We start from the raw sequence: 54,405 nt of genomic DNA, 5'->3' as shown, positions 1-54,405 counted from the left end.
CCACCAGGTCGCGGAACTCGGCGCAGGCGACGGCCGCGTCGGCGGTCCACTGCACGGAGGTGTGGGCGGGGCTGAACTTCTCGCAGAGGACCTGGTTGCCGCAGGCCGCGCACTGGACGGGGCGCATGTCAGGGGGCTCCGACTTCCGTCTCCGCCGCGCGGCGGGCCAGGTTCCCGTCGACCTCGGCGCGCCAGGCCTGGTTGGCCCGCCGGGTGTCGATCTCGAACTCGAAGCGCCGGGTCATCGCGTCCTCGACGTCGGCGGCGTCGACGTAGAACTGCTCGTACCAGCGGCGGAGCTGGTAGACGGGGCCGTCCTCCTCGGTGAGGAGGGGGTTGTCGATCCGGGTCTTGTTCCGCCAGATCTCGATGTCCTGCTCGAAGCCGGTCTCCAGTCCCCCGATCAGGCTGCGGGCGGCCTCGGCGGCGGCCTCGTCGGTCATGCCGGGCAGCTTCTTGACGATCGCCCCGTACTGGAGCACGAAACTGTCGGCGCCGACCGGGTAGTGACTGTTGATCAGCACCATCTCCATCTCGACGCCGGGGGCCACCTCGGTGAACACGTAGTCGATCATGTAGGAGGGGCCGTGGTAGGAGGCGTCGGAGCGCAGCGGGGAGCTGAGGTTCCCCAGATCCATGTCGCCGCGCGGGGCGCTCTCCATGTACTGGGTGGCGACGTGCCCCTCGAAGACGTTCTTGAAGTACGTGGGGAAGGCGTAGTGGACGTAGAAGAAGTGCGCCATGTCCACGACGTTGTCCACGATCTCGCGGCAGTTCGAGCCGTCCACCCGCGCGGTCTTCCAGGTCCAGTCGCTCCACTCGCCCGCGTCCGGGCCGTGGATCCCCTCGATCTCGGGAAGGGTGACGCCTACCGGCGGCGGGTTGCCCTCGGGGTCGTGCCAGACGAAGAGCTGGCGGTTGCGCTCCAGGGCGGTCCAGGCGCGGGTGCGGGCGCGCGGCGGGACGCGGCGGGCGTACGGGATGCCGGCGCAGCGCCCGTCGCCGGACCAGCGCCAGTCGTGGAAGGGGCAGGCGACGGCGTCGCCCTTGACGGTGCCGTGGGCGAGGTTGCCGCCCATGTGCGGGCAGTAGGCGTTGAGGACGTGGAGCTCTCCGTCGTCCTGGCCCTGGAAGACCACGAGCTTGGTGCCGAAGGCCTCGATCTCGTGCGGCTCGCCGTCCTTGAAGGGGTCGGCGAGGCCGAGGCAGTGCCAGCCCCGGGCGAAGCGGGCGGGCGGGCGGCCGGCGTCGATGACACGGACCTCGTCGTTGAGCGCAGTCATCACGTTCTCCTGGGGTGGTGGGGTCAGTTCCGGGCGGCGGCGAGTTCGAGGGCGATGTCGATGAGCTGGTCCTCCTGGCCGCCGACGAGGCGCCGTTCGCCGGCCCGGAGCAGGATCTCGGCGCCGGGGACGCCGTACCGCCCGGCCTGCCGGTAGGCGTGCTTGAGGAAGCTGGAGTAGACGCCGGCGTGGCCCATGAGCAGGGCGAGGCGGTCGAGCCGGCACTCCTCGTCCATGACGGGGCGGACCACGTCCTCGGCCGCGTCGATGATCTTCAGGACGTCGATGCCGGTGCGGATGCCCATCTTGGCGCAGACGGCGGCGAGGGCCTCGACGGGCGTGTTGCCGGCGCCCGCGCCGAGGCGGCGGGTGGAGCCGTCGATCTGGAGGGCGCCGGCCCTGACGGCGGCGACGGAGTTGCCGGTGCCGAGGCCGAGGTTCTCGTGCCCGTGGAAGCCGACCTGGGCGTCGTCGCCGAGCTCGGCGACGAGGGCCTGGACGCGGTCGGTGACCTCGTCCATGACCATGGCTCCGGCGGAGTCGACGACGTAGACGCACTGGCAGCCGGCGTCGGCCATGATCCGGGCCTGCCGGGCCAGGTTCTCGGGGGTGGTGGAGTGGGCCATCATCAGGAAGCCGACGGTCTCCAGGCCCCGTTCGCGGGCGAGTCCGAAGTGCTGGACGGCGATGTCGGCCTCGGTGCAGTGGGTGGCGATCCGGCAGATGCCCGCGCCGTTGTCGTGGGCGGCCCGGATGTCGTCCTTGACGCCGAGTCCGGGGAGCATGAGGAAGGCGATCACGGCCCGCCGCGCGGTCTCCACGGCCGTCCTGAGGAGTTCCTGTTCGGGGGTCTTCGAGAAGCCGTAGGTGAACGAGGAGCCGCCGAGGCCGTCGCCGTGCGCCACCTCGATGACGGGGACGCCGGCGTCGTCGAGGGCGGCGACGACGGACCGGACGTCGTCGGAGGTGAACCGGTGGCGCTTGGCGTGCGAGCCGTCGCGCAGCGAGGAGTCGGTGACGCGGATGTCGAGGGTGTCCGAGTAGGGCATGGCAGGGCTCCTTAGGCGCCGGGGGCGAGCAGCGCCCGGGCGAACTCCTCGCCGACCCTGGTGGCGGCGGCGGTCATGATGTCGAGGTTTCCGGCGTACGGCGGGAGGTAGTCGCCCGCGCCCTCGACCTCCAGGAAGATCGCGACGCGCGCCATGCCGCCGCTCTCGGGGCTCGGGTCGTCGAACTGCGGTTCGCCGCGCAGCCGGTAGCCGGGGACGTAGGAGGCGACCTGCTCGGCGACCTCCTTGACGGAGAGGGCGACGGCCGCGCGGTCGGCGTCCTCGGGGACGGCGCAGAAGACGGTGTCGCGCATGATGACGGGCGGGTCGGCGGGGTTGAGGATGATGACGGCCTTGCCGCGCCCGGCGCCGCCGATGGTCTCGATGCCCCGGGCGGTGGTGCGGGTGAACTCGTCGATGTTGGCGCGGGTTCCGGGTCCGGCGGAGACGGAGGCGACCGAGGCGACGATCTCGGCGTAGGACACCGGGACGACGCGGGAGACGGCGTACACCATGGGGATGGTGGCCTGGCCGCCGCAGGTGATCATGTTGACGTTGGGGCGGTCGAGGTGGGCGCGGAGGTTGGCGGGCGGGACGACGGCCGGGCCGACGGCGGCCGGGGTGAGGTCGATCGCCCTGATGCCGAGCTCGGCGTAGCGGGGCGCGTGGGCGCGGTGGACGGAGGCGCTGGTGGCCTCGAAGACGAGGTCGGGCAGTTCGTCCCCGGCCAGGAGCGCGTCGACGCCCTCGTGGGTGGTCTCCAGGCCGAGCCGGCGGGCGCGGGCGAGGCCGTCGCTGCCGGGGTCGACGCCGACCATCCAGCGGGGCTCGACGAGGTCGGAGCGGAGCAGCTTGTACAGCAGGTCGGTGCCGATGTTGCCGGAGCCGACGACGGCGGCGGTCGCCTTGGTCTTGCGGGTCATCATCACCTCAGGTGAAGGAGAGGGAGACCGGGCCCAGCCCGGTGAACTCGGCGGTGTAGGTGGCGCCGGGCGCGACGTCGACGGCCCGGGTGCACGAACCGGGCAGCACCACGTGCCCCTTCCTCAGGGGCACGCCGAAGCGCGCGACGGTGCGGGCGAGCCAGGCGACGGAGCGGGCCGGGTCGCCGAGGACGGCGTCGCCGCGCCCCTCGGCGAGGAGCGCGCCGCCGTCGGTGAGCCGGGCCTCGACGGCCTTCAGGTCGAGGCCGCGGGGGTCGCGCCCCTCGCCGATGACGAATCCGGCGGAGGAGGCGTTGTCGGCGATGGTGTCGGCGATGGTGATGCGCCAGTCGCGGACGCGGCTGTCGATCAGCTCCAGGGCGGGCACGACCCGCTCGGTGGCCGCGAGCACGTCCTCGGGGGTGCACCCCTCCCCCGGCAGGTCCTCGCCGAGCACGAAGCCGACCTCGACCTCGACGCGGGGGCGGCAGTAGCGGGCGACGGGGACGGGGACGCCGGGGGTGAGCTCCATGTCGTGGAGCAGGTGGCCGTAGTCCGGTTCGTCGACGCCCATCATCCGCTGCATGACGGGCGAGGAGAGGCCGACCTTGTGGCCGCGCACCTCGGCCCCGGCCGCGAGGCGGCGGCGGATGTTGACGAGCTGGATCTCGTACGCGTCCTCGGTGTCGATGCCGGGGTACGCCTCGCTCAGCGGGGCGATCGGCGAGACTCCGAGTTCGGCGGAGCGCAGCAGCTCGGCCGCCTCGTGGCGCTGGCGGTCCGTGAGCATGACGGGTCCCTCCTGGGGGCGGTTGGGGCTGTCCGGCGAGGCTAGGCCGGGGCCGCCGGGCGGAGGGAGCGCCGTTTCCCGGTGAGCGGGAAAGGGGGCGGGACCTTCGCGGGGCCGTGCTCCGGTCCGGCCGGGCCGGGGGTCCGGCGCCGTGGAGGTCCCGCCCCTCAGGGCCGGTTGGCGGTGGCGGCGTCGAGGAAGGCGGGGCGTTCCCCGCCGCCGTGGACGTGGAGGGCGGCGCCGCTGACGTAGGCGGCGCGGTCGGAGGCGAGGAAGACGCAGGCGTCGCCGATGTCGGCGGGGGCGGCGAGCCGGCCGAGCGGCACGGTGCGGCCGACGGCGGCGATGCCGTCCTCGTCGCCGTAGTGCAGGTGGGAGAGCTCGGTGCGGACCATGCCGAGGACGAGGGTGTTGACGCGGACGAGCGGCGCCCATTCGACGGCCATGGAGCGGGCGAGGTTCTCCAGTCCGGCCTTGGCGGCGCCGTACGCGGCGGAGCCCGGGGACGGGCGGGTGCCGCTGACGCTGCCGACCATGACGATCGAGCCCCCGCCGCTCTGCCGGCTCATCACGCGGTGGGCGGCGAGCGAGGCGGTGAGGGGGGCGGTGAGGTTGAGTTCGAGGACGCGGGCGTGCTGGGCGGGCTCGCCGTCGGCGAGGGTGCGGAAGGGGGTGCCGCCGGCGTTGTTGACCAGGGTGTCGAGGCGCCCGTGGTCGGCGCGCACCCGGTCGAAGAAGGCGGTCACGGCGTCCGGGTCGCGCAGGTCGACGGGGAGGAAGCGGGCGGTGCGCCCGGCCGCCTCGACCGGGGCGTCGGGGGCGCGCCGGGCGCAGGTCACGACCTCCGCACCGGCTTCGAGCAGGGCCCGGGTGATTCCCGCGCCGACGCCCCGGGTGCCGCCGGTGACGACGGCGACGGAGCCGGACAGATCGATGGTCACTGCCATGGGACACCTCCCGCAGCGGCCGAACCGCTGCTACCTTCTACCTAACAAACGTTTGGTGGAAAGGTAGCTGATCTGCTCATGGGTGTCTCCACCTCCGCCCCGGACGACGGGGTCGCCGTCGTCACCGTCGACTTCCCCCCGGTCAACGCCCTTCCCGTGCAGGGCTGGTACGACCTCGCCGCCGCCCTCCGCGCCGCCGGCGCCGACCCGCGGGTGCGCTGCGTCGTGCTGGCCGCCGAGGGCCGGGGCTTCAACGCCGGCGTCGACATCAAGGAGCTCCAGCGCGCGAGCGGCCCCGAGGCGATCCTCGGCGCCAACCACGGCTGCGCCGAGGCCTTCTCCGCCGTCTACGACTGCGCCGTGCCGGTGGTCGCCGCCGTGCACGGCTTCTGCCTCGGCGGCGGCATCGGCCTCGTCGGCAACGCCGACGCGATCGTCGCCTCCGAGGACGCCTCCTTCGGCCTGCCCGAGCTGGACCGGGGCGCCCTCGGCGCCGCCACCCACCTCGCCCGGCTGGTTCCCCAGCACCTGATGCGCGCCCTCTACTACACCTCCCGCACGGTCACCGCGGAGGAGCTGCACCGGCACGGCTCGGTGTGGCGGGTCGTCCCGCGCGAGGAGCTGCGGGAGGCCGCCCTCGGCCTGGCCCGGGAGATCGCCGCGAAGGACGGACAGCTCGTCCGCCTCGCCAAGGCCGCCATCAACGGCATCGACCCGGTGGACGTCCGGCGCAGCTACCGCTTCGAACAGGGCTTCACCTTCGAGGCCAACCTCAGCGGTGTCGCCGACCGCGTCCGCGACACCTTCGGCACGGACGACAAGGAGGACCGGTCGTGAGCAAGGACAAGACGATGACCGCCGAGGAGGTGGTCGGCCGGCTGCGCAGCGGCATGACGATCGGCATCGGCGGCTGGGGCTCCCGGCGCAAGCCGATGGCGCTGGTCCGCGCGCTGCTGCGCTCGGACGTCACCGACCTGACCGTGGTCTCCTACGGCGGCCCCGACGTCGGGCTGCTCGCCGACGCCGGGAGGATCCGCACCCTGGTCACCGCCTTCGCCACGCTCGACTCCGTCCCCCTGGAGCCGCACTTCGTCGCGGCCCGGCAGCGCGGCGCCTTCGAGCTGGTGGAGCTGGACGAGGCCATGATGATGTGGGGGCTGACGGCCGCCGTGCACCGGCTGCCCTTCATGCCCGTCCGGGCCGGCCTCGCCTCCGACGTCATGACCGTCAACCCCTCGCTGCGGACGGTCACCTCCCCGTACGGGGACCGCGAGGAGCTCGTCGCCGTCCCCGCGCTGCGCCTGGACGCCGCCCTGGTCCACCTCAACCGCGCCGACCCGCACGGCAACGGGCAGTACCTGGGCCCCGACCCGTACTTCGACGACCTGTTCTGCGAGGCCGCCGAGACGGCGTACGTCTCCTGCGAGCGGATCGTGGACACCTCCGAGCTGCTCAAGGACGCGGGGCCGCAGACGCTGCTGCTCAAGCGGGCCTTCGTCGACGGCGTCGTCGAGGCCCCGAACGGCGCCCACTTCACCTCCTGCGTCCCCGACTACGACCGGGACGAGGCCTTCCAGCGCCATTACGCCGAGGCCGCCCGCGATCCGGAGGCCTGGCGGGAGTTCACCGCGCGGTTCCTCTCCGGCGACGAGGACGCGTACCGGGCCGCGGTGGCGGCGTTCCACGGGGAGGAAGCATGACCGGCACCGACACGACCGCGGCGCCCACGCGCGCCGAGTACTGCGTGGTGGCCTGCGCCGAGGCCTGGCGGGACGCGGGCGAGGTCCTCGCCAGCCCCATGGGCACGGTGCCGATGATCGGCGCCCGGCTCGCGAAGCGCACCTTCGCCCCCGACCTGCTGCTCACCGACGGCGAGGCGCTGCTCATCGGCGACGTGCCCGCGATCGGCGCCGCGCCCGCGATCGTCGAGGGCTGGCTGCCCTACCGGCAGCACCTCGCCCTGGTGACCACCGGCCGGCGCCACGTGATGATGGGCGCCAGCCAGCTCGACCGGTACGGCAACCAGAACATCAGCTGCATCGGCGACTGGGAGCGGCCGAGGCGGCAGCTCCTCGGCGTCCGCGGAGCACCGGTCAACTCCCTCAACAATCCCACCAGTTACTGGGTCCCCAGGCATTCGGCCCGGGTCTTCGTCGAGCGGGTCGACATGGTCTGCGGCGTCGGCCACGACCGGGCCGCGGCGGCCGGACCGTCCGCCACCCGCTACCACCGCCTCCCGGGCGTCGTGACGGACCTGGGCGTCTTCGACTTCGAGACCCCGGACCGCGGCATGCGGCTCCGCTCGCTCCACCCGGGCGTCACCGTCGAGCAGGTGCGGGAGGCGACCGGCTTCGCCCTGGCCGTGCCCGAGGAGGTGCCGTACACCCGGGACCCCACGGCGGAGGAACTGCGGCTGATCCGCGAGGAGATCGACCCGCGCGGCCTGCGGGACCGCGAGGTCCGCGCATGAGCGACGCCACGCTCTCCACGCCCCTCACCGCCCTGGTCGGGGTCCGGCACCCGATCGTGCAGACCGGCATGGGATGGGTCGCCGGGCCCCGGCTGGTCTCGGCCGCCGCGAACGCGGGCGCGCTGGGCGTCCTCGCCTCGGCGACCATGGGCGTCGAGCAGCTCAGGTCCGCCGTGCGGGAGGTCAGGTCCCGGACGGACGCGCCCTTCGGCGTCAACCTGCGGGCGGACGCCGGGGACGCGGCCGAGCGGGTCCGGATCATCATCGAGGAGGGGGTGAGGGTCGCCTCCTTCGCGCTCGCGCCCTCGCGCGAGCTGATCGCCCGCCTGAAGGACGCCGGGGTCGTCGTGATCCCCTCGATCGGGGCCCGCCGGCACGCGGAGAAGGTCGCCGCGTGGGGTGCCGACGCGGTCGTGGTGCAGGGCGGCGAGGGCGGCGGCCACACCGGGAGCGTCGCCACCACCGTCCTCCTCCCCCAGGTGGTGGACGCCGTCGACATCCCGGTCGTCGCCGCCGGCGGCTTCCACGACGGGCGCGGCCTGGTCGCCGCGCTCTCCTACGGCGCGGCCGGCGTCGCCATGGGCACCCGCTTCCTGCTCACCTCCGACTCGACCGTCCCCGACGCGGTGAAGGCCCGCTATCTGGCCGCGGCGGTCGGCGACGTCACCGTCACCAAGAAGGTCGACGGACTGCCGCACCGGATGCTCAGGACCGAGCTGGTCGACGCCCTGGAGCGCTCCGGCCGGACCGCGGCCCTGCTGCGGGCCGTCCGGCACGCGGCGGCCTTCCGGCGCGAGTCCGGCATGAGCTGGTCCCGGATGGTCCAGGACGGCCTCGCGATGAAGCACGGCAAGGAGCTGACCTGGAGCCAGGTCCTGCTGGCCGCCAACACCCCGATGATGCTCAAGGCGTCGATGGTGGACGGCCGCGCCGACCTCGGGGTGATGGCCTCCGGCCAGGTCGCCGGCCTGATCGACGACCTCCCCTCGTGCGCCGAGCTCGTCGACCGCGTCATGGCCGAGGCCGCGGCCGCCCTGCGCGCGCTGCCCCGCCCGGACTGAAGGCCGCCGCACGCACGACGTCCGCCGGGGTGGAACCGCCCCGGCGGACGCGCGTGCCGCCCTGCCGCCCCCGCGGCCCCTGAGCGATGCCCGCGCCGGCGCCCGGCCGCGGCCGGGCCGGCCTCCCCCACCCGGCCCGGGAGGCGAACGCCCCGGCGGAGCCGCGCGCGATGCGGTCGCGGCCGGCCGGCGCGGCGGCGGGTCTTCGCCGCCGCTCCCCCGGGGGCCCTACAGGCGCTCGATGATCGTCACGTTGGCCTGGCCGCCGCCCTCGCACATGGTCTGGAGTCCGTAGCGGCCCCCGGTGCGCTCCAGTTCGTGGAGGAGGGTGACGGCCAGCTTGGTGCCGGTCGCGCCGAGGGGGTGGCCGAGCGCGATCGCGCCGCCGTTGACGTTGACCTTCTCCGGGTCGGCGCCGGTCTCCTTCAGCCAGGCGAGGACGACCGGGGCGAAGGCCTCGTTGATCTCCACCAGGTCGATGTCGTCGAGCGTCATCCCGGCCTTCTTCAGCGCGTACGCCGTCGCCGGGATGGGGGCGGAGAGCATCCGGATGGGGTCCTCGCCGCGCACCGAGAGGTGGTGGATCCGGGCGCGCGGGGTGAGGCCGTGCTCGCGCACGGCCCGCTCGCCGGCGAGCAGCACCGCCGAGGCGCCGTCGGAGACCTGGGAGGAGACGGCGGCGGTGATCCGGCCTCCCTCCACCACCGGGTTCAGGCCGGCCATCTTCTCCAGGGAGGTGTCCCGGCGCGGGCCCTCGTCGGTGGTGACGTCCCCGAAGGGGACGATCTCGCGCGCGAAGCGGCCCTCGTCGATCGCGCGGACCGCCCGCCGGTGCGAGCGGAGGGCGAACTCCTCCATGTCCCGGCGGGTGATGCCCCACTTCTCCGCGATGAGCTCGGCGCCGTGGAACTGGTTGACCGGCTGGTCGCCGTAGCGCGCCCGCCAGCCCGCGGAGCCGGCGTAGGGGCCCTCGGTGAGGCCGAGCGGGGCGGCGGCCTGGCGGCTGGCGAAGGCGATGGGGACCATCGACATGTTCTGCACGCCGCCCGCGACGACGAGGTCCTGGGTGCCGGACAGGACTGCCTGGGCGGCGAAGTGCAGCGCCTGCTGGGAGGAGCCGCACTGCCGGTCGACGGTGACGCCCGGCACCTCCTCGGGCAGGCCGGCGGCCAGCCAGCAGGTGCGGGCGATGTCGCCGGCCTGCGGCCCGACGGTGTCCAGGCAGCCGAGGACGACGTCCTCGACGGCCGCCGGGTCGACGCCCGAGCGCTCCATCAGGGCCTTCAGGGCGTGGGCGCCGAGGTCGGCGGGGTGGACGGCGGACAGGCCGCCGTTGCGCCTGCCCACCGGGGTGCGGATCGCTTCGACGATGTAGGCCTCGGCCATGGTCACTCCTTGTTCGTGCGTCGGTGTCGGTCGCGGAGCGCGACGCCGTCCAGCACCATCGACAGGTACTGGCGGGCCGTCTCCTCGGGGCTGTGCCGGCCGCCCGGCCGGTACCAGGACGCGGCGACCCAGACGGTGTCGCGCACGAAGCGGTAGGTGAGCCGGACGTCGAGGTCGGTGCGGAAGTCCCCGGAGGCCGCACCGGACTCCAGGGTCCTGAGCCAGGCGCGCTCCAGCCGCAGCTGCGCCTCGGCGAGGTAGCCGAAGCGGGGCTGGTCGCGGAGCTGCCCGGACTCCTTCTGGTAGATGGCGACCGCGGCGCGGTGCCGGTCGATCTCCCGGAAGGAGGCGGTGACGAGGGCCTCCAGGGTCTCCCGGGGGCCGAGACCGGCGGCGAGCACGGCGTCGTACCGGGACCACAGGTCGTCCAGGAAGCCGGAGAGGATCTCGTCGAGCATCGACTCCTTGGAGTCGAAGTGGTAGTAGAGGCTGCCCGCGAGCAGCCCCGCCGCGTCGGCGATCCGCCGGACGGTGGTGGCGTCGTACCCCTGGGCGGCGAAGACCTCGGCCGCCACCTCCAGGAGTTCGCGCCGCCGCTCGGGCGCCGGTCTCACGGGTGCTGGCTGCTGACCGAGAGCACCTCGCCGGTGAGGTACGAGGAGTACCCGCTGGCGAGGAAGACGATCACGTTCGCCACCTCCCACGGCTCGGCGTACCGGCCGAAGGCCTCGCGGGAGGTGAGCTCCGCGAGGAGTTCGGGGGTGGTGACCTTCACCAGATGGGGGTGCATGGCGAGCGAGGGGGAGACGGCGTTGACCCGCACGCCGTACGCGGCGGCCTCCAGCGCGGCGCACCGGGTCAGGGCCATCACGCCGGCCTTGGCGGCGGCGTAGTGGGCCTGGCCCCGCTGGGCGCGCCAGCCGACCACGGAGGCGTTGTTGACGACGACGCCTCCGGCGCCCGCGGCCTTCATCCGGCGCAGGGCGGCGCGGGTGCAGCGGAAGGTGCCGTTGAGGGTGACGTCGAGGACCTTGTCCCACTGCTCGTCGGTCATGTCGACGAGGTCGGCGGTGCCGCCGAGGCCGGCGTTGTTGACCACGATGTCGAGGCGTCCGTGGTGCTCCTCGGCGAGGTCGAGGAGGGCCGCCACCCGGGTCTCGTCGGTGACGTCGCAGGGCAGGGAGGCCACCCGGCCGGCGCCGAACTCGGCGGCGAGGGCTTCCTCGGACTCCTTCAGGCGGCGGGCGTGGGCGTCGGAGATCACGACCCGGGCGCCCTCCTCCAGGAGGCGGCGGGCGGTGGCTCCGCCGATGCCGGCCCCGGCGGCGGCGGTGACGACGGCGGTGCGGCCGGCGAGCAGGCCGTGGCCGGGGAGGTAGGGGGGCGGGGTGCCGGTCACGGGCGGGCCTCCTTGGGCAGGCCGAGGACGCGCTCGGCGATGATGTTGCGCTGGATCTCGTTGGAGCCGGCGTAGAGGGTGTCGGCGCGGGAGAAGAGGAAGAGGCGCTGCCAGTCGGTGAGGTCGTACGGCTCCCCGGCGGCGAGCATGCCGTCGGCCCCGCAGACGTCCATGGCGAGTTCGCCGAGTTCGCGGTGCCAGGTGGCCCAGAAGATCTTGTTGATGGAGGCCTCGGGGCCGGGCGCTCCGGCGGCGACGCCGCTCAGCATCCGCAGGGCGTTGAAGCGGATGGTCTCCAGGCCGGTCCAGGCGCGGGCGATCCGGTCGCGGACGAGCGGGTCGCGGGCGGCGCCGTTGCGCCGGGCCAGGTCGATCACGGCCTCCAGTTCGCGGCGGAAGCCGACCTGCTGGCCGAGGGTGGAGACGCCCCGCTCGAAGCCGAGGGTCGCCATGGCGACCTTCCAGCCCTCGCCGGGGGCGCCGACGAGGTGGGCGGCCTGGGTCCTGGCGCCGTCGAAGAACACCTCGTTGAACTCGGAGGTGCCGGTGAGCTGGACGATCGGCCGGATCTCGACGCCGGGGGCGTCCAGCGGGACGAGGAGGTAGGAGAGGCCGTGGTGGCGGGCCGATCCGGGTGCGGTGCGGGCGACGACGAAGCACCAGTCGGCCTCGTGGGCGCCCGAGGTCCACACCTTCTGTCCGGTGACCACCCACGCGTCGCCGTCCCGCTCGGCCCGGGTCCTGACGTTGGCCAGGTCCGAGCCGGCGCCGGGCTCGGAGTAGCCCTGGCACCACAGTTCGTCGACGGCGACGATCCGGGGGAGGAAGCGGGCGCGCTGGGCCGGGGTGCCGAAGGCGATGAGGGTGGGTCCGAGGAGCTGTTCCCCGATGTGGCCGACGCGCGCGGGGGCGTCCGCGAGGGCGTACTCCTCGTGGAAGGCGACCTGCTCCTCCAGGCTCGCGCCCCGGCCGCCGTACTCCTTCGGCCAGCCCACGCAGGTCCAGCCGTGGGCGGCCATGTGCCGCTCCCAGGCGAGGCGTTCGGCGTGCGCCTCGTGCTCGCGGCCGGGACCGCCGCGGCCCCGCAGGGACGCGAACTCGCCGGTGAGGTGGGCCCGCAGCCAGCCGCGGACCTCCCTGCGGAACTCCTCGACGTTGCTCATGGCCGTACGTTAACCTACCAAACACTTGTTAGGGAAGGAGGGCGGATGTCCGCTGCCCGCACCACGTCCACCGAGCCCGTCCGCTACGAGCGACGGGGCCCCGTCGCCGTCGTCACCATGGACCGGCCCGCATACCGCAACGCCCAGAACTCCGCGATGACCTACGCCCTCGACCGCGCCTTCTACCGCGCGGCCGACGACGGCGAGGTCAAGGTGGTCGTCCTCGCCGGCGCCGGCGACCACTTCTCCGCCGGCCACGACATCGGCACCCCCGAGCGCGACGCGCACCTGCCCTTCGAGCGCCGCGCCGGCCTCTGGTGGGACCACTCGGACAAGGAGGGCGCCGAGAGCCGCTTCGCCCGCGAGTCGGAGGTCTACCTGGGCATGTGCCGGCGCTGGCGCGAACTGCCCAAGCCCGTCGTCGCGTCGGTGCAGGGCGCCTGCGTCGCGGGCGGCCTGATGCTCGCCTGGATCTGCGACCTGATCGTCGCCTCCGAGGACGCCTTCTTCGCCGACCCGGTCGTCCGCATGGGCATCCCCGGCGTCGAGTACTTCGCCCACCCCTGGGTGATGCCGCCCCGCGTCGCCAAGGAGTTCCTCTACACCGGCGACCGGATGGGCGCCCGGCGCGCGTACGAGGTCGGCATGGTCAACCGCGTCGTCCCCCGCGCCGAGCTGGAGGACCGGACGATGGAACTCGCCCTCAGGATCGCCGAGATGCCCCGGATGGGCCTCGCGCTCACCAAGCGCGCCGTCAACCAGGCCGAGGACCTCCAGGGCCTGCACACCGGCATGGACGCGGTCTTCGGACTGCACCACCTCGCGCACGCGCACAACGCCGAGACCGCCCGCGACGCGCTGGGCGGTATGGACATCCACACCATGAAGGCGGCCGGAGCCTGATGGACCTCGACTTCTCCGCGGCGGACGACGCCTTCCGGGCCGAGGCCCGCGCCTGGCTCGCCGCCCACGTGCCCGCCGCCCCGCTGCCCTCCCTGGAGACCGCCGAGGGCTTCGCCGCCCACCGCGCCTGGGAGGCCGAACTCGCCGCCGACCGCTGGTCGGTCGTCTCCTGGCCCGAGGAGTACGGCGGCCGCGGCTCCTCCGTCCTGCGCTGGCTGGTCTTCGAGGAGGAGTACTACGCCGCCGGCGCGCCCGGCCGGGTCGCCCAGAACGGCATCAACCTGCTCGCCCCCACCCTCTTCGAACACGGCACCGACGAACAGCGCGCCCGCGTCCTGCCGCCCATGGCGTCCGGCGAGGTCGTCTGGGCCCAGGCCTGGTCCGAGCCCGAGTCCGGCTCCGACCTCGCGAGCCTGCGCTCCACCGCCGTGCGCACCGACGGCGGCTGGCTGCTCAGCGGCCAGAAGACCTGGTCCTCCCGGGCCGCCTTCGCCGACCGCGCCTTCGGCCTCTTCCGCAGCGACCCCGGGGCGGACCGGCCGCACCGGGGACTGACGTACCTCATGTTCCCGCTCGGCGCCGAGGGCGTCACCGTACGGCCCGTCGGGCGGCTCGACGGCAAGCCCGCCTTCGCCGAGCTCTTCCTCGACGGGGTGTTCGTGCCCGACGAGGACGTGATCGGAGCCCCCGGAGACGGCTGGCGGGTCGCCATGAGCACCGCGGGCAACGAACGCGGGCTGACCCTGCGCAGCCCGGGCCGGTTCTCCGCCGCCGCCGACCGGCTCACCGCCCTGTGGCGCGAGCGCGCCGACCCCTCCGACACCGCCCTGCGCGACCGCGTCGCCGACGCCGTCATCGGCGCCGAGGCCTACCGCCTGTTCACCTACGCCCACGCCTCACGGCTCGCCGCGGGCGGCTCGATCGGCGCCGAGTCCAGCCTCAACAAGGTCTTCTGGTCCGAGCTCGACATCGCCCTCCACGAGACCGCGCTCGACCTCCTCGGACCGTACGGCGAACTCTCCGACGAGGCCGCGGAGGCGCCCGCCCACGGCGGCTGGGCCGAGGGCCACACCTTCTCGCTCGCCGGACCGATCTACGCCGGGACCAACGAGATCCAGCGCGACATCATCGCCGAGCGGCTGCTCGGCCTGCCGAAGGGACGCCGGTGATGCGGTTCCTGCCCGACGCCGAACAGCGGGAGTTCGCCCGCGCCCTCGACGCGCTGCTGACGGCGGCCGGGACGCCCCGGACCGCGCGGGCCTGGGCGGCCGGCGACCCCGCCCCCGGGCGCGCCCTCTGGTCCCGGCTCGCGGACGCGGGCGTGTTCGCCCTGGCCGTACCGGAGGAGCACGAGGGCCTGGGGCCGCTGCCGGTGGAACTGGCCGTCGCCTTCACCGAGCTGGGCCGGCACGCCGTCCCCGGCCCGCTGGTCGAGACGGTCGCCGCGGCGGCCCTCCTCGACCGGCTCGGCGACAAGGCCGCGTCCGCCGCGTGGCTGCCCCGCGTCGCCGCGGGCCGGGCGGTCGTCTCCCTCGGCGTCCCCGCGCTCACCGGCCCCTACGCGCTGGACGCGGACACGGCCGACGCGGTGTTCGTCGCCGAGGACGACACCCTGCGCCTCGCCGGTGCCGCCGGTCCCGTCCAGCCCTCGGCCGATCCGGTACGGCGCCTCGCCCGGCCCTCCGCCGGCGGCACCGTCCTGGCCCGCGGCCCCGAGGTGGCCGCCGCCACCGCGTACGCCGCCGAGGTCGCGGCCCTCGCCACCGCCGCCCAGTCCCTCGGGCTCGGCCGGGCCCTGCTCGACCGGACCGTGGCCTACGTGAGGCAGCGCACCCAGTTCGGCGTCCCCGTCGGCTCGTTCCAGGCCGTGAAGCACCGGCTGGCCGACACCCTCCTCGCCCTGGAGTTCGCCCAGCCGCTGGTGCACGCCGCCGCCCTGGCCCTGGCCGCGCGCGGGACGGCGCCCCGGGAGGTCGCCGCCGCCAAGGTCACCGCGGGCGAGGCGGCCCACGCCGCCGCCCGCACCGCGCTCCAGCTCCACGGCGCCGTCGGCTACACCGAGGAGCTGGACCTGTCCCTGTGGATCCGCAAGGCACGGCCGCTCCGCGACGCCTGGGGCACCCCCGCCTCCTGCCGCGCCCGCGTCCTCGCCCCCTGACCCCCTCCCCACCGCACCCGGGAGCACCATGTCCGCCGCACCCTCCCCACCCGCCCCCGAGAGACGGCCGGACCCGGCGCTGCTGCGCCGGGTGGCGCTGTCGAGCCTGCTCGGCACCGTCATCGAGTACTACGACTTCCTGCTGTACGGCACGATGGCGGCGCTCGCCTTCGGACCGCTGTTCTTCCCCGGCGACGATCCGCTCACCGGCACCATCGCCGCCTTCGGGACGCTCGCCGCCGGCTATGTGGCCCGGCCGCTCGGCGGCGCCGTCTTCGGCCACTTCGGCGACCGGCTCGGCCGCAGGTCCATGCTGGTCCTGACCATGGTGCTGATGGGCGTGGCCAGCTTCCTCATCGGCGTGCTGCCGACGTACGGGACCGTCGGCGTCGCCGCCCCGGTCCTCCTGGTGCTGTTCCGCGTCGTGCAGGGCCTCGCCATCGGCGGCGAGTGGGCGGGCGCGACCCTCATGGTCGTGGAGCACGCCGACCCGCGCCGGCGCGGCCTGTGGAGCGGGCTCATGCAGATGGGGTCCCCGCTCGGCTTCCTGCTCTCCACCGTCGCCGTCGCCCTGGTGTCCCTGCTCCCCCGCTCCGCGTTCCTGGAGTGGGGCTGGCGGCTGCCGTTCCTCTTCAGCGCGGTGCTGCTGGCCGTCGGTCTGTACGTGCGCCTCTCGGTGACCGAGAGCCCGCTCTTCCGGCGGTCGGCCGGGGAGGGCCGCGGCGGGGGCGGCGCCGGCCCCCCGCTCGCCCGGGTGCTGCGCCGGCCCCGGACCCTCGCCCTCGCCTGCGGCGTGGGCATCGGGCCCTTCGCCCTGACCGCGCTGATCAGCACCTTCATGCTCACCTACGCCACCGGCATCGGCTACACGACCTCGCAGGTGATGACCGGCATGGTCGTCACCTCGCTCGCCGGCCTGGTCTCCATCCCGCTCTTCTCCGCGCTCTCCGACCGCGTCGGGCGGCGGCCCGTCGTGCTCGGCGGGGCGGCGGGCGCCGTCGTGCTCGCCTTCCCGGTCTACGCCCTCGTCGACACGAAGGCGCCCGCGCTGCTCGTCCTGGGCATGACCCTCGGGCAGATCGCGCAGTCCGCGATGTACGCGCCGCTCGGACCGCTGCTCTCCGAGCTGTTCGGCACCCGGGTCCGCTACACCGGTGCCTCCCTCGGCTATCAGCTGGCCGCCCTGATCGGCGGCGGCTTCACCCCGCTGCTCGCCGGCGGGCTGCTCGCGGACCGCGCCGGCAGCACCCCGCTCGCGGTGCTCGCCGTCGGCTGCGGGCTGGTGACCGCGCTCTCGATCCGGCACACGGGCGAGACCCGGGGCCGGGACCTGTCCGAGGAGGACCCGGTGGCCTCCACGATCCCCACCGCACCCGCCGTCGAGAAGGGAGCAGAGGCATGAGGTTCACCGAGGAGCAGGAGGAACTGCGCGCTGCCGTGCGGCAGTTGCTCCGGCGCCATGCCGGAGAGGCGGCCTGGCGGCCGCTGGCCGAGCAGATCGGCGTCGCGGGACTCGCCGTCCCGGAGGAGTACGGCGGCGCGGGCTGCGGGGCCGTGGAGGTGCACGTGGTGATGGAGGAGCTGGGGCGGGAGCTGAGCCCCGTCCCGTACCTCGGCTCGGCCGTCCTCGTGGTGCAGGCGCTGCTGGCCTCCGGCTCCGCGGAGGAGTGCGCCGCGCTGCTGCCGGGGCTCGTCTCGGGCGGGGCGACGGCGGCGCTCGCCTGGGCCGAGGGCGGCTCCTGGGACCCCGGGACGGTCCGGGCCCGGGCCGTCGCCGGACCCGGGGGCGGCTGGCGGCTCACCGGGGTGAAGGAGCACGTGCTCGACGGGGCCCGCGCCGGGACCCTGCTGGTGGCCGCCCGGACGGGGGCCGGGGTGTCGCTCTTCGCGGTCGCCGGCGGGGCACCGGGGGTCGTCCGCGAGGAGACGGTGCCGATGGACTCCACCCGGGCGCAGGCGCGGGTGGTGCTCACCGGGGCCGAGGGCCGGCTGGTCGGCACCGACGGCGACGGCGGCCGGGTGCTGCGGCACGTCCTCGATCTGGCCTGCACGGCGCTCGCCGCCGAGCAGGTCGGCGCGGCGGCGCGGTGCCTCGAAATCACGGTGGCCCACGCCGGGGAGCGGGTGCAGTTCGGGCGCCCGATCGGCTCCTTCCAGGCGGTGAAGCACCGGCTCGCGGACGCGTACGTCCGGGTCGAGTCGGCGCGTTCCGCCGCGCTGGGTGCCGCCTTCGCCGCCGCGGACGGCATGCGCGGTCCGGAGCTGACGCGGCTCGCGGCCACCGCCAAGTCGGTCTGCTCCGAGGCGTTCGCCGAGGTGGCCGGCGAGACGATCCAGCTGCACGGCGGGATCGGCATCACCTGGGAGCACGACGCGCACCGCTACTTCAAGCGGGCCCACGGCTCCGCGCGGCTCTTCGGCCCGCCCCACTGGCACCGCTCCCGCCTGGCCACCGCGCTCGGCCTGCCGGACCCGGTCCCCGGCCCCGTCCCGGTCGCCGACTCCCTCTCCGTCAGCCGTTGATGGAGAAGAAGAGGGTGTCGTGGTGGTACCAGTCCAGGCCGCGCGCCTTGGTGGACTCCCACTCGTCGTGCTCGAACTGCAGCTTCTCGATGAGGAGATCGAGGTCGTAGACGAAGTCGGGGTCTATCTTCTCCCGGACCGCGCGGTAGGCGTCGACGGCCGGCTTGGCCTGGGCGAGCGGCAGCATCCCGATGTCGGGGCCGTCGATCGCGTACGGCACGGGGAAGGGGATCTCGTCCGGCGGGCCGGAGAAGAGGAAGCCGTGCGGCAGCAGGCCGGCGGGGACGCCGTGCTGCTTCAACTGCTCGTCGAGCAGGCCGAAGAAGGTGCTGGGCTTGGAGTAGACGCCCAGGTCGGAGGGGTCGGAGCCGCAGTAGTCGATGATGTGCTGGAGCGCCCGGGCGTAGGCCTTGCCCGCGTAGGTCCCCGGCGCGTCGGCGCGGCCCTCGATCAGGTGCTCCAGGGCCTCGGGGATCGTCAGGTCCCAGTCGAGGCCCTGGTGGTCCAGGTCGCGCTGGCCGGCCTCGCACCGCTCGCGGATCAGGGGGAGCACGCGCCGCTGTTCGTCGGTGAGGCGGTCCGCCGCTCCGAGGTAGGCGACGGCCTCGGCGCGGTCGCCGCTGGTGTACGAAATGATTCGGCTCATGATCGACATGCTGGCACGCGGCACTGACGACGCCCCCCTCGGCCGGTGCCGAGGGGGGCGTCGCGACGGGTGACGCGGGGTCAGCCGGCGAGCAGCAGCAGGGTGTCGATGACGCGGTTGGAGAAGCCCCACTCGTTGTCGTACCAGGCGACGACCTTGACGTGGCGGCCGTCGACCCGGGTGAGGGCGGCGTCGAAGATGGAGGAGTGCGGGTTGCCGGTGATGTCGGAGGAGACCAGCTCGTCCTCCGAGTACTCCAGGACACCGGCGAGCTTGCCCTCGGCGGCCGTGCGGTAGGCGTCGAGGATCTCCTCGCGGGTGACCTCGCGGGAGACGGTCGTGTTGAGCTCGACGATGGAGCCGACCGGCACGGGCACGCGGATCGAGTCGCCGGAGAGCTTGCCGTCCAGCTGCGGCAGGACCAGGCCGATGGCCTTGGCGGCACCGGTGCTGGTGGGCACGATGTTGACGGCGGCGTTGCGGGCGCGGCGGGCGTCGCGGTGCGGGCCGTCCTGGAGGTTCTGCTCCTGGGTGTAGGCGTGCACGGTCGTCATGAAGCCGTGCTCGATGCCGGCCAGCTCGTCGAGGACGGCGGCCAGCGGGGCGAGCGCGTTGGTGGTGCAGGAGGCGTTCGAGACGATCGTGTGCAGCTCGGCGTCGTACGTGTCGCTGTTCACGCCGTAGGCGAGGGTGACGTCGGCACCGTCCGAGGGGGCGCTGACCAGGACCTTCTTGGCGCCGGCGTCCAGGTGGAGGCGGGCGTCCTTGGCGCTGGTGAAGCGGCCGGTGGCCTCCAGGACGATGTCGACGCCCAGCTCGCCCCAGGGGAGGTTGGCCGGCTCGCGCTCGGCGAGGACCTTGATGCGGCGGCCGTCCACGACGAGGGTGTCGCCCTCGACGGAGACCGGGCGGCCGAGGCGGCCCGAGGTGGAGTCGAAGGCGAGGAGACGGGCGAGCGCCTTCGGCTCGGTGAGGTCGTTGACGGCGACGACCTCCAGCGTGGTGTCGCGCTCCAGCAGGGCGCGGAGCACGTTGCGGCCGATGCGACCGAAACCGTTGATGGCGATGCGAGTCATGATGCGGTGTCCCTTCCGTTTCTTCGTGACCCAGCCTCGCGCGCCGCGGCGCCGCGCGGCAGGGGCGAGATCGCCATGGTCCGCAAGGATCGCGCCAAGGTCCGGCCGGGGGGCGCCGGCGGTGGTCAGTCGCCCCGGGTGAAGGTCCGCCGGTAGTCGCTCGGGGTGGTGCCGAGGATCCGCTGGAAGTGCATCCGCAGGTTGGCGCCGGTGCCGAGGCCGGTCTCCGCGGCGATCTGCTCGACGCCGAGTTCGGAGCGTTCGAGCAGCTCACGGGCGCGGTCGACGCGGGCGCGGAGCAGCCACTGCATGGGGGTGTAGCCGGTCTCCTCGACGAAGCGGCGGGAGAAGGTGCGCGGGGAGACGGCGGCGTGCCGGGCCAGGACGTCGAGGGTAAGGGGTTCGTCGAGGTGGTGCAGGACCCATTCGCGGGTGGCGGCGAAGCGTTCGCCGTGGGGCTCGGGGACGCTGCGGGGCACGTACTGGGCCTGGCCGCCGCTGCGGTAGGGGGCGGCGACGAGCCGGCGGGCGGCGTGGTTGGCGGCGCCGACGCCGAGGTCGCCGCGGAGGATGTGGAGGCACAGGTCGATGCCGGAGGCGGCGCCGGCGGAGGTGAGGACGCTGCCCTCGTCGACGAAGAGGACGTTCTCGTCGACCTGGACGAGGGGCCGTTTCTCGGCGAGGGCGCGCGCGTAGTGCCAGTGGGTGGTGGCGCGCCTGCCGTCGAGGAGGCCGGTGGCGGCGAGGGCGAAGGCGCCGGTGGAGATGGCGGCGAGCCGGGCCCCGCGGGCGTGGGCGGCGATCAGCGCCTCGACCACGGCCGGCGGCGGGTCCTCGCGGTCGGGGAAGCGGTAGCCGGGGACGAAGACGATGTCGGCCCAGGCGAGGGCGTCGAGGCCGTGGGCGACGTCGTACGACAACCCGTCGCCGCCGGCCACCGGGCCGGGGACCGCCCCGCAGACGCGGACTTCGTAGGGCATGCTCGCGCGGGTCGTGAACACCTGGGCGGGGATGCCGACGTCGAGCGGCTTGGCGCCTTCGAGGACGAGGACGGCGACGCGGTACAGACGGGTGGGTGGCACGTCACGAGCCTACGCGGCGCCGGCCGGGGCCCCGCCGCCTCCCCGTCCTTGTCCTCCGCGCACGCGCACGCGCGCGTGCGCGGAGGACGGTCCGGGGACCGTCCCGGCCCCGCGCGCGGGGGCGCGGTCAGCCGTTCGGGAGGATGACCGCCCGGCCGCCGACGCGGCCGGCGTGCAGCCGCTCGTACGCCTCGGGGGCGTCGTCCAGGCCGTAGGTCTCGGTGTGGACGTCGACGGCGCCCGCGCGGGCCAGGTCGAGGACCTCGATGAGCTCGGCGCGGGTGCCCCAGTACGGGGAGGTGACGCCGACCTCGTACGGGAGGGCGCCGAAGCCGACGGGGAGGGCGCCGCCGCCGAGGCCGACGATGGTGACGTCGCCCTCCACCGCGGCCATGGCTCCGGCGGAGGCGGTGGTGGGCGGGGCGCCGACGAAGTCGAGGACGACCTCGGCGCCGCGTCCGCCGGTGAGTTCGCGGACGGTGGCGGCCGCGGCGGAGTCGGACAGGACGGTCTCGTGGGCGCCGACGGTCCTGGCCAGGGCGAGCTTCTCCTCGGCGACGTCGAGGGCGACGACGCGTGCGGCGGTCAGGGCGCGCAGCAGCTGGACGGCGACGTGGCCGAGGCCGCCGGCGCCGATGACGACGGCGGTGGAGCCGGGGACGAGCTTCGGCAGCGAGCGCTTGATGGCGTGGTAGGGGGTGAGTCCGGCGTCGGTGAGCGGCACCGCCTTCACCGGGTCGAGGCCGTTCAGCGGGACGAGGTGGCGGGGACTGTCGACGATCATGTACTCGGCGATGGCGCCGGGGGCCCCGAGGCCGGGCGGCCGGATGCCGAGCTCGGTGGCGCGCAGGCAGTAGTTCTCCTTGCCCTGGGCGCACATGAAGCAGTTCCCGCAGCCCCAGGGGCCGTAGACGGCGACGGAGTCGCCCTCGGCGAAGCCGGTGACGCCGTCGCCGAGGGCGGCGACGGTGCCGACGCCCTCGTGGCCGAGGGTGAGGGGCAGCGGGAAGGGCAGCTGTTCGGCGGACCAGCTCATCACGGCGATGTCGGAGTGGCAGACGCCGGCGGCGGTGACCTCGAGGAGGACCTGCCCGGGGCCGGGTTCCGGGTCGGGGACGGTGACGACTTCGGGGGCGGCACCCACGGTGCGGTACTGCAAGGCCTTCATGGCGCTGTTCCTCTCCGGCGTCGCTGGGGCGCCTCGGCCGCGGGACGGGCGGGCGCGCCTTCTCCTGGTGCGGCCGGACCACCGCATGCGCGCGGCGGTCCCCGCCCGGCGGATATAGATGCAATCTACACCCATTCGCGGGGATCCGTCGGGCGGCCGCGCGGTCAGGCGCGCAGCGTGTACCAGGGGCGGTCGGCGTGCTCCGCCGGAGTCCCGTCGAGGATCCGCGCGACGCGCTCCGCCGGGTCGAGGAGCACGGTCGCGAGACTCGCCCAGCGGCGCCCGAGCGGCACCTCCGGGTCCGGCACGCAGGTGACCGGGGGCTCGCCGGGGCCGGTCACGAGCAGCCGGATCAGGTCGTCGCGCCCCTCGGCCGGCGACCGCCCGAGCCGGTCGCGGAGGAAGGCGTACCGCTCCCCCGAGTCGGGCTGGTAGAGCCAGGTCTTCTCGTGGCGCGCGGGCCGCGGGCTCAGGAAGTGGTTGGTCCGCAGATGGGTGCCGTCGGCCGCCCGCGGGACCTCGAAGACGCCCTCGGGACTGAGGTCGAGGAGCACGGCCCGCTCCTCGTCGAAGAGGAGGAAGGAGCCGGAGGAGGCGAGCGGCGCGGAGCGGACCAGTTCGACGGCGTGGGCGGCGTCGTCCGCCTCCTCCAGGACGAGGGCGGCCAGGACGTGGACGGGCAGGCCGCCGACGCGGTCGTCGCGGTGGCCCAGGATGTTGAAGTGGAGGGCGAGCCCTGCGCTGTTGACCCCGATCTTGGCGAGGATGCCGTGCTCGGTGAGGCCGACGTACCGGTGGGCGCCTCCGGCGGAGTCGACGGTGTGCCAGGAGCCGCCGAGCTCGACGTGCCAGTCCCAGGTCTGGACGCCGAGGTGGGTGGTGCCGCCGCCGGGGGCGGGGACCCTCCGCACGACGGTGGAGCACTCGCCGGGCGGGACGGCGCGGCCGCGGGCCAGGATCTCGGTGCGGGCGTTGAGCGCGGCGACCCGCCACGGCTCGACGCCGGCCCCCTCGGCGATCCCCTCGATCTGTTCGCGCAGGGCGGGCCGGAAGGCGTCGACCGCGTCGAGCGCCCGGCGGGCGTCGTCCCGCACGACCGCCCCGGGGATCTCCGCGAGGGCGAAGAGCCGGTCGTAGACGTCGAGGGCGGTCCGCAGCCCCTCGGCGATCCCGGCCCCCCGCAGCCGTCCCCGCTCGCGCGGATCGGCGGCGTCGACGGCCACGTGGAGCCGGCGCTCGGGCCGGGGGAACGCGGAGAGGGACACGGGGGCTCCCTGGACGGAGATCGGGGCGAAGGCTTTATTGGCCTCACGACCAATATGATGCGCCCCATCCAACAGCGCCGGTCGGACGACCGTCAAGCCGCCCCGCCCCGGGCCCCGCGGAAGCCGTACGCCCCCGGACGGGCACGCCCTCCGGCCCCGGCGCCGGGGCCGCCGCCACGGGCGCGCCGGCACGGCACAGGACGGCCATGGAGCGACGGCGGACGGGCCGGCACGGAGCGGCGACGGGCAGGCCGGCACGGTACGGATCACGGAGCGGCGGCGGGCAGACCGGCACGGGACGGTACGGTCCACGGAGCGGCGACGGGCGCGCCGTCGGCGCGGGTGCCGAGGACGGTGCCGGGCCGCGCGAAAGCGCGGCGATGCGGGCGTGCGCCCGAGGATCCGCCCCACGACCGGAACGCACGGACCCGACGGCGCGGGCGGGGTGTCCCGGGAAACCGGACGCGACCCGCGAGAACCTCCCCCGACGCGCCCGCGGGCCACCCACCCACCCCTCACCCGGCAGGGACGGACCACACCCCCGCGCCCCGCCCGACCGCACCCCGGGCCCGCCGGACCACGCAGCACCCCGGGCCCGCCGGACCACGCCGCGCCCGGCCGGCCGAGGCCCCGCGCCGCCGGCCCGGTCGACGCGGACGGGCGCGCCCCTCCGTCCCTCACCCCGCGCAGGACGGGCAGCGGCCCCGGTAGGTGACGTCGACCTTGGAGACGGTGAAGCCGTAGCGCTCGGAGTCGGGGAGGACGGCGAGCGGGTCGCCACTGGGGCGGACGTCGCGGATGGTGCCGCACTCGGTGCAGACCAGGTGCTGGTGCGGACGGTGGGCGTTGGGGTCGTACCGCTTGGCGCGTCCGTCGGTGGAGAGCTCCACCACCTCGCCGAGGGAGACGAGTTCGCCCAGCGTGTTGTAGACGGTCGCCCGGGCGATCTCGGGAAGTCGCTCCGCGGCGCGGGCGTGCACCTCGTCGGCGGTGAGGTGCACGTGTTCGCCGGCGAGGACCTCCGCGACGACACGCCGCTGCGACGTCATCCGCCAGCCGCGGGCGCGCAGCCGCTCCAGCAGGTCACTCATGGGGCCCACCTGTTCCTTATCGGCGAGGACCGGGGTGCGGAGCAGTCCTGCGCTCCGGTTCCGGCGTCACCTCTTTGACGTTGTTCTTGACTTAGACTTAGTCCATTGTAGGATCAGTTTTGTTGATGGCCAAGGGACAGGAAGAGCCCGGGCGCGGCGGGGGACGAGGACGTGACGTACCGCCTCCGGGGAGAGCCCCGGGCGGTACCGCCTCGTCGGGTCTCCGTGTCCGCGGCCTTCCCGCGCGTGTCCGGAAGGAATACCCATGTCTGAGAACCTCGATGCACCCGGCGGCGACGTGAAGGCCGAGGGCGCCGGCGGCTGCCCCGTCGCCCACGGTCGCGCCGCGCACCCCACCCAGGGCGGCGGCAACCGCCAGTGGTGGCCGAACCGGCTCAACCTGCGGATCCTGGCCAAGAACCCGGCCGTGGGCAACCCGCTCGGCGAGGACTTCGACTACGCCGAGGCGTTCAAGGCCCTCGACCTCGCCGCCGTGAAGCAGGACATCGCCGAGGTCCTCACGACCTCCCAGGACTGGTGGCCGGCCGACTTCGGCCACTACGGCCCCTTCATGATCCGCATGGCCTGGCACAGCGCGGGCACGTACCGCATCAGCGACGGCCGCGGCGGCGCCGGCGCCGGCCAGCAGCGCTTCGCCCCCCTCAACAGCTGGCCGGACAACGGCAACCTGGACAAGGCCCGCCGTCTGCTGTGGCCGGTGAAGAAGAAGTACGGCCAGAGCATCTCCTGGGCCGACCTCATGATCCTCACCGGCAACGTGGCGCTGGAGTCGATGGGCTTCGAGACCTTCGGCTTCGCCGGCGGCCGCGAGGACGTCTGGGAGGCGGACGAGGACGTCTACTGGGGCCCGGAGACCACCTGGCTCGGCGACGAGCGCTACTCGGGCGACCGCGAGCTGGAGGAGCCCCTCGGCGCCGTCCAGATGGGCCTCATCTACGTCAACCCCGAGGGCCCCAACGGCAACCCGGACCCGGTCGCCGCCGCCCGCGACATCCGCGAGACCTTCCGCCGGATGGCGATGAACGACGAGGAGACCGTCGCCCTCATCGCCGGCGGCCACACCTTCGGCAAGGCGCACGGCGCCGGCCCCGCCGACAACGTCGGCGCGGACCCGGAGGCGGCCCCGATCGAGGCCCAGGGCTTCGGCTGGGCGAGCAGCTACCGCTCCGGCAAGGGCGCCGACGCCATCACCTCCGGCCTGGAGGTCACCTGGACCACCACGCCCGCCCAGTGGGGCCACGACTTCTTCGAGCACCTCTTCGCGTACGACTACGAGCTGACGAAGAGCCCCGCGGGCGCCCACCAGTGGGTGGCCAAGGACGCCGAGGCGATCATCCCGGACGCGTACGACCCGGAGAAGAAGCACCTCCCGACCATGCTCACCACCGACCTGTCGCTCCGTTTCGACCCGGTCTACGAGCAGATCTCCCGCCGCTTCCACGAGCACCCCGAGCAGTTCGCGGACGCCTTCGCCCGCGCCTGGTACAAGCTCACCCACCGCGACATGGGCCCGGTCGTGCGCTACCTCGGCGCCGAGGTCCCGTCGGAGGAGCTCGCCTGGCAGGACCCGCTGCCGGCCCGCACCCACGAGCTGATCGACGCGGCGGACGTCGCCTCCCTCAAGGAGAAGATCCTCGCCTCGGACCTGACGGTCGCCCAGCTCGTCGGCGCCGCCTGGGCCTCGGCCTCCTCCTTCCGCGGCAGCGACAAGCGCGGCGGTGCCAACGGCGGCCGCATCCGCCTGGAGCCCCAGCGCGGCTGGCAGGCCAACAACCCCGAGGACCTCGCCCAGGTCCTGCGCGTCCTGGAGGGCGTCCAGGAGTCCTTCAACACCGGCCGCGCCGACGGCAAGCAGGTCTCCCTCGCCGACCTCGTGGTCCTCGCGGGCTCCGCGGCCGTCGAGAAGGCCGCCGCCGCCGCGGGCCGCACCGTCGAGGTGCCGTTCACCCCGGGTCGCGTGGACGCCACCCAGGAGCAGACGGACATCGAGTCCTTCGCCGCCCTGGAGCCGCAGGCGGACGGCTTCCGCAACTACCTCGGCAAGGGCGTCCGCCTCCCCGCCGAGTACCTCCTGGTCGACCGCGCCAACCTGCTCACGGTGAGCGCGCCCGAGCTGACCGTCCTCGTCGGCGGCCTGCGCGTCCTCGGCATCACGGCGCCGCAGACCTCCCTCGGTGTCCTCACCGCCACCCCGGGCGCGCTGACGAACGACTTCTTCGTCAACCTGCTCGACCTGGGCACCACCTGGTCGGCCACCTCCGGCGACGCGAACACCTTCGAGGGCCGCGACGCGGCCGGCGAGGTCAAGTGGACCGGCAGCCGCGCCGACCTGGTCTTCGGCTCGAACTCGGAGCTCCGCGCCCTCGCCGAGGTCTACGCGAGCGACGACGCCCAGGACAAGTTCGTGACGGACTTCGTCGCGGCCTGGACCAAGGTCATGGACCTGGACCGCTTCGACCTCCGCTGAGCCGTACCGCCCCGCCCGGGCCGGCCGCCGAGATCCGGCCGGCCCCGGCACCCCGCGCCCCCGCGACCGTCCCCCGGTCCCGGGGGCGCGCCCCTGTCCGGCCCCGCCCCCCCCGGCGCCCGCCGCTCCCGTACCGGGCCGTCAGACGCCCGGCACCGCCGCCGCCACCAGGCCGTCCGTCAGCGCCATCAGGCGACGGCGGGCCTCGACGTCGTACGCCTGCTCGTGCGCCCGCGCGTCGGTGAACCGGTCGAAGTACCGTCCGGTGACCCCGTCGAGCGCGGGGTCGACGACGAGCCGGACGGTCGGCCCGACCCCCTCCTCGATGCCGACGAGCGGGGTGAGGCCGTACGCGCGGACGCCCTCGGTGTCCATGAGGTGGGCGGGGTGGAGGGCGTTGACCGTGACGCCGCTGCCGTCGAGTTCGGCGCCGAGGGCGAAGGTCGCCATGATCAGGGCCAGTTTGCTGCGGCAGTAGGCGCGCAGCCCCTCGTACCCCTGCTCGACCATGAGGTCGTCGAGGTCGACGGCCTCCTGCCCGATCGAGGCGACGTTGACGATCCGGGCCGGGGCCGAGGCGGCGAGCAGCGGCAGCAGCCCCCGGGTGAGGGCGTACGGGGCCAGGTGGTTGACGGCGAGGCGCAGTTCGTGGCCCTGGGCCGAGACCTCGCGCACGAGGGGGCGGGCGCCGCCGCCGGCCACGGCGTTGTGCACGAGCGCGTCGAGCCGGGGTTCCGTCTCCCGGACCCGCCGGGCGAGGTCCGCGACCTCGCCGAGGTCGGAGAGGTCCGCGACGTGGGTGCGGACCTCTCCGCCGGCGCCCAGGGCGCGGACCTCGGCGGCGACGGAGGCGAGCCGGCCCGCGTCGCGGCCGTGCAGGAGCACGGTGCCGCCGCGGGCGGCGAGATCGAGGGCGATGCCCCGGCCGAGGCCCTGGGTGGCTCCGGTGACGAGGGTGGTGTGGTGGTGCGGAAGTTCGGTCCCTGTCATGGACGTCTGCTGAGTCATGATCACGAGGGTGCCCGGTCGGGTGCGCCGCTGGGGAGAGTGCGCCGACCCTGGTGTGGGCACCACCAGGCTCGGCGGGCCCCGGAGCGGGACGAGGAGGGAGCCCCGGACGAGGATTCACCCGCCGGGGATCCTATTGGTCGTGCCTGACACCCATTCCTCGACAGGTCGGACCAGCGCCGGGGCACGGCATCCAGCCGTTCACCAACCCCTTACCGCACGGGCGTATGCCTTTGGCGACCGCTCCCCCATCATGACTGCCGACGTGCCGCAGGGGCACACCGTGACAGGAGGGGCGGGGCATGCTTCCCATCAGCCGCAGGGGGTTCGTCGGCATCGGCGCGGGACTCGGCGCCGGACTCGTCACGGGGGCGGCGCTGCCGCCGGCGACGGCCTCGGCCGCCGCGCGGGCCGCGACCGGCACCCTGAGGGACGTCCGGCACGTGGTCGTCCTCATGCAGGAGAACCGCAGCTTCGACCACTACTTCGGCACGCTCCGGGGCGTGCGCGGCTTCGGCGACCGGGCGGCCGGGAACATCCCCGGCGGCTGGGGCACCTTCCAGCAGCCCAACTGGGGCGGTCGGCAGTTCCCCTGACGGCTGGGCGACACCCCTCCGGCCGGCGGGGTGGACGGCGAGACCCTCGCCCAGTGCAACGGCGACCTGCCGCACAGCTGGACCTCGCAGCACGCCGCCTGGAACCAGGGCCGGCTCGACAACTGGGTGACCGGCGTGGGCAGCACCCGGACCCTCGGCCACCTCGACCGCGCGTCCCTCCCCTTCCACCACGCCCTCGCCGACCACTACACGGTCTGCGACGCCTACTTCTGCTCGGCGCTCAGCGCCACCGGCCCCAACCGCACCTTCCTGTGGAGCGGGCGGATCGACGCCTCCAGCAAGGACGGCGGGGACGAGTCGGGGCTGACGTGGGAGACGTACGCGGAGGCGCTCCAGCGGGCGGGCGTCAGCTGGCGGGTGTACCAGAACGCCCAGGACAACTACGGCGACAACGGCCTCGCCTACTTCCGGCGGTTCACCGACGCCCGGCCCGGGGATCCGCTGCACGACCGGGGCATGGCCTCGGTCCCGAAGGTCACCGGCTCCACCCCCGACGACATCGCCGCCGCGATCCGCGCCGACGTCGTGGCCGGGACCCTGCCGCAGGTCTCGTGGGTGGTGGCGAACGAGGCGTTCTCCGAGCACCCGTACGCCCCGCCCGGCGACGGCGCCCACTTCGTCGACCTGGTCCACCGCGCCCTGGCGGCGGACCCCGAGGTCTTCGACTCGACCGTGCTCCTCCTCAACTACGACGAGAACGACGGCTTCTTCGACCACGTGCCGCCTCCGGTGGCACCGCCCGGAACCCCCGGCGAGTACCTCGACGGCGTGCCGATCGGCCTCGGCTTCCGGGTGCCGATGCTGGTCATGTCGCCGTGGACGCGCGGCGGCTGGGTCAGCTCGGAGGTCTTCGACCACACCTCGGTGCTGCGCTTCCTGGAGACCTGGACCGCCGCCCTCGGCACCCCGGCGGTCTGCCCGAACATCTCCGCCTGGCGGCGGAGGGTGACCGGCGACCTGACCGGCGTCTTCGACTTCGCCCACCCGGTGTACGGGGTCCCCGCCGGGCTCCCCGCGACGGCGAAGGTCATCGGCATGGACGCCTGCGCCCCGCTGCCCAACCCCGTGCCGCAGAACAACGCGCTGCCCGCCCAGGAGCCCGGCAGGCGCCCCGCGCGGGCCCTCCCCTACCAGCCCAACGGCAACCTGGACCGCTTCGAGTTCGGCGCCGCCGGCAAGATCCTCGCCTGGTTCTCGATGACCAACCAGGGCCCGGAGGCCCGGCGCGCGGCCCACTTCTCGATCCACCCGCACCAGCACCGCGCCACCGCCGCCTGGCAGTACACGGTGGACCCGGGCACCACGGCCACCGACTACTTCACCATCGGGCTCGGCTCGGGCTCGGGGAAGTACGACATCTCGATGATGGGCCCGAACCGCTTCCTGCGCCGCTTCGTCGGCGACGCCTCCAAGGCGGGCGGGGCGATCGAGGCGGCGGCCCGCTTCGCCGTCGAGCCGGGCACCGGGAAGACGGCGATCTGGTTCCGGCTCTCCAACGCCTCCGGCGGCCCGGTCACCTTCACCGTCCGCTCGAACGCCTACCGCACGGACGGCCCGTGGACGTACACCGTCCCGGCCGGCTCCTCGCGGGAGGACTTCTTCAACGCGGTGGCGTACAGCGACGGCTGGTACGACTTCACCGTCCTGGCCGACGTCGACGGCACCTGGTCGCGCCGGTACACCGGCCACATCGAGACCGGCGCGCCCAGCGTGACCGGCTGACGCCCCTCAGCGCCCGGCGAGGGCGGCGCGCCGGATCGTGGCGTCCACCAGCGCGAGCGCGTCCTCGGCGGTGCGGCCGGGGGCCCGGTTCCAGGGCCCGATGAGGCCGTGCCAGCCCCGGGAGCGCAGCTCGGCCATGATCCAGGCGCCGGACTCGTTCATGGTCGAGGCGCTGCCGTGGCCGAGCCGGTGGGCGGCGAGCAGCGCACCGCACAGACAGCGCGCGCCGCGCGCGTCGCGCAGCCGGTACGGGGTGTTCTGCCAGCCCCATTCGGTCAGCACCCGGCGCGCGTAGGCCAGGTGGACCGAGGGGCGCACGTCGGAACGGCCGATCCGGCGCCAGGCGTGCAGCCGGTCCGGGAGGACGGCCCCGATCCGGCCGGGCAGCGGCCGCTCGGCGGGCGGGGCCGGGGGCAGCGCGTCGAGCGCGTCGGCGACGAGCCGGTGCACCGGGAGGGAGAGGAGGGCGCGCCAGGCCTCGGGGGCGGGCTCCGCGCCGGCCGGGGCGGGTGCGAGCAGCCCCTCCAGGACGGCGCTCTCGTAGAGCCGGGCCGCCGCGCGGTCGAGGGCCTCGGGGTCGAGCGGCACGGCGGAGGGCGGGACGGCGGAGGGCGGGACGGCGGGCGGCAGGACGGGAAGCGACATTCCCACATGATTAGTGATGATTGTCCGGTTTGCCACATATGACCCCCCGTGTCGCCCGCCACTTCGGCCGGGGGCATTACGGCCCACAATTCCACAAAGGGAATGGGGCGCTCTATTCGGACATAGCACACCCAGTGACGCGACTCACTCCGCCCCTTCCGCGACGGCTCCCCGCTTCCCCACGGACCGTGCGGCGCAAGGGAATCCGGAAGCAGGACCGGAAGGGTCGATCTTGAATTCCGGCCGGTCGATCTTTGCCTTTCCTTTTCTCCCGCATTCACGTCTTGTTCCCCGCCGCATTCCTCGCCTACGGTCACCTCCATTCGGGCGGACCGCCGAATCCTGCCACCGCCCGGAAGACCTCCCATTTCACCCGACGGCAGGAGCGGGGGACCCACCACACCGCCGGTCCGGCCATCCGGAACGGCTCGGGGTGAAGCCGCGTGCGCGCGGCCGGACACCTCCCGTCCGAACCCGACAGCTCACCTCGCAGGCGCCGGAGAGGAATCCGTCATGCCCGCTCACGGCAAGCACCGCCGCCCCCGACGCCGCCCCGTCTCCCGAGGCATCGCCTTCGCGGGCACCGGCGGAGTCGCCCTCGCCCTGCCCCTCGTCGTGCCCGCCACGGCCGGCGCCCAGCCCGCCGCCCCGAGCACGGCGCCCCTCGCCGCGACCCAGGCCGTCCGCACCGCGGCCACCGCCGCCGTCCAGGCCCCCGCGGCCGCTCCCGCCGCGCCGGCCGCCCCGCGCGCCTACACCGTGGTGCAGGGCGACTCCCTTTCCCTGATCGCCCACCGAAAGGGAATTCAGGGCGGCTGGAAGTCGCTTTACCAGGCGAACAGGACGGCCGTGGGTGACAATCCGTCACTCATTCACCCCGGTCTCGAACTGACGATTCGTCGGGATTCCGCGAAGGCCGCCCCGGCCCAGCAGCCGAAGTCCCGCAAGGCGACGGCGAAGCCCGCCGCCTCCGGTTCCGCCGAACGGGCGAGCCGCTCCGCGCACCGCGCCGCCGCCCCCGCCGCGCAGACCCGCGCCGAGCAGCCCCAGGCGCAAACCGCGGCCGTCCGGGCCGTGCCCGCCGCCGCCACCCGGTACGCCGACAACCTCGACGGCTGGATCCGCGAGTCGCTGGACGTCATGGCCCGCTACGGCATCCCCGGCTCCTACGACGGCATCCTCCGCAACGTCATGCGCGAGTCCTCCGGCAACCCCCGCGCCGTCAACCTCTGGGACTCCAACGCCGCCAAGGGCACCCCCTCCAAGGGCCTGCTCCAGGTCATCGACCCGACCTTCGCGGCGTACCACGTGCCGGGCACCTCGCTCGACCCGTACGACCCCGTCGCCAACATCACCGCCGCCTGCAACTACGCGGCCGACCGGTACGGCTCCATCGACAACGTCAACGGCGCCTACTGACCCGTCCCGCCGGCCGCCGCCCCGAAGCGGCCGGCGAACCAGGCCGCCGCGAGCGCCGCCACCTCCTCCAGGGCCCCCGGCTCCTCGAAGAGGTGCCCGGCGCCGGGCACGACCGCCAGGTCGCTCTCGCAGCGCAGCAGCTCCCGCGCCCGCCGGTTGAGGCCGAGGACCGGCTCGTCGCGCCCGCCGACGATCAGCAGCGTCGGGGCCCGCACCCCGGTGAGCCGCTCCCCCGCCAGGTCGGGCCGGCCGCCCCTCGACACCACGGCGGCCACGTCGTCCCCCGGCTCGGCCGCCGCCCACAGCGCGGCCGCCGCGCCCGTGCTCGCCCCGAAGTAGCCCCGGGGCAGCCCCTCCGTCCCGGGCCCCAGGGCCGCCCAGGCGGAGGCGCGGGCCAGCCGCCCGGCGAGGAGCGGGGTGTCGAAGACCCGTTCCCGGTCGGCCGCCTCGTCCTCCGTCAGCAGGTCGAACAGGAGCGTCCCGAGCCCCGCCCCGTTCAGCGCCGCCGCCACCGCCCGGTTCCGCGGGCTGTGCCGTCCGCTCCCGCTGCCGTGCGCGAAGAGGACCAGTCCGCCGGCCTCGTCGGGCAGCGCCAGGTCGCCCGCCAGCACCGGCCCGCCGACCGGGATCCGTACGGCGGTGTGCCGGACCGCCGGCCTCCGCGCCGCCCGGCTCCGTTCCAGCAGGGTCACCACCTCGGCGTCCGGCGTCTGGTCGAAGTCCCGGTAGAACTGTCCGACGGCGGCGAACCCGTCGGGCGTCCGGGCCGCGACCGTCTCGTCGGCCTCGCCCCCGAGCCGGGCCGTCCAGCCGTGCGGCGCCACCGGCACCGCGAGCACGATCCACCCCGCGCCCCCGGCGCGCACCACCCGGCAGGCTGCCAGCGCGGTCGCGCCGGTGGCGAGCCCGTCGTCGACGACCACCACCGTCCGCCCGTCCAGCGGCGGCGGCTCACGGCCGCCCCGGTAGAGCCGGGCCCGGGCGGCCAGCACCGCCCGCTCCCGCTCCTCGACCGCGGCCAGCTCCCGCGCGTCCACGCCCGCGTCCCGCAGGATCCGCTCGTTGAGCACCCGCACCCCGCCCTCGCCGATCGCCCCCATGGCCAGCTCGGGCCGGCTCGGCACGCCCAGCTTCCGGACGAGGCAGACGTCCAGCGGCGCGGCGAGGGCCTCGGCGACCTCGGCCGCCACCGGGACCCCGCCGCGCGGCAGCCCCAGGACGACGACGTCACGTCCCTTGAGATGACCGAGCAGGGCGGCGAGCCGCCGCCCCGCGTCGACCCGGTCGGCGAAGAACATGAAGCGCCCCTTCCCGGTGGGCACCCCCCGCGCGGACCCGTCCGCTCCTCCAGGGTCCCACCACCCCAGGTCCGGGTCGACGGACGGCGGGCGGGTCCGGCCGGGACCCACGCCCCGCCCGGCAGCCCCCTCTCAGCCCGCGTCCCTCCGCACCACCGCCACCGGGCAGTCGGCGTGGTGCAGGAGGGCCTGGCTGACGGAGCCCAGGAGGAGACCGGCGAAGCCGCCGCGGCCCCGGGCGCCCATGACGAGCAGCTGGGCGCCCGCGCTCTCCTCCAGGAGGACCTCGCGGGGCCTGCCGCGCAGCAGGCGGGGCTCGGCGGTCGCCCCCGGGTGGCGTTCGGCGGCACGGGCCAGGGCCGCGTCGAGGACCCGGGCGGCCTCCGCGTGCACCTCCTCGGCGCCGTGGAAGAGGGGGGTGGGGTCGACCGGGCCCGAGCTCGGGGCCCACGCGTGGACGGCGACGAGCGCGGCGCCGCGCGCCCGCGCCTCGGCGAACGCGAAGTCGACGGCCGCGTCGGAGTCCGGGGACCCGTCGACGGCGAGGAGCACCGGCCCGTCGGGCTCCTCCCGGCCCCGCACCACGAGGACGGGGCACCGGGCGTGGGCGGCGAGGTGGACGGCGACCGAGCCGAGCACCAGTCCGGAGAAGGCACCGGTCCCCCGGCTGCCGACGACCACCAGCTCGGCACCCCGGGACCGGGTGGCGAGGACCACGAGCGGCTCGCCGGAGATCAGCTCGCCGGAGACCTCCGTACCGGGGGCCGCCGCCCCGGCCCGGGCCACGGCCGTGTCCAGGACGATCTGCGCCTGCCGCCGCAGCCCGCTCTCGGTGGGGCCGTACAGGGAGGGCTCCAGGCCGACGCGGAACAGCGGCCAGATGAAGGCGTGTACGACGACCAGCCGCGCGCCGCGCCGTCCAGCCTCCCGCGCCGCCGTCTCGACCGCCAGGAGCGCCGACGGCGAACCGTCCGTCCCGACGAGGACGAACGGCACGCCGGGCGCCTGCCCGCCGGTGCTCCGCGGTGTCGTGGCCCGTTCCTCGCTGCGCCCCATCGCCTGTTCTTCCTTCCGGTCGTGCTCCGCCGGTCGCGGGTGCCCTCGTGATCGAGTACACCCGTCGACTGCCCGGCCGGCCGGGCGCCACGCGGGCCGGAAGTCCCGTGCGGCCCCGCGGGAGGTCCCGGTCCCCGGGGTCAGGCGGCGAGGAAGGCCTCGATGGCCCGGGCGAGGTCCTCGGGCGCCTCCTCCGGCGGATAGTGGCCGGCCTCCGCGAGGACTTCGAGGCGGGCGTTGGGGTACCAGCGCAGCCAGGTCGTCTCCATCGCCTCGGCGCCGAGCGCCGGGTCGTGGGCGCCGACGACCAGCAGCACGGGCGTCGGGTTGTCGCGGACCCGCTCGTGGAAGTCGGGACCGGACCAGGAGTCGAGGTAGGCGCGGAACGCGGCGGTCGAGGAGCGGCTCACCGAGCGGTCGACGACGGCGTCGAGCCAGGGGCCGGGACGGCGGCCGCCCGTGGTGTGGTCGATGATCACCCGGCGGAGCGCCGGGTCGTCGGCGGCCCCGGCGAACAGCTGCCGGCTCTCCTCGTCCAGGGGGAAGCCCGCGGCGGAGACGGGCGAGATGCCGACGATCGAACGCACCCGGTCGGGCGAGTCGAGCAGCATCAGCTGGGCCGCCTTGCCGCCCATCGAGTGCCCGATGACGGAGAAGGAGTCCCAGCCGAGGTCGTCGGCGACGGCCAGGGCGTCCGCGGCCACCTCCTCCATCGTGTAGGCGCCCTCGGCGTCCCGCGCCTCGCCGTAGCCCCGGCAGTCGAGGAAGGCGTAGCTGCCCGCCGACCCGTCGAGGTGCGCGCGGAGCGGGTCGAAGCTGCTGCGGTCGCCGAACCAGTTGTGGAGGACGAGGGCCCTCTCCGGGCCGTCGCCGTGGACGTCGTAGGGAAGTACCCGGCCGATCATGGTGCCCCCTGGGCGCGAGGTGGTGGTGAGGACGATGGGGTCGTCCGCCCTCCCGGGACGGCGGCGGACGACGACCGAGTGTGACGGTCCGGAAGCGCCGGGTCAACAGCCCCGCGGGGGCGCTCCGGGATGCGGCGGGTTTCGGGGCGGGCGCATGCTGGCTGTGTGACGGCGCACGACCCGCCCCCCGGCACGCCTCCGCAGGCCCTGACGCAGGCCCTCGCGGAGGCGGCGACGGACGTGGTGGAAGCGGTCGGCGGATACGCCGGCGGGGTGTACCTGCGTTCCGGCACGCCGGGACTGCTGAGGCTCTCGGTACTGGCGGGGCTGCCGGGCGAGCTGTTCCGGCCCTGGTCGCGGATGCACACCAACCGGCCCTTCCCGGTCGCCGAGGTGCACCGGTCGGGGCAGGCGGTCTACCTGTCGGACGTCGAGGAGTCGATGCGGCGGTTCCCGCAGCTGGTGGCGAGCCTGCCCTTCCCGTTCTCCTCGCTGTACGTCCCCGTGGCCGCCGGCCGGGAGCGGTTCGGGGTGCTGGTGGTGCTGCGGCCGCCGACTCCGGGCCTGCCGGTCGGGGCGCGGGACCGGGAGCGGGCGACCCGGGTGGGCCTGCGGCTCGGGGAGGTGCTCGCGGGGCTGGCTGCGGCCGGCACGGACCTGCGCTGGCCGGGCGACCCGATCTGCGTCCAGCTGCCGTCGGGCTCGGTGCCGCCGGTGCGCTTCGGCTCCTTCGACTGGGACCTGGCGGCGGGGACCGTGACCATGGACGACGGGCTGCGGGCGATCCTCGGGGTGCGGGAGGGCGGACCGCTGCCGATCGAGGCGCTGACCTCGCGGCTGGAGCCGGAGGACGGCTACGCCCTGTGGGCGGCGGCCCGCCGGACCGGCACGGCGGACGGCGGCGGGGTGCGCCGGCTGCGCCTGAAGGGCCCGGACGGCGGGCTGCACCTCCTGGAGGTGTCGGCGCGCTCCCGGTTCGTCGGGGCGGACGGGCACGGGCATCTGGCGGGCGCCCTGGTGGACCTGGGCACGGGGCTGATCGGCTCGGACGCCACCGACCGGCTGCCGCGGGCCATCCTGGCCGTCGACCGGCTCGGCCGGATCACCTATCTGAACGACCTCACCGAGCGGCTGCTGGGGCGCCCGCGCGGGGCGCTGGCCGGGCGGCCGCTGTGGGAGGCGCTGCCGTGGTTCGCGCACCCCTTCCACGAGGAGCAGCTGCGGGCGGCGCTGCTGTCGAGCGAGCCGGTGCGCTTCCTGGCCCGCCCGGACGAGGGCCGGTGGCTGACGGTGTCGCTGTACCCGGGCCGGGACGGCGTGACCATGGTGCTGGTGCCGGAGGAGGAGCCGCTGCCCGAGGGGGCCGGCGCCCCGGAGGTGACCGTGCCCGCCTCCGTACCGCCGCCGCATCCGTCCCCGCCCCCGGCGCCGGTGCCGCGGCCGGGGGACGGGCTCGGGCCCGACGACACCCGGGCCGCGTCCCTCTACCGGCCGGTGGCGCTGGCGATCGCCCTGACGGAGGCGGTGACGGCGCGCCAGGTGTCGGCGGTGGTCACCGAGGAGCTGCTGCCGGCCTTCGGCGGCCGGCAGCTGGCGATCTACCTGCTGAGCGACCGGCGGCTCTACCTGGCGTGGGAGACGGGCTTCCCGCCCGGCTTCCTGGACCGGTTCGACGGTGCCCCGCTCGACGCCCGGGTGCCGGGGGTGGACGCGCTGACCAGCGGCCGGGCGCTGTTCTTCGAGTCGATGGAGATCCTGGGCCGGACCTATCCGGAGCTGCCGCTGGACGCGCAGACGGGGGCGCGGGCGTTCCTGCCGCTGATCGCCTCGGGCCGACCCGTCGGCTCGTGCATCCTGGGCTTCGACCGGCCGCGCGACTTCAGCGCGGAGGAGCGCTCGGTGCTCACCGCACTGGCCGGACTGATCGCACAGGCGCTCGAACGGGCGCAGCGGTACGACTCCGAGGCCGCCGTGGCGCGCGGGCTCCAGGACGCCCTGCTCCCGCACCGGCTGCCGGTCCGGGAGGGCGTGGAGACGGTCGGCCGCTATCTGCCGGGGACGCAGGGGATGGACGTGGGGGGCGACTGGTACGACGTGGTGGAGACGGCCCGGGGCGAGCTGGCGCTGGTGATCGGGGACGTGCAGGGCCACGGGGTCGCGGCGGCGGCGACGATGGGTCAGCTGCGGAGCGCGGTGCGCGCGTTCGCGCTGAGCGGGCTGCCGCCGCAGGAGGTCGTGCGGGGCACCAACCGGCTCCTGATCGACCTGGACCCGGGTCAGTTCGCGAGCTGCTGCTACATGGTCCTGGACGAGCGGACGGGCGAGGTGCGGGCGGTGCGGGCCGGTCATCCGCAGCCGCTGCTGCGCCGGCCGGACGGGACGGCGGAGGTGCTGGACGTCGCGGGCGGCGTGGTGCTCGGGGTGGACGCCCGTGCCGCGTATCCGGTGACGCGGCTGCGGCTGGAGGCGGGCGCGGTGCTGGCGCTGCACACGGACGGGCTGGTGGAGCGGCCGGGCGCGGACATCGACGAGGGCGTGGAGCGGCTGCGGCGGACGCTGGCGTCGACGGGGTCGCTGCCGCTGACGGAGGCGGCGGACCGGCTGATGCACGAGGCGGTGCGGGCGTCGGACCGGCCGGACGACATCGCGCTGCTGCTGGCGGCGCGCTGGTAGCGGCGCGGGCCGCTCACCCGGTCGGGTCGGCGCGCTGGTCGGCGCCGGCCGGCGCGGCGAGGCTGGGGAGGTCCGGGCCGTTCGGGCCGGACGGAGGGGACGGTCGCGCGGCGGCCGTCCGAGGCGAGGAGGCCCCGTGCAGCAGGACAAGCAGCCCGACTACCGGCCCGTGGTCTTCCGCGACCGCTCGGCGGGGTACGCGTTCCTGACCCGGTCGACCGCGACGAGCGCGCAGACGATCGAGTGGGACGACGGCAACACGTATCCGGTGATCGACGTCGAGATCTCGTCGGAGAGCCACCCGTTCTACACGGGCAAGGCGCGGACCGTGGACACGGAGGGGCGGATCGCCAAGTTCGAGCGGCGGTTCGGCGAGGGCGGCTGAGCGGCGCCCGGAGACCGGGGCGGTGGGAGTGGAGTCCGGTGGACGCCGCTCCCTCCGCCCCGTTCCGCGTGGTGTCGCGGGGAGTCGGGTCAGCCCTCGACGACGCCGGACTTGCCGACCTTGATGACGGCGCTGGTGGCGCCGGAGCGGGAGCCGAGGCCCTCGATCTTCTTGACGAGGTCCTGGCCCTCGACGACCTCGCCGAAGACGACGTGCTTGCCGTCGAGCCACTCGGTGACGACGGTGGTGATGAAGAACTGGGAGCCGTTGGTGTTGGCACCCGCGTTCGCCATCGACAGCAGGTACGGGCGGTCGTGCTTCAGGGTGAAGTTCTCGTCCGCGAACTTCTCGCCGTAGATGCTCTTGCCGCCGGTGCCGTTGCCGCGGGTGAAGTCACCGCCCTGGAGCATGAAGGCGGGGATGACGCGGTGGAAGGGCGAGCCCTCGTAGCCGAAGCCGTGCTGGCCGGTGGCGAGCTCGCGGAAGTTCTGCGCCGTCTTCGGGACGACGTCGTCGAACAGCTTGAAGACGATCCGGCCGGCCGGCTCGTCGTTGATGGTGATGTCGAAGAAAACGTTGTTGCTCATGGGGACATCCTGTCATTACCCGCGCACCGCGCGCGCACGGGCCGTCTCCCGGCGGGTCACGACGCGCCGGTGCCCCGCGCCGGCGGGGGCGCGGGGCACCGGGGACCACGGGGGCGGGGAATCAGCGGAGTCCCTGGGCCGAGCCGTCGGCGACGGTGCCCTCCACCGCCGTGACCGTGTCGTGGAGGACGGTCGCGGCGCCCTCGTCCTGGAGGACTCCGGTGGCTCCGCCGAGGCCCAGGGGGGTCTCCGCGGCGCTGGCCTGCGGGGGCGGGGTGACGAGGGCGGTGACGACGCCTGCGGCGAGGGAGGCGATGGCGAGCATGCTGCGCTTCTTCATGCCCTGGTCAACTACCGGGACGGCAAAGGGTTACGGGTCAGGCGCGGCCGTCGCGGGCGAGACGGCGCCGGACCCGGATCTCGTGGACGAGGCGGCCGACGAGGGCGCCGCCGTAGACGACGAAGCCGACGCCGACGAGCCAGGACTGGAGGACGAGGACGGTGCCGAACTGGCCGTAGGTGACGGCGTTGGAGGCGATCAGGGGCGAGAAGACGAACTGGGAGAAGACCCGCAGGCCGAGGAGGCCGAGGGCGGTCAGCACGGCTCCGGGCAGCAGGGCGCGCCAGCGGATGCGGCCGCACAGCAGGAAGCGCTGGGACCACCAGAAGAAGAGGAAGGTTCCGAGGAGGTCGCCGAGGGCGACGAGGGCGGTGACGCCGGCGGGGGCGTTCTCGGGGGCGGGGAAGGCGACGAAGAGGAGCAGGGCGGCGACCAGGACGGCGAGCCAGACGATGTGGCGCCACATGGTGTGCCAGCGGGCGGTGGGCAGGTCCCAGGCCCGCTCGTAGCCGGTCTGGACGGCGGAGCCGAAGGTGACGCCGAAGGCGGCGAGGGCGGCGAGGCCGAAGGCGGTGGTGCGCTGGAGCGCCTGGCCGGGCTGGCCGAAGAGCCGTTCGACCTCCTCCTGGGAGACCTCGGTGACGCCGAGGCCCTGGATGAGCCAGCGGGCGAAGCCCTGGCCGCTGGCGAGGTCGGCGGCGGCCACGACGATGAGGAGGGGGACGAGGGTGAGGAGGCTGAGCGCGGCGAACCCCATGGCGCGGTGCATGAGCTCCATGGCGCGGCCGCGGTTCCAGGCGAGTGCCGCGGGCGAGGCGAGCAGGCGGGCGTGCGACCGCTGGAACCAGGGGGCGGGTTCGGGCGGTTGGTGATCGCGCGGCGGGCCGGGAAAGGGGGGCATGTCAGGTCCGGTACCCGCCGGAGGCCGGGGTGCCGCAGCGGTGGGGCCGAACGGGTGGGCGCGGGGCTCCGGATGTGTCAGGTCGCGGCCCGGGCTCCCGGGCCGGGGGTGGCGGTGACCTCGCGGGCGGTGAGGAGCTCGGCGTCCTCGCCGGTGCACCGGACGACGACCTGGACCGGGGAGCCGCAGGCGGTGTGGTGGACGTCGAGGGCGGGGCCCGCGGGGTCGTCCGGGTCGCCCGTGTGGGCGTCGCCCCACTGCTTGAGGGCGAGCAGGACGGGCCAGAGGTCGACGCCCTTGGGGGTGAGGCGGTACTCGTTGCGGGTGCGGCTGCCGGGCTCCCGGTAGGGGACGGCGCGCAGGACGCCCGCGGCGACGAGCTTGCGGAGCCGGTCGGCGAGCACGGCCTCGGAGAGGCCGATGTGGCGGCGGAAGTCGTCGTACCGGCGGACGCCGTTGAAGGCGTCCCGCAGGATGAGCAGGCTCCACTTCTCGCCCACGAGGTCCAGGGTCCGGTGGACCGGGCAGTTCCGGGTGTCGGTCTCCAGCCACTTCATCGTCACACTCTAGCCACCTGGCTGCGTCGTTGACAGTCAGCTGACGCGCGGGCTAGCTTCGCGGTACAGAGCCAGCCGGTGGGCGGGCTGTCCCGGAACGACGGAAGTGGTGGTCATGGCACGGTCGCGGACGGTCGAGTGGGAGGACGCCGGGGCGACGGCGCGCGCCGCGGCCTCGATGGCGGGACTCGACTTCCTGCGCGAGATGATCGCGGGCAGGCTGCCGGGTCCGCCGATCGCGGCGCTGCTCGGCTTCACCCTGGAGGAGGCCGAGGACGGACGGGCGGTCTTCGCGCTGGAGCCCGGCGAGGAGCACTACAACCCGATCGGCAGCGTGCACGGCGGCGTCTACGCCACGCTGCTCGACTCGGCGGCGGGCTGCGCGGTGCACACCACGCTCCCGCTCGGCACCGCGTACACCTCGCTCGACCTGCAGACCCGCTTCCTGCGCCCGATCACGAAGGACACCGGCAAGGTGCGGGCCGTCGGCACGGTCCTCTCGCGGGGGCGGCGCACCGCGCTCGCGGAGGCGGGGCTGTACGACGCGCAGGACCGCCTCCTCGCGCACGCCACCAGCACCTGCATGCTCTTCCCGGTTCCCGGCCGGGAGGCGGCCGACGGCGCTCGCGCCTGACGCCCGCGCGCGCCCGTCCGGTCAGCGCTGGACGAGGACCGGGCGGGCGCGGGTACAGCGGTCCGGGGCCGCGTCGGGCGACGCGGTGGCCTGGAGGGCCGCGCTGACCAGGGTGGCGAGGAGATCGATGTCCGACCCGATGTCGAGCCGGACCGTCACCCAGCCGGACCCGGCCCGGAGCCGCACCGCGGTGGAGTTCTGGAGCGCGGGCCGCAGCCGGGCGACCATCGCGCGGGTGAGATGGACGTCGGCCTCGTGCTCGCCGTGGAAGTGGACGATCTCCTCCGTCGCCGTCCCGAGGCCGAGCTCCGCACCGCAGTGCGCGCTGCCACGCGTCAGCGAGGGCCAGCTCATCAGACGTTCACTGGCATGCCTGGCCGTGTTCATACGAGGAGCGTGCCGGGCCGCGGGGCGCGGCACAAGCGTCCTGGCGAAAGAATCCCGTCCAGGCCGGAAACAGTCGGTCGGAAGGGCCCGGATGACGACATGTCAGCACCCTGGGTGGGTGCGGCGCGGCGCTCCGTCACCGCCCCGGCCTCAGGCCGCCGGACGGGTGCGGACGCGGGTCGCGAGCACGGCGACGTCGTCCTCGGCGCGGTGGGCGTCGAGCCTGCTCAGCACCGCGTCGACGATCCCTTCCGGAGCGAGCTCCGACGGGAGCCGCAGTCCGGAGAGGCGGGCCAGCGAGGCGTCGATGTCCTCGCCCCGGCGCTCGACCAGGCCGTCGGTGAAGAGCAGCAGCGTGTCCCCCGGCGCGAGGGTGCGGGTGGCCGGCTCGTAGCCGCCCACGCCGGTGCCGAGCGGCGGGCCGACGGGCAGCTCCACGAGTCCGGCCGAGCCGTCCGGGCCGAAGACCGCCGGCGGGAGGTGTCCGGCGCTGGCGAAGGTGGCCGTGCCGCGGCCGGGGTCGACCCGGACCAGGAGGCAGGTCGCCGGGCGGCGGGCGCCGTCCTGCGCGACGACCGCGTCGAGGTGGCGCAGCACCCGGTGCGGCGGGAGGTCGGTGGCGGCGACCTCGCGGAGCGCGGTCCGGTAGGCGTTCATGTCGACGGCGGCGTCGAGTCCGTGGCCCATGACGTCGCCGACGACCAGCAGGGTGCGGCCGAAGTGGAGCCGTACCGTCTCGAACCAGTCACCGCCGACCAGGGCGCGCGGCCCGGCGGGCAGGTAGCGGCCGGCGATCTCCAGGTTGGGATGGGGCCGGCCCGGTTCGGCGACGAGCGCCCGCTGGAGGTGGAGGGCGGTGTCCTCGGTGGCGGCCAGCCGCCGCGCGTGCCGGATGTGCCGGGCCGCGAGACGGGCCGCCTGCCGCAGCACGACGAGGTCGTCGTCGCCGTACGGGGGCGCGGCGCGGGTCAGGGTGACCGTGCCGAGCGGCCGCTCGCGTTCCACGGCGAGCGGGACGCTGAGCGTGCACGCGGTCCCGGACGCGGGGAAGGACCCGGACCCGGGGACGGACGCGGGCTCCGTCCCGGACCCGGGGGCGTCGGCGACCGCCGGGAGGGCGGGGCCTCCGGGGCCGGGCGTCAGGGTGATCGTCGCGGTGCCGCCCGGGTGGCGGGCGAGGAAGGCGGTGAGCTCGCGGCAGGTGAGGGCCTCGTCGAGGGTCGTGCCGATCCGGCCGATCGCCTCCTCCAGCGCGGCCGCCAGGCGCCGCTCCGGCTCGACCGGCTCCGTTCCCCGCGTGCTCTCCGCCACGACACCTCCACCGCCGCGCGGCCACCGGGCGGGCCGCACGGCGCCCGCTCACCCCATTGCACCAGCGCGCGGCGTTCCGCGCGCGGCGCGTGCCGGCGCGCGGAAACGGTTGTGCCGCGATGCGGGATCTGATCAAGTACGACCAGAGGCTACCCACCGGTAGCACCGTCTTCGCTCCCCGGGGGGAATGCCATGGCGAACGGGTTCTTCGGCTCCGTCGACGAGGTCGCGGAGCGGCTCGCCGCGACCGGCTACCTGGCCTCCCCCGCCATCGCCACCACCGTCTTCCTCGCCGACCGGCTGGGCAAGCCGCTCCTGGTCGAGGGACCCGCGGGCGTCGGCAAGACGCAGCTGGCGAAGGCCGTCACGGAGGCGACGGGGGCGCGGCTCGTCCGGCTGCAGTGCTACGAGGGCGTGGACGAGGCCCGGGCGCTGTACGAGTGGAACCACGCCAAGCAGCTGCTGAGGATCACGGCGGGGCGGGGCGAGTCCTGGGACGAGGCCCGCACGGACATCTTCACCGAGGAGTTCCTGCTCCCCCGTCCGCTGCTGACCGCGATCCGCTCCGAGGAGCCGACCGTGCTGCTCGTGGACGAGACCGACAAGGCCGACGTGGAGGTGGAGGGGCTGCTCCTGGAGGTCCTCGGCGACTTCCAGGTGACCGTCCCGGAGCTGGGGACGATCACCGCCGCCCGGCGCCCCTTCACCGTCCTGACCTCCAACGCGAGCCGCGAGCTGTCCGAGGCGCTGCGGCGCCGCTGCCTCTTCCTGCACATCGGCTTCCCCGAGGAGGAGCTGGAGCGCCGGATCGTCGCGCTGAAGGTCCCCGGCCTCGACGCGGCCCTGGCCGCCTCGGTCGTCCGGGTCGTGGGGGCGCTGCGCGCGATGGACCTGCGGAAGGTCCCGTCGGTGGCGGAGACGGTCGACTGGGCGCGGACGCTGCTCGCGCTGGGCGCGGAGCGCCTGGACGAGCGGGTGGTGCGGGAGACCCTGGGCGTGCTGCTGAAGCACCAGGACGACATCGCGCGGGCCTCGGCCAAGCTCGACCTGGACGCGGTGTGAGCGCCGGCGCCGCGTCCGGTGCCGCGGGCGCGGACCCGGCCGACGGGCCCGTGGCACGGCTGACCGGGCTGGTGGCGGCGCTGCGCGACCACGGTTTCGGCATCGGCACCGGCGAGACCGTCGACGCGGGGCTCGCGCTGGAGGCGGTGGGCTTCGCCGACCGGGAGCGGGCGCGGGAGGCGCTCGCCGCGACCCTGCTGCACGGGGAGCGGCAGCGTCCCGTCTTCGACCGCGTCTTCGACCTGTACTTCCCGGCGAAGGTGACGGTGCCGGGGGCGGAGGCGGAGGAAGGCGCGGGGGCCGGCTCCGGGGACGGCGGCGCGGCCGGCCTCGCCGGGCTGCGCGAGCGCGTCGCGGAGGCGCTCGCCGCCGGCGACACGGCCCTCCTGGACCGGCTCGCCGCCGAGGCGGTCGCCGGCTACGGCGGCTACGGCTCCGGTCCCGGGACCGACGGCTGGTCCTCGTACCGGACGCTCTCCCGGCTGCGCCCCGAGACCCTGCTCGCCCGGGTGCGGGCCGCGCGGACGGCCGCCGGGCGGGCCCCGGACTTCACCGACCGGCTGCTCGACGACGAGATCCGGCGGGCCGTCGAGGACTTCCGCGAGCGGGTGCGGACCGAGGCCCGGCGGCGGGTCGCCGACCGGCAGGGGCGCGACCGGGTGGCCCGGCGGGCCGTCGCGGGAACGGCGGACCGGGTGGACTTCCTGCTGGCCGGCCGCGAGCAGCTGGACGAGCTGCGCCGCACGGTGCGGCCGCTGGCGCGGAAGCTGGCCACCCGGCTCGCGGCCCGCCGGCGCCGGGCCTCGCGCGGTGAGATCGACCTGCGCCGGACGCTGCGGGGCTCTCTGTCGACCGGTGGCGTGCCGGTGCGGCCGGTCATGCGGCGCCGCCGGCCGGGCCGCCCCGAACTGGTGCTGCTGTGCGACGTCTCCGGCTCCGTCGCCGGCTTCGCCCAGTTCACGATGGTGCTGGTGCAGGCCCTGCACGACCAGTTCGGGCGGGTGCGGGCCTTCGCCTTCGTCAACCGGGTCGACGAGGTCACCGGCCTCCTCGCCCGGGGCGCGCCGGACCCGGCCGGGCTCGGCGAGCGGATCCTCGCGGAGGCCTCCCTGACCGGCTGGCACGGGCAGAGCGACTACGGCACGGCGCTCGACGGCTTCGTCGAGCGGTACGCGGACGCGCTCGGCCCGCGCACGGTCGTCCTCGTGCTCGGGGACGCCCGCACCAACCGCGCCGACCCCCGCCCGGAGTCGCTGCGGCTGATCGCGGAGCGGGCCCGCCGGGTGCACTGGCTCAACCCGGAGCAGCCGTCGCTGTGGGGCACCGGCGACTCGGTGGCCCCGCTCTACGCCGGGCTGGTGGACATGCGGCCCTGCCGTGACGCCCGTCAGCTCGGCGAGCTGATCGGCCGCCTGCTCCCGGTCTGACCCCGGCGAACGCCGGCGCGGCGGAACCCGCCCGAAGCACGCGCGGGCGCGGTCCGGCCGTGGCAGGATCGGCGCATGACCACGACCGGATCCGACGGCCCCGCGACCGACTTCCCGCGCGGTGTCGGCGCGCCCGCCACCCGGGCCCTGGCCGCGGCCGGCTACACCCGGCTCGACCAGCTCGCGGGCGTGCCGGCGGCCGAGCTCGCCGCCCTGCACGGCGTGGGCCCCAAGGCGCTGCGGGTGCTGGGCGAGGCGCTGGCCGAGCGGGGACGCTCGCTCGGCTGACCGCCCTCCCGCCGGGTGCCCGGCCCGCGGGGCGTCCCCGGACGTCCCGGCTGTACGGCCCCGGGGCGGGCGAAATAGCCTGGGGCCCATGGAACTCCTGGGAGACATCGCCCCCGACCGACCGCTGCTCGTCCTCGCCGTCAAGGAGGAGGCGCAGTTCTTCGACACCACCCTGCCCGTGCTCCTCACCGGCATCGGCAAGGTGAACGCGGCGACCGCGCTCGCCACGGTCCTGGGCGGGGGAACGCGTCCCTCGGGCATCGTCAACCTCGGCACCGCCGGTGCCCTGCGCCCCGGCTGGACGGGCACCCACGTCGTCGGCACGGTCCTCCAGCACGACCTGGACGGCGAGCTGCTCGCGACGCTGACCGGCGAGACGTACGGGGCGCCGATCGCGCTCCCCGACGGCGGTGACGTGGTCCTCGCCACCGGGGACGCGTTCATCTCCGACGAGGCCGCCCGGGGTCGGCTCGCCGAGCGGGCGCCGCTGGTCGACATGGAGGGGTACGCCCTGGCCGCCGCCGCGGAGCTCGCCGGGGTCCCGCTGCGGATCGTCAAGCACGTGAGCGACGAGGCCGGCGAGGGCGCCGACCGCACCTGGCGCGAGTCGGTCGCCGCCTGCTCCCGCGAGCTGGCCGACTGGGCGGCGGCGCACGTCCCGGCGTACCGCTTCTGAGAGCGGACCCGCCCCGGGGCGGGCGGGGGTCACGGGTTCTGGAAGTGGACCTCCGGGTTCTTCGGGCTCGGGCCGTCGAGGAGGCGGCCCGGCGCTCCGCGCAGGTGGCGGTCGAGGAAGGCCGCCACGTAGGCGCGGGTGAGGGCGACGGCGCGGTCCGCGGCGAGGTCGGGGGCGGGCAGCCCGAAGTGCCGTTCGACCAGCGGGAAGTCCGTGAAGGTGGCGTGCGTGGCACCGGCCACGGTCAGCCACCGCTTCCAGCCGTCGAGGGCCGGCCACGTGCGGTCCCAGCTGGTGTCCTCGCCGCCGGGCAGGTGGACGGAGTCGTGGGTGCCGAGCATCAGGAACGGGCGGCCCCGCAGCCCCTCGGGCGGCAGCTCCTCCCAGAAGGCGCCGTCCATGTCGATCCCGGCGTCGACCCTGCGGTCGGCGACCATCGTGGTGGCGGCGCTCGCGCCGCCGATGGAGTGGCCGGCCATCCCGATCCGGCGGGCGTCGATCGTCCGGGCGTACCGCCAGACGGGCGCGGGGCCGGTGAGGCGGTCCAGGACGAAGCGCATGTCGGCGGCGCGCGTCGTCGTCACGACGCTGCCGGGCACGCCCTCCTCGTCGAGGGCCGTGCAGGCGACGCAGCCGAGCGTCTCGCCGCTGGGCAGGGTCGTGCCGAACGACTCGTAGGCGTGGTCGACGGAGGCGACGACGTAGCCGCGGGAGGCGAGGTCCTCGGCGAGGTGGGTGAGCGTCCAGCGGGAGACGGAGAAGCCGGGCGACAGCAGCACGAGGGGGTGGCGTCCGGGTGCGGGGCGGACGTCGCTCCTGCTGTGCGTGCGGGTGGCGGCGAGGACCTCGGCGGGGATGGCGGCGCCCGCTCCGAGTCCCTCGGCCAGGCGGCGCGCCTCCTCGCGGGTCGCGTAGGGGGCGCGGGGGCCCGCGCCGGGCCGGGCGGCCGGGTAGTGGACGGTCACCATGAGGCGGCGCCCGTCGGCCGCCGGCACCCACGGGTCCGTGCGGGAGCGGTCGACGAGCGGGAGGACGGTGCTGCCGACCGGGTGCGGTCCGGTCGGGGCCGGCAGCGCGAACGGCGTCACGGGCGCGGTGGCCTCCTCCGGGGCCGAGGCCGTGGCGGCGGCGGCGCCGGACAGGGCGAGGGAGCAGGCGAGTACGGCGGCCGCGGCCGCCCGGGTGAGTCGCTTCACGCGGGTCACGCTAGAAGCACTCCCCCGGGCGCCGCGTCCTCCTCAAGGCGTACTCAACCCGCTTCATCCGAGGGGTAGTTCGAGGTAGGAAGCGGCCTCGGGCGGCGAACCGAGGGCCGTCCGCGTCCAGGTGACGGAGGCGTCGCCGTAGAGGGGGTCCTTGCTGTCGACGACCAGCATGAGGCGGTGGCCGGCGGGGACGTCGTACGCGGCGGCCTGGAGGCACCAGGTGACGGTGGTGTCCCGGCCGGGCGCCAGGTCGTGGACGTTCAGCGGCTCGTGGGTGACGAGGTGCGCGGTGCCGTCCTCGGCGACGTCGAAGAGGTGGGCGACGAGTCCGGTCGAGGCGGCGGTGGAGCGGACGGTCAGGCGGAGCCGCGGCACGCCCCGGATCCGGCGCCCGACGGGGCCTCCGCCGGGTGCGGAGAGGGGCTCGGTGGCCCAGGCGAGGGCGTGCCTGCGGTCGATCTTGCGGGTGTCGTAGACCTTGGGGCTGCCCTTCCACTCGGCCTGCCCGGTGCGGAGCGGTTCGTCCATCGCGGTGGCCTCGGTGTCGACCCCGGCGAGGAAGGTGCGCCGCCATCCGGTGGTCCCCTCGGCCGGCTCCGCGGGCACGAGGCGTCCGTCGGCGCCGCCGGCGCCGTCGCCGGTGAGGCCGAGGACCTCGTGTCCGGTGGTGACGTCCTGCCAGGTGGGGCGGGACTCGCGGACGGCGGGGACGACGATCCGGCGCGCGGCCGGGTCCGGGGCGGGCCCGGTGACGTAGGTGAACATCACCTGGGCGCACACCTCGTCCCACTCGCCGACGCCGTTGCGCTCGCCCTTGAGGTGGTGGTCGAGCCAGGCGTAGGCCTCGTCGAGGACCGGGTCGGGTCCGCCGGGGGACGCGCCGAGCAGGCCGGCGCCCTCGGGGGCCCCGTGGTCGCCGATCCACAGGTTGAGCCGCTTGGGGACGCGGAGCCGGTCGAAGGCGGCGACGGTCTGGTTCACCGCGAAGAGGCTCTCGTGCCAGGTGTGCGAGCAGAAGGTGGGGGTGGCGTGGTCGTCGGTGAGGTCGGTGTACGTCTCCGGGGAGCGCCGCTCGGCCCAGCGGACGACGGCGTCGAGGTTCCGGTCGTTCAGGAGGTCGTCGAGGATCCGCCGGTTCTCCTCGTCGAACCTCTCCTCCACGGGCCCGCCGGTGAGGCCGATGAGGGCCTTCACGGCGGCGAGGTGACGGGTCCGGTGGGCGTAGAGGCTGGTGGCGAGGTTGCCCCAGGTGCTGAGGGCGGCGACGGCGGCGACGCGCTCGTCGTGGGCGGCGACGAGCCGGCCGATCCCGGAGCCGTACGACGCGCCGAGGAAGCCGGTGACGGCGGGGGCGAAGTGCTCGATGCCGAAGTCGACGAGGGTGGAGCCGTCTGCCACGTCGTACGGTCCGGCGACGTCGACGCGCCCCTCGGAGGTGGTGGGGAGGCCGGGGAGGCCGAGGCCGCGCGGCGTGTAGGCGAGGACGTGGTAGCCGCGCAGGGCGAGGGCGAGGCAGGCGCCGGGGAGGAGTGCCCAGCCGTAGGGGGTCCAGCCGGCGGGGACGACGACGAGGGGGTGCGGCCCGGGACCGAGCTGCCGCAGGCTGAAGGCGGAGAGGCGGAGCCCGTCGGTGGTCTCGACGCGGTGGTAGCCGGGCAGGGCGAGCCCGCGCACCCGGGCGATCCTTTCGGCGAGCGCGGCGGGGAGCGACCCTTCGGGGGGCGTTCCGTCGGCGAGGAGGGCGGTGACGACGGTCTGGCCGAACCGGACGGCCTCGGGGTGGACCGTTCCGCCCGGGGCCCAGAGGCCCTCGGCCGCGACGCGTGCCGCGTCGGCCTCGGTGAGCACCGCCCCGAGTCCGGGGAATCCCGGGAACGCCTCGGAAGGGCCGTCGGTGGTGGGGAAGGACTGGGGCACGTGCACCCGCTCCTCTCGCCTGGGGCTGGCCGTTCGTCCTGGGGACGCACGCAAGCCTCACGTATCGGGAGGGGAGCGGCCAGAGCGCACGAAGGGCGCACGGGGCACGGAATGGGGCGCCGGCGCAGCGGACCGCCCCGGAGCCGGCGTCCGGGGACGGAGGGTGCCCTTCCGCGCTCCTGTCACCGGGAGGCCGGGGGCGTTCCGGCCTCTTCGGTGCGGGCGACGAGCAGGGCGGCGACGTCGTCGTCGAGGGCCCCGGCGCCGTAGGCGGCGAGGTCCCGGTGGAGCAGTTCGGGGACCTGGGCGGAGGGGACCGCGGACCACTGGCGGGCGCGCTCCTCCAGGGGGTAGAAGACGCCGGCCCGGTCCCGGGTCTCGCTGACGCCGTCGGTGTAGAGCAGCAGCCGGTCCCCGGGGGCGAAGGGGAACTCCTCGACGCGGTGGCGGGAGTCGGCGAGGCCGGCGAGGTTGAGGGGCAGCGAGGGTTCGGCGACCTCCACGGTGGTGATCTCGCCGCCGTGCTGGAGGAGCGGCGCGGGGTGGCCGCAGTTGAGGAGGCGGGCGGTGTCGCGGTCGTCGGGGAGTTCGACGAGGACGACGGTGGCGAAGCGCTCGGCGGCGTCGGATTCGGGGTCCCAGGCGGCGTAGCGGGAGAGGCCCTCGTCGAGCCGGTCGGCGAGGGCGGGGAGGTCGGGGGCGTCGTACGCGGTGGAGCGGAAGGCGCCGAGGAGGACGGAGGCGGTCTCCACGGCGCCCAGGCCCTTGCCCTGGACGTCGCCGAGCATGATCCGCACGGCTCCGGGGATCTTCACGGCCTCGTAGAAGTCGCCGCCGATGCGGGCCTTCGCCGCGGCGGCGACGTACAGCAGGTGGAGTTCGGCGTGCCCGAGGCGGGGCGGCAGCGGGCGGAGCACGACCCGCTGGACGACGTCGGCGACGGCGGTCACCTCGGCGAGGTCGCGCTCGTTGCGGGTGCGGACGGCGCTGACCCAGGCGGAGGCGGCGGTGATGCCGAGGATCAGGCCCTCGCTGGCGAGGAGGTCTTCGGGTTCGCCCCGGGCGACGACGAGCAGCGCCCGCAGCGCCATGGCGACGAGGCCCATGCCGATGGTGCCGTACACGCCCCAGGTGGCGGCGGCGAGGGCCGGGACGGTGATGAGGAGCCGGTCGACGCGGTCGGCGTCGGGGGTGATCAGGTCGGCGACGACGACCAGGACCATGACGAGGACGGGCAGGGCGCGGCCGAGGTTGAACTGGGTCCGGGTCCCGGTGGCGGGCCGGGGCCGGGGGCCAGCTGCGTGCATTTCATGATCGTACGCAGAACGGGCGGCGTGCCCGGTGTGCCGCGGACCGGCGTGTCCCGGGCCCCCGGCCGCCGGTCGCCGCCGGGAGGGCGAGGGCGGCGGGCAGGGTGAGGGCCGCGAGCAGCGCGAGGACCGGGAGCGCCGCACCGCGCGCCGGGACGAAGCCGCCCGCGGGGACGAGGGCCAGGAGGAGGGCGGCGGTGGCGGTACCGAGGGCGGGACCGGTGTTCATCGCGGTCTGCTGGAGCCCTCCGGCGACCCCGGCGTGTGCCTCGGGGGCGTGGCGGACGACGGCGGCGGTCGCGGTGACCATGAGGGTCACGAAACCGGCGCCGAGCAGGGCCGCCCCCGTGCCGGTCGCGACGGCGCCCGCGTCCGTGTCGAGCCGGGCGAGCACCAGGACGCCGCCGGTGAGCAGCGCGCCTCCCGCGAGGGCGACCGTCCGGGGACCGAAGCGGCGCGTGAGCGGCGGGCAGAGCGCGGCGCCGCCCACCATCAGGGCGGCGAGCGGGAGGAGGCGGAGCGCGGTGTCCAGCGGGTCGAGGCGCTGCGTCTCCTGGAGGAAGTACGTGAGGACGAAGAGGGTGCCAAAGAGCGCGGCGGAGGCGGCGAGCAGCGCGCCGAGGCCGGCGGCCACCGGCCGGCTCCCCAGCAGCGCGGGCGGCAGCAGCGGGTCCGCGGCGCGCCGCTCGTGGCGGACGAGGGCGAGGGCGGCGGCCGCCGAGGCGGCGAGGGTGACGGCGGCCCGGCCGCCGGCGCCGGGGTGCGGGAGGGTGACGAGTCCGTGGACGAGGAGGCCGAGCGAGGCGGCGAGGAGCAGGGCGCCCAGCGGATCGCCGCCCGCGCGGGCGCGCGGCGGGCCCTCCGCGCGGCGGGGCCCGCGGACGGTGAGGGCGAGGAGACCGGCGGCGAGCGTCGGGGGCACGCCGAGGAGGAAGACCGCGCGCCAGCCGTACGCGGAGACCAGGGCGCCGCCGAGCAGGGGGCCGGCCGCGGCGGCGAGCCCGATGGCGCCGGTGCGCAGCGCGAGGGGCCCGGTGAGCCGGTCCGGCGGGCAGGCGGTCCGGAGCATGCCGAGGGTGGCGGGCTGGAGCAGGGCCCCGCAGATCCCCTGGAGGACGCGGAGCAGCACGACGGTGCCGATGTCCGGGGCGAGGGCGATCGCGGCCGACACGGCGGCGAAGCCGAGGGAGCCGAGGGCGAAGACCCGGTGGTGGCCGTGGCGGTCGCCGAGCCGCCCGGCGAGGACGAGGAGGCTCGCGACGGCGATCAGGTAGCCGGTGCCGGTCCACTGGACCTGGGCGACGCCGGTGTGCAGGTCCCGCTGGAGCTCGGGCTGGGCGAGGGTCAGGACGGTGCCGTCGAGGGCGACGACGGCGGCGCCCGTGACGCTGCAGGCGAGGGTGCGGGCGGGCGCGGCGGTCCGGGTGGCGGTGGTGGTGCTCACGGGCTGCTCTCCGCCGGGCCGAGGTGGGCGTCGAGGGCGGCCCGGACGAGCGGCTCGGGGTCGTCGGAGCCGGTGGCGAGCGGGAGGCTGCCCCAGTGGCGGAGCTGGGCGAGGCCGTGCAGGTTGGCCCAGAGCGCGCCGGCGGCGGCGACCGGGTCGGCGCCGGGGCGGAGTTCGGCGACGAGGGCGGTGAGGCGGGCGAAGAGCGGCAGGCTGGTCTCCCGCAACCCCGGCCGACCGCTCTCCAGCAGGTCGTGACGGAACATCAGCTCGTACATGCCGCGCCGCTCGTCGGCGTGGGCGAGGTAGGCGCGGGCGAGGGCCTCGATCCGCGCGCGGGGACCGGCGGCCGTCCCGGTGGCCTCCCGGTCGGCCTCGGCGGCGCGGGCGGCGAGTTCGGCGAAGCCCTCGCGCGCGATGGCCGAGAGCAGGTCGAGGTGGGTGGGGAACCAGCGGCGGGGTGCTCCGTGGGAGACCCCGGCGCGGCGGGCGATCTCGCGCAGGGAGAGCGCCTGGGCGCCCTCGGCGTCGACGAGGGCGACGCCGGCCCGGACGAGCCGCTCCCGCAGTCCGCCGCGGTCGGCCTCGCCACCGGGCGGAGTCCCTCCGTCGGGCGGGGCCTGGGGACGGGTGCGGCGGCCGGAGTGATCCTGAGGTGCAGGGTGAGACATGGACACTGTCTACCAGTCCGCGTAGACACTGTCTACGGATCCTCATAGACAGTGTCTACGGCCTCGGTGATCCATCGGCTACACTGGGGACAGCGAAGGGGAGTAGCCCTGCGAACCGGTCGTCGACACACTGGAGCCCCCGGGTTCCCGGTGACCGGGTCCGCGCACGACGCGGACGGGCGAGACCTTCGGCCAGGCATCACCGCGCCCGCACCTCCGTGGGCGTGGTCCGTCATGCCGGGCCGAGTGGTCCTCCCGTCGCCCACCGAGGTGTCGTGCGGGGCCGCGGGGCCCGGACCGAGCAGAGAGCGCCGGTATGCACCTCGACCCCTTGGCGATCGTCACCGCCTTCGGGCTCATCTTCCTCGCCGAGCTTCCCGACAAGACGATGTTCGCGTCGCTCGCCATGGGCACGCGCATGCGTCCCCTGTACGTGTGGTTCGGCACCTCCGCGGCCTTCGCGGTGCACGTCGCCATCGCCGTCGGCGCCGGCAGCCTCCTCGGGCTGCTCCCCGGCTGGACCGTCAAACTCGTCTCCGCGCTGATGTTCGGCTTCGGCGCGTTCATCCTGCTGCGCGGCGGGGGCGACGACGACGAGGAGGACGCGGGCGGCAAGACCGTCACCGGCTTCTGGCCGGTCTTCTCCACCGCGTTCATGGCCGTCTTCATCAGCGAGTGGGGCGACCTCACGCAGATCACCACGGCCAACCTCGCCGCCACCAACGGCACGGCGTCGACCGCGATCGGCTCCTTCCTCGCCCTCACCTCGGTCTCCGCCCTGGCCCTGGTCGCCGGCCGCTTCATCGCCAAGCGCGTCCCGCTCAAGACCGTCCAGCGCGTCGGCGGCGTCTGCATGGCGGGGCTCGCGATCTGGTCGCTCGTCGAGGTCTTCACCGGCTGACCGCCTCCGGCCGCTCCCCCTCCGGGGCCGTACCCGCGGCAGCGCGGGTACGGCCCCGGAGCGGTATCCCGGAGCCGTGTCCCGCTCTCCGCCCCCGCCCGTCCCTCGCCCCCCCCCCCGGATCGCCGCGGCCGTCTTCCGATCCCGGCGCGCGGCGGCGAGCCTGGCTGCGAGCGTGCCCGCGATAC

51 protein-coding genes, 1 pseudogene and 1 riboswitch (1 of these 53 only partly in view) are annotated in these 54,405 nt (G+C 75.2%); of the genes and pseudogenes, 20 read left to right on the top strand and 32 right to left on the bottom strand.

The features are described from left to right. From IE287_RS22780 to IE287_RS22755, 6 genes are all read right to left on the bottom strand, one after another. A protein-coding gene (locus IE287_RS22780) for a hypothetical protein (RefSeq protein WP_189851006.1) crosses the window boundary here: on the bottom strand, window positions 1-127 show its 5' portion. The gene continues 113 nt to the left of window position 1, outside the view; 127 of the gene's 240 nt are visible here — the first part of the coding sequence; its start codon is at window positions 125-127; the stop codon falls past the left edge of the window. A gap of 1 nt (window position 128) precedes the next feature. Continuing rightward, entirely contained in the window at window positions 129-1,283 is a 1,155-nt protein-coding gene (locus IE287_RS22775; RefSeq protein WP_189851005.1) for a 3-ketosteroid-9-alpha-monooxygenase, oxygenase component, read from the bottom strand. A 23-nt stretch (window positions 1,284-1,306) separates the two neighbouring features. After that, on the bottom strand, window positions 1,307-2,332 hold the full coding sequence (gene dmpG / locus IE287_RS22770; protein ID WP_189851004.1) for a 4-hydroxy-2-oxovalerate aldolase: 1,026 nt from the start codon (window positions 2,330-2,332) through the stop codon (window positions 1,307-1,309). An 11-nt stretch (window positions 2,333-2,343) separates the two neighbouring features. After that, window positions 2,344-3,255, bottom strand: a complete 912-nt coding sequence (locus tag IE287_RS22765) for an acetaldehyde dehydrogenase (acetylating) (RefSeq protein ID WP_189851117.1) — start codon at window positions 3,253-3,255, stop codon at window positions 2,344-2,346. Between the two features lie 7 nt (window positions 3,256-3,262). Continuing rightward, entirely contained in the window at window positions 3,263-4,045 is a 783-nt protein-coding gene (locus IE287_RS22760) for a 2-keto-4-pentenoate hydratase (protein ID WP_189851003.1), read from the bottom strand. 167 nt (window positions 4,046-4,212) lie between these two features. Next, complete coding sequence (locus tag IE287_RS22755; RefSeq protein ID WP_189851002.1) at window positions 4,213-4,992, bottom strand: SDR family oxidoreductase; 780 nt, start codon at window positions 4,990-4,992, stop codon at window positions 4,213-4,215. A 78-nt stretch (window positions 4,993-5,070) separates the two neighbouring features. Between IE287_RS22755 and IE287_RS22750 the strand changes: the two genes are divergently transcribed. The 4 genes from IE287_RS22750 to IE287_RS22735 are packed head-to-tail and all read left to right on the top strand — an operon-like array spanning window position 5,071 to window position 8,523. Next, entirely contained in the window at window positions 5,071-5,829 is a 759-nt protein-coding gene (locus IE287_RS22750) for an enoyl-CoA hydratase family protein (protein WP_189851001.1), read from the top strand. 14 nt (window positions 5,830-5,843) lie between these two features. After that, window positions 5,844-6,692: a CoA transferase subunit A gene (locus IE287_RS22745; RefSeq protein ID WP_189851116.1), complete on the top strand. Its 849-nt coding sequence runs from the start codon at window positions 5,844-5,846 to the stop codon at window positions 6,690-6,692. Continuing rightward, complete coding sequence (locus IE287_RS22740) at window positions 6,689-7,462, top strand: CoA-transferase subunit beta (RefSeq protein WP_189851000.1); 774 nt, start codon at window positions 6,689-6,691, stop codon at window positions 7,460-7,462. The genes IE287_RS22745 and IE287_RS22740 overlap by 4 nt, the downstream gene beginning before the upstream one ends. Next, window positions 7,459-8,523 carry an NAD(P)H-dependent flavin oxidoreductase gene (locus tag IE287_RS22735; protein ID WP_189850999.1) on the top strand — a complete coding sequence of 355 codons (1,065 nt, stop codon included), beginning with the start codon at window positions 7,459-7,461 and terminating at the stop codon, window positions 8,521-8,523. Before IE287_RS22740 ends, IE287_RS22735 begins: the two co-directional genes overlap by 4 nt. Before the next feature lie 228 nt (window positions 8,524-8,751). Here IE287_RS22735 and IE287_RS22730 read toward each other — a convergent pair whose 3' ends face one another. From IE287_RS22730 to IE287_RS22715, 4 genes are read right to left on the bottom strand one after another with little or no spacing between them, the layout of a single operon-like run. After that, on the bottom strand, window positions 8,752-9,909 hold the full coding sequence (locus IE287_RS22730) for an acetyl-CoA C-acetyltransferase (RefSeq protein WP_189850998.1): 1,158 nt from the start codon (window positions 9,907-9,909) through the stop codon (window positions 8,752-8,754). Window positions 9,910-9,911: 2 nt separating this feature from the next. Further along, complete coding sequence (locus IE287_RS22725; RefSeq protein WP_189850997.1) at window positions 9,912-10,523, bottom strand: TetR/AcrR family transcriptional regulator; 612 nt, start codon at window positions 10,521-10,523, stop codon at window positions 9,912-9,914. Further along, window positions 10,520-11,308 (bottom strand): SDR family oxidoreductase, encoded by a 789-nt coding sequence (locus IE287_RS22720; protein WP_189850996.1) that lies wholly within the window; start codon window positions 11,306-11,308, stop codon window positions 10,520-10,522. Before IE287_RS22720 ends, IE287_RS22725 begins: the two co-directional genes overlap by 4 nt. Beyond that, entirely contained in the window at window positions 11,305-12,471 is a 1,167-nt protein-coding gene (locus IE287_RS22715; protein WP_189850995.1) for an acyl-CoA dehydrogenase family protein, read from the bottom strand. Before IE287_RS22715 ends, IE287_RS22720 begins: the two co-directional genes overlap by 4 nt. A gap of 45 nt (window positions 12,472-12,516) precedes the next feature. Here IE287_RS22715 and IE287_RS22710 point away from each other — a divergent pair, with 45 nt between their 5' ends. Genes IE287_RS22710 through IE287_RS22690 form a run of 5 tightly spaced genes read left to right on the top strand, consistent with a single transcriptional unit; the run spans window position 12,517 to window position 18,055 of the window. After that, the gene (locus IE287_RS22710; RefSeq protein WP_189850994.1) at window positions 12,517-13,374 is read left to right on the top strand and encodes an enoyl-CoA hydratase; all 858 of its coding nucleotides are present in this window, start codon (window positions 12,517-12,519) and stop codon (window positions 13,372-13,374) included. Continuing rightward, window positions 13,374-14,543, top strand: coding sequence for an acyl-CoA dehydrogenase family protein (locus tag IE287_RS22705; protein ID WP_189850993.1), 1,170 nt, complete (start codon window positions 13,374-13,376; stop codon window positions 14,541-14,543). Before IE287_RS22710 ends, IE287_RS22705 begins: the two co-directional genes overlap by 1 nt. Then, on the top strand, window positions 14,543-15,532 hold the full coding sequence (locus IE287_RS22700; RefSeq protein WP_189850992.1) for an acyl-CoA dehydrogenase family protein: 990 nt from the start codon (window positions 14,543-14,545) through the stop codon (window positions 15,530-15,532). Before IE287_RS22705 ends, IE287_RS22700 begins: the two co-directional genes overlap by 1 nt. 28 nt (window positions 15,533-15,560) lie before the next feature. Next, complete coding sequence (locus IE287_RS22695) at window positions 15,561-16,934, top strand: MFS transporter (RefSeq protein ID WP_189850991.1); 1,374 nt, start codon at window positions 15,561-15,563, stop codon at window positions 16,932-16,934. Then, window positions 16,931-18,055: an acyl-CoA dehydrogenase family protein gene (locus IE287_RS22690; protein WP_189850990.1), complete on the top strand. Its 1,125-nt coding sequence runs from the start codon at window positions 16,931-16,933 to the stop codon at window positions 18,053-18,055. The genes IE287_RS22695 and IE287_RS22690 overlap by 4 nt, the downstream gene beginning before the upstream one ends. Here IE287_RS22690 and IE287_RS22685 read toward each other — a convergent pair. The 6 genes from IE287_RS22685 to IE287_RS22660 all read right to left on the bottom strand — a co-directional run bounded on the left by IE287_RS22685 (window position 18,045) and on the right by IE287_RS22660 (window position 24,383). Beyond that, window positions 18,045-18,701: a DUF7691 family protein gene (locus IE287_RS22685; protein WP_189850989.1), complete on the bottom strand. Its 657-nt coding sequence runs from the start codon at window positions 18,699-18,701 to the stop codon at window positions 18,045-18,047. The genes IE287_RS22690 and IE287_RS22685 overlap by 11 nt on opposite strands. 80 nt (window positions 18,702-18,781) lie before the next feature. Continuing rightward, on the bottom strand, window positions 18,782-19,777 hold the full coding sequence (gene gap, locus IE287_RS22680) for a type I glyceraldehyde-3-phosphate dehydrogenase (protein WP_189850988.1): 996 nt from the start codon (window positions 19,775-19,777) through the stop codon (window positions 18,782-18,784). A gap of 125 nt (window positions 19,778-19,902) precedes the next feature. After that, complete coding sequence (locus IE287_RS22675) at window positions 19,903-20,859, bottom strand: GlxA family transcriptional regulator (protein WP_189850987.1); 957 nt, start codon at window positions 20,857-20,859, stop codon at window positions 19,903-19,905. 127 nt (window positions 20,860-20,986) lie between these two features. Further along, window positions 20,987-22,027 (bottom strand): NAD(P)-dependent alcohol dehydrogenase, encoded by a 1,041-nt coding sequence (locus IE287_RS22670; protein ID WP_189850986.1) that lies wholly within the window; start codon window positions 22,025-22,027, stop codon window positions 20,987-20,989. 164 nt (window positions 22,028-22,191) lie between these two features. Then, on the bottom strand, window positions 22,192-23,292 hold the full coding sequence (locus IE287_RS22665; RefSeq protein ID WP_189850985.1) for a C45 family autoproteolytic acyltransferase/hydrolase: 1,101 nt from the start codon (window positions 23,290-23,292) through the stop codon (window positions 22,192-22,194). Between the two features lie 677 nt (window positions 23,293-23,969). Continuing rightward, window positions 23,970-24,383 (bottom strand): Fur family transcriptional regulator, encoded by a 414-nt coding sequence (locus IE287_RS22660; RefSeq protein WP_189850984.1) that lies wholly within the window; start codon window positions 24,381-24,383, stop codon window positions 23,970-23,972. Between the two features lie 265 nt (window positions 24,384-24,648). Between IE287_RS22660 and katG the strand changes: the two genes are divergently transcribed. Continuing rightward, window positions 24,649-26,871 carry a catalase/peroxidase HPI gene (gene katG, locus IE287_RS22655; RefSeq protein WP_189850983.1) on the top strand — a complete coding sequence of 741 codons (2,223 nt, stop codon included), beginning with the start codon at window positions 24,649-24,651 and terminating at the stop codon, window positions 26,869-26,871. Window positions 26,872-27,012: 141 nt separating this feature from the next. Here katG and IE287_RS22650 read toward each other — a convergent pair whose 3' ends face one another. Continuing rightward, complete coding sequence (locus IE287_RS22650) at window positions 27,013-27,879, bottom strand: SDR family NAD(P)-dependent oxidoreductase (protein ID WP_229883654.1); 867 nt, start codon at window positions 27,877-27,879, stop codon at window positions 27,013-27,015. A gap of 302 nt (window positions 27,880-28,181) precedes the next feature. On the opposite strand from IE287_RS22650, the pseudogene IE287_RS22645 reads away from it, so the two are divergent. Next, a pseudogene (locus IE287_RS22645) lies at window positions 28,182-30,218 on the top strand (phosphocholine-specific phospholipase C). A 6-nt stretch (window positions 30,219-30,224) separates the two neighbouring features. On the opposite strand, the gene IE287_RS22640 reads toward IE287_RS22645, so the two are convergent. Continuing rightward, window positions 30,225-30,863, bottom strand: coding sequence for a DUF6197 family protein (locus IE287_RS22640; RefSeq protein WP_229883653.1), 639 nt, complete (start codon window positions 30,861-30,863; stop codon window positions 30,225-30,227). A gap of 351 nt (window positions 30,864-31,214) precedes the next feature. After that, a riboswitch (cyclic di-AMP (ydaO/yuaA leader) is annotated at window positions 31,215-31,372 on the top strand. Between the two features lie 4 nt (window positions 31,373-31,376). Between IE287_RS22640 and IE287_RS22635 the strand changes: the two genes are divergently transcribed. Further along, window positions 31,377-32,282, top strand: a complete 906-nt coding sequence (locus tag IE287_RS22635; RefSeq protein WP_189850982.1) for a transglycosylase SLT domain-containing protein — start codon at window positions 31,377-31,379, stop codon at window positions 32,280-32,282. Here the strand turns inward: IE287_RS22635 and IE287_RS22630 are convergent. The 3 genes from IE287_RS22630 to IE287_RS22620 form a co-directional block, all read right to left on the bottom strand. Next, window positions 32,276-33,580 (bottom strand): phosphoribosyltransferase family protein, encoded by a 1,305-nt coding sequence (locus tag IE287_RS22630; protein ID WP_189850981.1) that lies wholly within the window; start codon window positions 33,578-33,580, stop codon window positions 32,276-32,278. The genes IE287_RS22635 and IE287_RS22630 overlap by 7 nt on opposite strands. Before the next feature lie 132 nt (window positions 33,581-33,712). Further along, window positions 33,713-34,636: a universal stress protein gene (locus IE287_RS22625; RefSeq protein ID WP_189850980.1), complete on the bottom strand. Its 924-nt coding sequence runs from the start codon at window positions 34,634-34,636 to the stop codon at window positions 33,713-33,715. A gap of 140 nt (window positions 34,637-34,776) precedes the next feature. Beyond that, complete coding sequence (locus IE287_RS22620) at window positions 34,777-35,541, bottom strand: alpha/beta fold hydrolase (RefSeq protein WP_189850979.1); 765 nt, start codon at window positions 35,539-35,541, stop codon at window positions 34,777-34,779. 129 nt (window positions 35,542-35,670) lie between these two features. On the opposite strand from IE287_RS22620, the gene IE287_RS22615 reads away from it, so the two are divergent. Both IE287_RS22615 and IE287_RS22610 read left to right on the top strand, forming a co-directional pair. Further along, window positions 35,671-38,214: a SpoIIE family protein phosphatase gene (locus IE287_RS22615; protein ID WP_189850978.1), complete on the top strand. Its 2,544-nt coding sequence runs from the start codon at window positions 35,671-35,673 to the stop codon at window positions 38,212-38,214. A gap of 136 nt (window positions 38,215-38,350) precedes the next feature. Continuing rightward, window positions 38,351-38,599, top strand: coding sequence for a type B 50S ribosomal protein L31 (locus IE287_RS22610; protein WP_189850977.1), 249 nt, complete (start codon window positions 38,351-38,353; stop codon window positions 38,597-38,599). 89 nt (window positions 38,600-38,688) lie between these two features. On the opposite strand, the gene IE287_RS22605 is transcribed toward IE287_RS22610, so the two are convergent. The 4 genes from IE287_RS22605 to IE287_RS22590 all read right to left on the bottom strand — a co-directional run bounded on the left by IE287_RS22605 (window position 38,689) and on the right by IE287_RS22590 (window position 40,984). After that, window positions 38,689-39,186, bottom strand: a complete 498-nt coding sequence (locus tag IE287_RS22605; RefSeq protein ID WP_189850976.1) for a peptidylprolyl isomerase — start codon at window positions 39,184-39,186, stop codon at window positions 38,689-38,691. A gap of 121 nt (window positions 39,187-39,307) precedes the next feature. Then, window positions 39,308-39,526, bottom strand: coding sequence for a hypothetical protein (locus IE287_RS22600; protein WP_229883652.1), 219 nt, complete (start codon window positions 39,524-39,526; stop codon window positions 39,308-39,310). Between the two features lie 37 nt (window positions 39,527-39,563). Continuing rightward, window positions 39,564-40,427 carry a YhjD/YihY/BrkB family envelope integrity protein gene (locus IE287_RS22595; protein WP_189850975.1) on the bottom strand — a complete coding sequence of 288 codons (864 nt, stop codon included), beginning with the start codon at window positions 40,425-40,427 and terminating at the stop codon, window positions 39,564-39,566. Window positions 40,428-40,504: 77 nt separating this feature from the next. Beyond that, the gene (locus tag IE287_RS22590) at window positions 40,505-40,984 is read right to left on the bottom strand and encodes a winged helix-turn-helix transcriptional regulator (protein WP_189850974.1); all 480 of its coding nucleotides are present in this window, start codon (window positions 40,982-40,984) and stop codon (window positions 40,505-40,507) included. 115 nt (window positions 40,985-41,099) lie between these two features. On the opposite strand from IE287_RS22590, the gene IE287_RS22585 reads away from it, so the two are divergent. Further along, entirely contained in the window at window positions 41,100-41,618 is a 519-nt protein-coding gene (locus IE287_RS22585; protein ID WP_189850973.1) for a PaaI family thioesterase, read from the top strand. 21 nt (window positions 41,619-41,639) lie between these two features. Here IE287_RS22585 and IE287_RS22580 read toward each other — a convergent pair whose 3' ends face one another. Beyond that, window positions 41,640-42,005 carry a luciferase domain-containing protein gene (locus IE287_RS22580; RefSeq protein WP_229883651.1) on the bottom strand — a complete coding sequence of 122 codons (366 nt, stop codon included), beginning with the start codon at window positions 42,003-42,005 and terminating at the stop codon, window positions 41,640-41,642. Window positions 42,006-42,155: 150 nt separating this feature from the next. Beyond that, window positions 42,156-43,316, bottom strand: a complete 1,161-nt coding sequence (locus tag IE287_RS22575; protein WP_189850972.1) for a PP2C family protein-serine/threonine phosphatase — start codon at window positions 43,314-43,316, stop codon at window positions 42,156-42,158. Between the two features lie 192 nt (window positions 43,317-43,508). On the opposite strand from IE287_RS22575, the gene IE287_RS22570 reads away from it, so the two are divergent. The 4 genes from IE287_RS22570 to IE287_RS22555 all read left to right on the top strand — a co-directional run bounded on the left by IE287_RS22570 (window position 43,509) and on the right by IE287_RS22555 (window position 46,769). After that, entirely contained in the window at window positions 43,509-44,378 is an 870-nt protein-coding gene (locus IE287_RS22570) for an AAA family ATPase (protein WP_189850971.1), read from the top strand. Then, on the top strand, window positions 44,375-45,805 hold the full coding sequence (locus tag IE287_RS22565) for a VWA domain-containing protein (RefSeq protein WP_189850970.1): 1,431 nt from the start codon (window positions 44,375-44,377) through the stop codon (window positions 45,803-45,805). Before IE287_RS22570 ends, IE287_RS22565 begins: the two co-directional genes overlap by 4 nt. A gap of 75 nt (window positions 45,806-45,880) precedes the next feature. Continuing rightward, window positions 45,881-46,093 (top strand): helix-hairpin-helix domain-containing protein, encoded by a 213-nt coding sequence (locus IE287_RS22560; RefSeq protein ID WP_189850969.1) that lies wholly within the window; start codon window positions 45,881-45,883, stop codon window positions 46,091-46,093. 88 nt (window positions 46,094-46,181) lie between these two features. After that, window positions 46,182-46,769, top strand: coding sequence for a nucleosidase (locus IE287_RS22555; RefSeq protein ID WP_189850968.1), 588 nt, complete (start codon window positions 46,182-46,184; stop codon window positions 46,767-46,769). 29 nt (window positions 46,770-46,798) lie between these two features. Here the strand turns inward: IE287_RS22555 and IE287_RS22550 are convergent, their stop codons facing one another. The 5 genes from IE287_RS22550 to IE287_RS22530 all read right to left on the bottom strand — a co-directional run bounded on the left by IE287_RS22550 (window position 46,799) and on the right by IE287_RS22530 (window position 53,316). Further along, window positions 46,799-47,965, bottom strand: a complete 1,167-nt coding sequence (locus tag IE287_RS22550) for an alpha/beta hydrolase family protein (RefSeq protein WP_189850967.1) — start codon at window positions 47,963-47,965, stop codon at window positions 46,799-46,801. A gap of 63 nt (window positions 47,966-48,028) precedes the next feature. Continuing rightward, window positions 48,029-49,891: a CocE/NonD family hydrolase C-terminal non-catalytic domain-containing protein gene (locus IE287_RS22545; protein ID WP_229883650.1), complete on the bottom strand. Its 1,863-nt coding sequence runs from the start codon at window positions 49,889-49,891 to the stop codon at window positions 48,029-48,031. Window positions 49,892-50,073: 182 nt separating this feature from the next. Continuing rightward, window positions 50,074-51,198 (bottom strand): PP2C family protein-serine/threonine phosphatase, encoded by a 1,125-nt coding sequence (locus tag IE287_RS22540; RefSeq protein ID WP_189850966.1) that lies wholly within the window; start codon window positions 51,196-51,198, stop codon window positions 50,074-50,076. A 1-nt stretch (window position 51,199) separates the two neighbouring features. Then, window positions 51,200-52,645 carry an MFS transporter gene (locus IE287_RS22535; RefSeq protein ID WP_189850965.1) on the bottom strand — a complete coding sequence of 482 codons (1,446 nt, stop codon included), beginning with the start codon at window positions 52,643-52,645 and terminating at the stop codon, window positions 51,200-51,202. Then, window positions 52,642-53,316, bottom strand: a complete 675-nt coding sequence (locus IE287_RS22530; RefSeq protein ID WP_189850964.1) for a TetR/AcrR family transcriptional regulator — start codon at window positions 53,314-53,316, stop codon at window positions 52,642-52,644. Before IE287_RS22530 ends, IE287_RS22535 begins: the two co-directional genes overlap by 4 nt. A gap of 316 nt (window positions 53,317-53,632) precedes the next feature. On the opposite strand from IE287_RS22530, the gene IE287_RS22525 reads away from it, so the two are divergent. After that, the gene (locus IE287_RS22525; protein WP_189850963.1) at window positions 53,633-54,217 is read left to right on the top strand and encodes a TMEM165/GDT1 family protein; all 585 of its coding nucleotides are present in this window, start codon (window positions 53,633-53,635) and stop codon (window positions 54,215-54,217) included. The last annotated feature ends 188 nt before the right edge of the window (window positions 54,218-54,405 follow it).

Origin of the sequence: Streptomyces omiyaensis (assembly GCF_014650895.1) — a bacterium.
In the GTDB taxonomy this organism is placed as follows: Bacteria; Actinomycetota; Actinomycetes; order Streptomycetales; family Streptomycetaceae; genus Streptomyces; species Streptomyces omiyaensis.
This window is presented reverse-complemented; position numbering and strand designations above follow the sequence as displayed.

What these genes read in the sequence shown, in the direction of transcription:
- IE287_RS22775 (WP_189851005.1), bottom strand. Translation starts at nt 1,283, where the DNA reads ATGACTGCGCTCAACGACGAGGTCCGTGTCATCGACGCCGGCCGCCCG.
- dmpG (WP_189851004.1), bottom strand. Translation starts at nt 2,332, where the DNA reads ATGCCCTACTCGGACACCCTCGACATCCGCGTCACCGACTCCTCGCTG.
- IE287_RS22765 (WP_189851117.1), bottom strand. Translation starts at nt 3,255, where the DNA reads ATGACCCGCAAGACCAAGGCGACCGCCGCCGTCGTCGGCTCCGGCAAC.
- IE287_RS22760 (WP_189851003.1), bottom strand. Translation starts at nt 4,045, where the DNA reads ATGCTCACGGACCGCCAGCGCCACGAGGCGGCCGAGCTGCTGCGCTCC.
- IE287_RS22755 (WP_189851002.1), bottom strand. Translation starts at nt 4,992, where the DNA reads ATGGCAGTGACCATCGATCTGTCCGGCTCCGTCGCCGTCGTCACCGGC.
- IE287_RS22750 (WP_189851001.1), top strand. Translation starts at nt 5,071, where the DNA reads ATGGGTGTCTCCACCTCCGCCCCGGACGACGGGGTCGCCGTCGTCACC.
- IE287_RS22745 (WP_189851116.1), top strand. Translation starts at nt 5,844, where the DNA reads ATGACCGCCGAGGAGGTGGTCGGCCGGCTGCGCAGCGGCATGACGATC.
- IE287_RS22740 (WP_189851000.1), top strand. Translation starts at nt 6,689, where the DNA reads ATGACCGGCACCGACACGACCGCGGCGCCCACGCGCGCCGAGTACTGC.
- IE287_RS22735 (WP_189850999.1), top strand. Translation starts at nt 7,459, where the DNA reads ATGAGCGACGCCACGCTCTCCACGCCCCTCACCGCCCTGGTCGGGGTC.
- IE287_RS22730 (WP_189850998.1), bottom strand. Translation starts at nt 9,909, where the DNA reads ATGGCCGAGGCCTACATCGTCGAAGCGATCCGCACCCCGGTGGGCAGG.
- IE287_RS22715 (WP_189850995.1), bottom strand. Translation starts at nt 12,471, where the DNA reads ATGAGCAACGTCGAGGAGTTCCGCAGGGAGGTCCGCGGCTGGCTGCGG.
- IE287_RS22710 (WP_189850994.1), top strand. Translation starts at nt 12,517, where the DNA reads ATGTCCGCTGCCCGCACCACGTCCACCGAGCCCGTCCGCTACGAGCGA.
- IE287_RS22705 (WP_189850993.1), top strand. Translation starts at nt 13,374, where the DNA reads ATGGACCTCGACTTCTCCGCGGCGGACGACGCCTTCCGGGCCGAGGCC.
- IE287_RS22700 (WP_189850992.1), top strand. Translation starts at nt 14,543, where the DNA reads ATGCGGTTCCTGCCCGACGCCGAACAGCGGGAGTTCGCCCGCGCCCTC.
- IE287_RS22695 (WP_189850991.1), top strand. Translation starts at nt 15,561, where the DNA reads ATGTCCGCCGCACCCTCCCCACCCGCCCCCGAGAGACGGCCGGACCCG.
- IE287_RS22690 (WP_189850990.1), top strand. Translation starts at nt 16,931, where the DNA reads ATGAGGTTCACCGAGGAGCAGGAGGAACTGCGCGCTGCCGTGCGGCAG.
- IE287_RS22685 (WP_189850989.1), bottom strand. Translation starts at nt 18,701, where the DNA reads ATGAGCCGAATCATTTCGTACACCAGCGGCGACCGCGCCGAGGCCGTC.
- gap (WP_189850988.1), bottom strand. Translation starts at nt 19,777, where the DNA reads ATGACTCGCATCGCCATCAACGGTTTCGGTCGCATCGGCCGCAACGTG.
- IE287_RS22670 (WP_189850986.1), bottom strand. Translation starts at nt 22,027, where the DNA reads ATGAAGGCCTTGCAGTACCGCACCGTGGGTGCCGCCCCCGAAGTCGTC.
- IE287_RS22660 (WP_189850984.1), bottom strand. Translation starts at nt 24,383, where the DNA reads ATGAGTGACCTGCTGGAGCGGCTGCGCGCCCGCGGCTGGCGGATGACG.
- katG (WP_189850983.1), top strand. Translation starts at nt 24,649, where the DNA reads ATGTCTGAGAACCTCGATGCACCCGGCGGCGACGTGAAGGCCGAGGGC.
- IE287_RS22650 (WP_229883654.1), bottom strand. Translation starts at nt 27,879, where the DNA reads ATGACTCAGCAGACGTCCATGACAGGGACCGAACTTCCGCACCACCAC.
- IE287_RS22640 (WP_229883653.1), bottom strand. Translation starts at nt 30,863, where the DNA reads ATGTCGCTTCCCGTCCTGCCGCCCGCCGTCCCGCCCTCCGCCGTCCCG.
- IE287_RS22635 (WP_189850982.1), top strand. Translation starts at nt 31,377, where the DNA reads ATGCCCGCTCACGGCAAGCACCGCCGCCCCCGACGCCGCCCCGTCTCC.
- IE287_RS22630 (WP_189850981.1), bottom strand. Translation starts at nt 33,580, where the DNA reads ATGTTCTTCGCCGACCGGGTCGACGCGGGGCGGCGGCTCGCCGCCCTG.
- IE287_RS22625 (WP_189850980.1), bottom strand. Translation starts at nt 34,636, where the DNA reads ATGGGGCGCAGCGAGGAACGGGCCACGACACCGCGGAGCACCGGCGGG.
- IE287_RS22620 (WP_189850979.1), bottom strand. Translation starts at nt 35,541, where the DNA reads ATGATCGGCCGGGTACTTCCCTACGACGTCCACGGCGACGGCCCGGAG.
- IE287_RS22615 (WP_189850978.1), top strand. Translation starts at nt 35,671, where the DNA reads ATGCGGCGGGTTTCGGGGCGGGCGCATGCTGGCTGTGTGACGGCGCAC.
- IE287_RS22605 (WP_189850976.1), bottom strand. Translation starts at nt 39,186, where the DNA reads ATGAGCAACAACGTTTTCTTCGACATCACCATCAACGACGAGCCGGCC.
- IE287_RS22600 (WP_229883652.1), bottom strand. Translation starts at nt 39,526, where the DNA reads ATGAAGAAGCGCAGCATGCTCGCCATCGCCTCCCTCGCCGCAGGCGTC.
- IE287_RS22595 (WP_189850975.1), bottom strand. Translation starts at nt 40,427, where the DNA reads ATGCCCCCCTTTCCCGGCCCGCCGCGCGATCACCAACCGCCCGAACCC.
- IE287_RS22590 (WP_189850974.1), bottom strand. Translation starts at nt 40,984, where the DNA reads ATGAAGTGGCTGGAGACCGACACCCGGAACTGCCCGGTCCACCGGACC.
- IE287_RS22585 (WP_189850973.1), top strand. Translation starts at nt 41,100, where the DNA reads ATGGCACGGTCGCGGACGGTCGAGTGGGAGGACGCCGGGGCGACGGCG.
- IE287_RS22580 (WP_229883651.1), bottom strand. Translation starts at nt 42,005, where the DNA reads ATGAACACGGCCAGGCATGCCAGTGAACGTCTGATGAGCTGGCCCTCG.
- IE287_RS22570 (WP_189850971.1), top strand. Translation starts at nt 43,509, where the DNA reads ATGGCGAACGGGTTCTTCGGCTCCGTCGACGAGGTCGCGGAGCGGCTC.
- IE287_RS22560 (WP_189850969.1), top strand. Translation starts at nt 45,881, where the DNA reads ATGACCACGACCGGATCCGACGGCCCCGCGACCGACTTCCCGCGCGGT.
- IE287_RS22555 (WP_189850968.1), top strand. Translation starts at nt 46,182, where the DNA reads ATGGAACTCCTGGGAGACATCGCCCCCGACCGACCGCTGCTCGTCCTC.
- IE287_RS22540 (WP_189850966.1), bottom strand. Translation starts at nt 51,198, where the DNA reads ATGCACGCAGCTGGCCCCCGGCCCCGGCCCGCCACCGGGACCCGGACC.
- IE287_RS22530 (WP_189850964.1), bottom strand. Translation starts at nt 53,316, where the DNA reads ATGTCTCACCCTGCACCTCAGGATCACTCCGGCCGCCGCACCCGTCCC.
- IE287_RS22525 (WP_189850963.1), top strand. Translation starts at nt 53,633, where the DNA reads ATGCACCTCGACCCCTTGGCGATCGTCACCGCCTTCGGGCTCATCTTC.